This is a genomic window from Bradyrhizobium sp. NAS80.1, assembly GCF_001908205.1.
Lineage (GTDB): Bacteria > Pseudomonadota > Alphaproteobacteria > Rhizobiales > Xanthobacteraceae > Bradyrhizobium.
Genome location: NZ_LGHL01000121.1, coordinates 1 through 55,656, shown reverse-complemented (window position 1 = coordinate 55,656; position 55,656 = coordinate 1). Strand labels below are relative to the sequence as shown.

Here is a 55,656-nt window from a genome sequence, read left to right as displayed (position 1 = left end):
ACCGCGGCCCGCATAATCCGCTGAACCGCCGGATACGGACCCGTATGTCCGGTGGTGTGGGAGGGGCGGCGTCGCGAGACGCCCCCCTATCCCGATTGTCGCTTGCAGAGCTTCTGGATCAGGCCGCGATGTCGAACCGATCGAGGTTCATCACCTTGGTCCAGGCCTTGGCAAAGTTCTGCACGAACTGCTGCTTCGCATCTGACGAGGCATAGACCTCGGCGAAGGCGCGGAGCTGCGAGTGCGATCCGAAGATCAGGTCGGCGCGCGTGCCGGTCCACTTCACCGCGTTGGTCTTGCGGTCGCGTGCCTCATAGGTGCCGTCGGCAACCGGCGCCCACTGCGTGCCCATGTCGAGCAGGTTGACGAAGAAGTCGTTGCTCAGCGTCCCCGGCTTCGAGGTCAAAACGCCATGCTTCGAACCGTTCGCATTGGCACCAAGCACACGCAGGCCACCGATGAGCACGGTCAGCTCAGGCCCGGAGAGCTTCAGCAGCTGCGCGCGATCGACGAGGGCTTCTTCGGGCATCATGAACTGCTGCTTCTTGCCGATGTAGTTGCGGAAGCCATCGGCCCGCGGCTCCAGCGGCGCGAAGGACTCGACATCGGTCTGCTCCTGCGAGGCATCCATGCGGCCCGGCGTGAAAGCAACCTTCACGTCGACGCCGGCATCCTTGGCGGCCTTCTCGACCGCGGCGGTGCCGCCGAGCACGATCAGGTCGGCAAGCGAGACCTTCTTCGCGCCAGCCGAGGCGTTGAAGTCCTTCTGGATCGCTTCGAGCTTGCCGAGGACCTTCGAGAGCTGAGCCGGCTGGTTCACCTCCCAGTCCTTCTGGGGCGCGAGGCGAATGCGTGCACCGTTGGCGCCGCCGCGCTTGTCCGAGCCGCGGAACGTCGAGGCCGACGCCCAGGCAGTCGAGACCAGCTCGGACACCGAGAGGCCCGACGCGAGGATCTTCGTCTTCAGCGAGGCGATGTCCTGATCGCTGACCAGCTCGTGATTCACGGCCGGAATCGGATCCTGCCAGATCAACGCCTCCTTCGGCACCAGCGGGCCGAGATAGCGCTGGATCGGGCCCATGTCGCGATGGGTGAGCTTGAACCAGGCGCGGGCAAAGGCGTCCGCGAACTGATCCGGGTTCTCGAGGAAGCGCCGCGAGATCTTCTCATAGGCCGGATCGAACCGGAGCGAGAGGTCGGTCGTCAGCATGGTCGGCAGCTGCTTCTTGGACTTGTCGAACGCATCCGGAATGCTTGCCTCGGCATTCTTGGCCTTCCACTGCTGCGCGCCTGCCGGGCTCTTCGTCAGCTCCCACTCGTAGTTGAACAGGTTCTCGAAGAAGTAGTTGCTCCACTTCGTCGGGGTCTGCGTCCAGGTGACTTCAGGACCGCCGGTGATCGCGTCAGCGCCGACGCCCGTGCCGTACTTGCTCTTCCAGCCGAGGCCTTGCTCTTCAAGCGCGCTCGCTTCCGGCTCCGGACCGATCAGCGACGGATCGCCCGCACCGTGGGTCTTGCCGAAGGTGTGGCCGCCAGCGATGAGCGCGACGGTTTCCTCGTCGTTCATCGCCATGCGGAAGAAGGTCTCGCGGATGTCCTTCGCTGCGGCGACGGGATCCGGCTTGCCGTTCGGCCCTTCCGGATTGACGTAGATGAGGCCCATCTGCACAGCGCCGAGCGGCTCGGCGAGCTGGCGTTCGCCGCTATACCGCTCATCGCCCAGCCAGGTGCCTTCGGGACCCCAATAGAGCTCTTCCGGCTCCCACACGTCGGCGCGGCCGCCGGCGAAGCCGAAAGTCTTGAAGCCCATCGACTCCAGCGCGACGTTGCCGGCGAGCACCATCAGGTCGGCCCAGGAAATCTTGCGGCCGTACTTCTGCTTGATCGGCCAGAGCAGGCGGCGCGCCTTGTCGAGGTTGGCGTTGTCGGGCCAGCTGTTGAGCGGAGCAAACCGCTGCTGACCAGCGCCGGCGCCACCGCGACCGTCGGTGATGCGGTAAGTGCCCGCGCTGTGCCAGGCCATGCGGATCATCAGGCCGCCGTAGTGACCGAAGTCGGCCGGCCACCATTCCTGCGAATCCGTCATCAGGGCGGTCAGGTCCTTGATGACCGCGTTAAGGTCGAGCGTCTTGAATTCCTTGGCGTAGTCGAAGTCCTTGCCCATCGGATCGGACAGGCCGGAATTCTTGTGCAGCACCTCGATGCTGAGCTGGGTTGGCCACCAGTCGCGGTTCACCCGCGTGGGTTTTCCGCCCGAAAACGGGCACTTTGAAGTGTCATCCATGATTACCTCCTCTGGCGGCGTCGAACTTGCACCTTTGACCAGGTAAAAGCACTCTAAGCTGCGCGTCCTATCAGGTGAAGTTGACTTTAATGATCGCTGCGATAGGATTTTCTGATGATCAACGTGACGCTGCGTCAGCTCCGGTATTTCGATGCCTTGGCGCGTCATGCTCATTTCGGCCGCGCGGCGGAGGCCTGTTCCATCTCGCAGCCGGCATTGTCGATGCAGATCAAGGAGTTGGAAGAGGCGCTCGGCGGCCTGCTGCTGGAGCGTAGCGCTCGCCAGGTCGCGCTGACCCGGTTCGGCGAGGAACTTGCGCAGCGCGTCCGCGACATTTTGCGCTCGGTCGATGAGCTCGGCGATTTCGCCCGCGCCTCGCAGGACCGGTTTGCAGGCCGCCTGCGCATCGGCATGATCCCGACGATCGCGCCCTACCTCCTGCCCAAGATCACCAAGAATCTCACGCGCATGCATCCGGAACTCGACATCCGCGTGCGCGAGACGATGACGCCGCGGCTGATCCAGGAACTGGTCGAAGGTCGGCTCGACACCGCCATCGTTGCGCTGCCGGTGTCCGAGCCCTCGCTCACCGAGGTCGCACTGTTCGACGAGAAATTCCTGCTGGTGCGGCCGGGCTCGGATGAAGGCACACCGGTGCCATCGCGCGAGATGATGCGGGAGATGCGGCTGTTGCTGCTCGAGGAGGGGCATTGCTTCCGCGATCAGGCGCTCTCCTTCTGCAACATGCAGTCGGCGCCGCCGCGCGAGATGCTTGATGCGAATTCGCTGTCGACGCTGGTCCAGATGGTCAGCGCCGGCATCGGCGTCACGTTGATCCCGGAAATGGCGGTGCCGGTGGAGACGCGATCGGCCTCGGTCTCGCTCGCGCGCTTCCGCGACCCGCAGCCCTCGCGCACCATCGGCATGGTCTGGCGCAAAACCAGCCCACTGGCGCGCCAGCTCCTGCAGATTTCCGAAGTCGTGTGCCTGTCGGCCGGCAAGGTGCGCGCTAAACAATCGCTGCGCAGCCTACGAGCCTGAGGTCCCGATGCCGCATCCGATCATCCGCCCCGCCCGCGCCGACGAATATGACGAGGTCGGCCGTGTCTGGATGGAGAGCTGGGTTTCGACCGGGCTCGCGGAGGAGAGCGGCTTCCTGCTCGCGAATTTGCGCGCGCGTATCAGGCGTGAGATCGAGAACGGCTGGAGCCTGTTCGTCGCCGACGACCGCGGCACGATCGCCGCGATGCTGGCGCTGCATCTGCCAAAGCTCTATCTCGACATGCTTTTCGTCGCGCCCGCCTATCAGGGGCAATCGCTCGGACGGAAGCTGCTAGCCTTCACGCGCACGCAAATGCCGGACGAGATGTACCTGCGCTGCGTCCGCGAGAACGAGAAAGCCTGGCGCTGGTACGAACGCGAAGGCTTTGTGTTCGAGAAGGAAGAGATCGAGCCGTCGAACGGGTTCGTGATGAAGTATTACCGGTGGAAGAATAAAGGAAATGCCCGATGATCAAGCTCTATTGGTCGCCCCGCTCGCGCTCGTTCACGACGCTGTGGCTGATGGAGGAAAGCGGCCTTCCCTATGAGCGCGTGCTGACCGACATCTCGACCGGCGCGCAGAAGGCGCCGGATTTCCTCAAGATCAATCCGATGGGCAAGGTGCCGGCACTCAGCGACGGCGATGCTGCGCTGGGCGAAGCTGCCGCGATCTGCGCTTACATCGCCGATCGCTATCCCGAGACGAAGCTTGCACCGCCCGCGACCGATCCGCGGCGCGCGCGCTATCTGCAATGGCTGCTCTTCTCGCCGAGCTGCATCGAGCCTGCCATCATCCAGATCTTCACCAAGATCGAGGTGCCGGCGTCGACCGCGGCCTGGGGCAGCGCCACACAGGTCTTCGACGTGCTGGAAGCCGCGCTCGCGAAGGGACCGTGGATACTCGGCGAGGAGTTTTCCGCTGCCGACATCACGGTCGGCTCAGGCCTGAATTTCGCGGTGCGCCTGTTCAAGATGGTGCCGTCGCGCCCGGCATTCGATGCCTATCTCGCGCGTTGCATGGCGCGGCCGGCGTTCCAGCGTGCGGAGAAGATCGCGGCGGGTTAGAGCGTTTTCGAGCGAAGTGGATACCGGTTCGCGCAAAGAAAACGCGTCAAAACAAGAATCTAGAGCCCCGTTCCGGTTCCATCGGAACGGAAATGGCTCTAGTCCGGAGTCTTCAAATCGTCCGGCTTCGGCATCAGGATGATGTTGTAGCCGGAATCGACATAGTGGATCTCGCCGGTCACGCCGCCGGAGAGGTCCGACAAAAGATACAGCGCCGAGCCGCCGAGCTGGTCGAGCGTGACACCGCGGCGTAGCGGCGAATGCTTTTGCATGAAGGCGAACATCGCGCGCGCCTCGCCGATGCCGGAGCCGGCGAGCGTGCGGATGGGGCCCGCGGAAACCGCGTTGACGCGGATGCCGCGCGGCCCGAAATCGGAGGCGAGATAGCGCACGGAGGCTTCAAGTGCCGCCTTGGCTACGCCCATGACGTTGTAATTCGGCATCGCGCGCTCCGAGGCGCCGAAGGTCAGCGTGATCATGCTGCCGCCCTCCGTCATCAGCTCGGCGGCGCGTTTTGCGACCTCCGTAAACGAGAAGCAGGAGATCACCATGGTCCGCGAAAAGTTCTCGCGGCTGGTGTCGGCGTAGCGACCCTTCAGCTCGTTCTTGTCGGCGAAGCCGATCGCGTGGATCACGAAATCGAGGCGGCCCCATTTCTCGCGGAGCGCAGCGAAGGTCGCGTCGACGCTGGCGATGTCCTCGACGTCGCAAGGCAGCACCAGATCAACGCCGAGCGATTCCGCCAGCGGCTTGACCCGCTTGCCGAGCGCCTCGCCCTGGAAGGTGAAGGCAAGCTCGGCGCCATGGGCATGCAGCGTCTTCGCCATGCCCCACGCGATCGAATGATCATTGGCGATGCCCATGATCAGACCGCGCTTGCCTTTCATCAGTTCTTGCATTGCAGCCGTCGCTCCTATTCTCGACGTCATCGCCCGTCTTGTGCGCGCTGCGCACCGAGGCGGGCGATCCAGTATTCCAGAGACGGTCGTGATAAATAGAGAAGCCGCGGCGTACTGGATGCCCCGCTTTCGCGGGGCATGACAAAGTCAGAGATCACACATCCAGCCGGCTGAACACCAGCGTCGCGTTGGTGCCGCCGAAGCCGAAGGAGTTCGACAGCACGGTGCCGATCTTGGCGTTGTCGATGCGCTTGCGCACGATCGGCATGTCGGCGAACACGGGATCGAGTTCCTGGATGTGCGCGCTCTCGCAGATGAAGCCGTTGTTCATCATCAGCAGCGAGTAGATCGCTTCCTGCACACCGGTCGCGCCCAGCGAGTGGCCGGTCAGCGCCTTGGTCGCCGAGATCGGCGGGCACTTCTCGCCGGCGCCGAACACCCGCCGCAGCGCGTCGATCTCCGGCGGATCGCCGGCGGGGGTCGAGGTCGCGTGCGGATTGATGTAGTCGACCTTGGTCTTCACCGTCGACAACGCCATGCGCATGCAGCGCTCGGCGCCTTCACCTGATGGCGCGACCATGTCGTAGCCGTCCGACGTCGCGCCGTAGCCGACGATCTCGCCGTAGATGCGCGCGCCACGCGCCTTGGCGTGCTCGAGCTCTTCCAGCACCAGCACGCCGGCACCGCCGGCAATGACAAAACCGTCGCGGTTGACGTCGTAGGGGCGCGAGGCCGTGGCGGGAGTGTCATTGTATTTCGAGGACATCGCGCCCATCGCGTCGAACAGCACCGACAGCGACCAGTCCAGTTCCTCGCAGCCGCCGGCGAAGATGACGTCCTGCTTGCCGATCTGGATCGTCTCATAGGCGTTGCCGACGCAGTGGTTCGACGTCGCGCAGGCCGAGGAGATCGAATAGTTCACGCCCTTGATCTTGAACCAGGTCGCGAGCGTCGCGGAGGCGGTGGACGACATCGCCTTCGGCACTGCAAACGGTCCGACGCGCTTTGGGCCCTTGGTGCGGGTGATGTCGGCGGATTCGACGATGGTACGGGCGGACGGGCCGCCGGAGCCCATGATGATACCGGTGCGGATATTGGAGACTTCTTCAGGTGACAGACCGGAGTCCTGGATCGCCTGCTCCATCGCAATGTGATTCCACGCCGCGCCCTGACCGAGGAAACGCATGGCGCGACGGTCGACGACGGTTGCTGGATCAAGCGTCGGCGCACCTTGCACCTGCGAACGGAAGCCGAGCTCGGCATATTTCTCAGCCCGCGAAATGCCCGACTTCGCCTCGTGAAGGCTCGCAAGCACTTCCTGGGTGTTGTTTCCGATGGACGAGACGATGCCCATCCCGGTGACCACAACCCGCCTCATGACAGCCTCGCCTAAATCGTTGTCTTCCTGGTGATGCGCCTTGTTGGTAATGCGCTTAGCCCAGGCTTGTGCCCTGCTTGAACAAGCCGACCTTCAAGTCCTTGGCGCGATAGATAATCTGGTCATCGACCGAAAGCCACCCGTCGGCGATACCGAGCACGAGCTTTGAACGCATCACGCGCTTGATATCGACGTTGTACACAACCTTGCGGGCCTCGGGCAGCACCTGGCCGCTGAACTTCAGCTCGTTCAGGCCAAGCGCGCGACCGCGACCTTCGCCCCCGATCCAGCCCAGATAAAAGCCGACCATTTGCCACAGCGCATCGAGGCCGAGGCAGCCCGGCATCACCGGATCGTTCTTGAAGTGGCAGCCGAAAAACCAGAGATCGGGCTTCACATCGAGCTCGGCCCGCACCAGCCCCTTGCCGAACTCGCCGCCGGTGTCGGTGATTTCCGTGATGCGGTCGAACATGAGCATCGGCGGCAGCGGCAGCTGGGCATTGCCCGGACCGAACATCTCGCCGCGAGCACATGTCAGCAGATCTTCGTATTCGTAACCGTTGCGCCTGTTCAGCATGCGGAAGCCTCTATTTTAACCCCGGTTGAGCGGCGTTTCTGGCAAAAATGGGCCCCGTTCGGCTCGGAAAGCAACGTCAATTGCCGTCGTCAGGCGCGAATGCCGAGAGCCCGATGGACCGCGAACCAGGCCTCAATACCCGGCCGCGCCAAAATCGGCTAAGCGGAACCGCGCGCTCTCTAACACAGGCCATTTCGGCGGCAAAGCGCTCTCATGAAGGTAAAATGACGGGGTCCTCGCCCGGTTCCAGGCCTGATTAGAACCCCTCTAGTTGCGAGAAACTTGCATCTGCATCTTTCTGTTCTTATATTGCAGGTCGATAGTGTCCACGCGTGCCCGAAATCTGGAAATGAGCGAGAATACCGCGCCCCATCGCGACGACGACGTCCATTCTGCAGCCCTCCTGACCGGCCGCCAGCCGGCCTTGACCGGCTGCCCTTGGCACGACGTCAACGAAATGCTCCAGTCCGCGGGGCTCCGACCGACCCGCCAGCGCATGGCGCTCGGCTGGCTCTTGTTTGGCAAGGGCGCACGCCACCTCACGGCTGAAATGCTGTACGAGGAAGCGACGCTGGCCAAAGTTCCGGTCTCGCTGGCGACCGTCTACAACACGCTGAACCAGCTCACCGATGCTGGTCTGCTCCGCCAGGTCAGCGTCGACGGCACCAAGACCTATTTCGACACCAACGTCACCACCCACCACCACTATTACCTCGAGAACAGCCACGAGCTGGTCGACATCGAGGATCCGCATCTGGCGCTGTCCAAGATGCCGGAGGTGCCCGAGGGCTATGAGATCGCCCGCATCGACATGGTCGTGCGTCTGCGCAAGAAGCGCTGAGATCGATCCCAAATTGCTGATTTGATCGTCATGGCCGGGTTATCGCGGCCATTGTCGTTTACGGCGTCAATTGACCTGCTCGTCCGAGTACACGCCCCAGAGACGTTCCTGCTGGATCCAGCCGTCAAAACCGTTGCCGGTGACGCGGCACCAATTTGCGGCGCACTTCTTCACCTGCGTCACGACGCCGGCCTGGAGCTTGGCCGCAACCGCGCTGTCAGGATCGGCCCGGTCGTAGATCGGCGCGAGGTCGTCCTTGTGCTTCATGGTGACGACCGCGGTGCGGCGGCCGGACAGCAGGGAGTGATAGACCCAGCCCTCGGCACCCTCGGAATCGCGCACCCGGCGCCAGTTCTCGAACTCGGCAGTGATTTCGACCGGCAGGCCTGAACGGGTGTAGACCCAGGCCACGTCATTGTCCTTGGTCGGACCTGCGCGGACGTTCACGTGATCCGACTTGAGGCTGACATAGCGCGGCACCGGCAGGCCGCTAGCGGTCTGGGGGGGTGTTATCCTTCGCCGAATGCCCGGGGCTGACCGAGGCGCTTAACCAAGTGCAAACGAGCGCCATCACCGAACAAAAACGCCCCAACGCCATCAACCCGTCTCCTGTCGAGGATCCGGCCAAGCCCGGTCCTCACCCCAAGTCCAAAACCTGCCGCGTAAGCCCCCGCCCCGCCCCACGCGAGTGTTCCTGAAGCCGGATCCGCAAGCCAGACCCGTGGTTCTTGTCTTGGCCCGGCCTTCTGCTAGAGAGGACGGACACTTGAACAACCAGTTTGTCCCGATTTTCCGGCCGGAAATGTCGGGAGAGCTTGAAGGAAACGCCGGGGACGACGCGGCAAGGGCAGTGTCGAACAACCGGGTTAATGAGGCCTGAACGGCCGGCCTTTGGCGACAGAGGCGGCTCGCGATGCCTCATGAGAGCAGGACATGTCGGTGAAGAAAAAGCCCCTCGTCGTCGTGACGCGCAAGCTGCCGGATTCCATCGAGACGCGGATGCGCGAACTGTTCGACGCGCGGATCAATCTCGAGGACACCCCGATGTCGGCCGAGCAGCTCGCGGAGGCCGCGCGCACTGCCGACGTGCTGGTTCCAACCGTCACCGACAACATCACCGCCGACATCGTCAACCAGCCCGACTGCAAGCTCCGCTTGATCGCGAATTTCGGCAACGGCGTCGACAATATCGATGTCGAGGCGGCGCATGCCCGCGGCATCACCGTCACCAATACGCCGAAGGTTCTCACCGAAGACACCGCCGACATGACCATGGCGCTGATCCTGGCCGTGCCGCGCCGGATGATCGAAGGCGCCTCGATCCTGACGGAAGGAAAGCACTGGGCAGGCTGGTCGCCGACCTGGATGCTCGGTCACCGCATCGGCGGCAAGCGCCTCGGCATCATCGGCATGGGCCGCATCGGCCAGGCGGTCGCGCGCCGCGCCCGCGCCTTCGGCCTGCAGATTCACTATCACAACCGCCGTCCCGTCGCGCCGAAGATCGCCGAAGAACTTGGCGCGACCTATTGGGAAAGCCTCGACCAGATGCTGGCGCGGATGGACATCATCTCGGTGAACTGTCCGCACACGCCCGCGACTTATCATTTGCTTTCGGCGCGGCGGCTGAAGCTGATCCGGAAAGATGCCTACATCGTCAACACCGCGCGCGGCTCGGTCACCGACGAGGACACGCTGATCAAGCTGATCGAAGGCGGCGAGATCGGCGGCGCCGGCCTCGACGTCTATGAGCACGAGCCCGCGGTCAATCCGAAGCTGGTGCGGCTCGCCAAGGCCGGCAAGGTGACGCTGCTGCCGCATATGGGCTCAGCCACGATCGAAGGCCGCGTCGAAATGGGCGAGAAGGTGATCATCAACATCCGCACCTTCCTCGATGCGCACAAGCCGCCGGATCGCGTGCTGCCGAGCATGCTCTGAGTTTCCAACCGGCTGCGTGACCAGCTCTCCGCTCCTCATCCTGAGGAGCGCGGAACGCGCGTCTCGAAGGATGAATGGCCGAGCTGCATCAGCCGGGCCTGCATGGTTCGAGACGCGCGCAAAAGCGCGCTCCTCACCATGAGGATCCGGTGTCTTGGCGCGTCTCGCGCTTGCGCCAGCCCGTGACGAAATCGATGAAGGCGCGCAGCGCGGGCGGTGTCTGGCGCCCCCGGCACGCGCTACGCGGCCGAGGAGACGGCGCATCTCGACAGCGAGAAGCCGGCCACGACGTAACGGACCGCAAATCAGGTGCGATGGGCGCTGAGGTCGGTCATGACGGGCCCATCGCCATTGAGCGGATTGGCCGGATCGCGCGTGTAGCGCAGCGTCTCGAAGCGCATCGCGCGCGCATCGATCATCAGGAGACGGCCGACGAGGCCATCGCCAAAGCCGACGATCTCGCGGATCGCTTCCAGCGCCATCATCGAGCCGAGCACGCCCGCAAGCGCACCCATGACGCCGGCCTCGGCGCAGGCCGGCACCGTGCCGGGCGGCGGCGCCTCAGGAAACAGGCAGCGATAGGTTGGATTGAACTCGCCCTGCTCGTTCTTCTCATGCGCCCGGATGGTGGTGAGCGAGCCGTCGAAGGTGCCGAGCGCCGCCGTGATCAGCGGCCTCTGCGCGAAGAAGCAGGCATCCGAGACAAGATAACGCGTCGAGAAATTGTCGGAGCCGTCGAGCACGAGATCGTAGTCGCCGATCAGCGACAGAGCATTGTCGGCATTGAGCCAGGTGGCATGGCCGACGAAGTGCACATGCGGATTGAGCGCCGAGATCCGTTCCGCCGCGCTCTCGACCTTGTGGCGGCCGATATCGGGCGTCGTGTGGATCACCTGGCGCTGAAGGTTGGACAGCGACACCACGTCGTCATCGACCACGCCGAGCGTGCCGACGCCGGCAGCGGCAAGATACATCAGCGCCGGCGCACCGAGCCCGCCGGCGCCGATCACCAGCACGGAGGCCTGCTTCAGCGCGGCCTGCCCCGGCCCGCCGACATCGCGCAGCACGATATGGCGGGCATAGCGTTCGAGTTCGTCCGGGCTCAGCATCGTCGTACGTCCTCCTACCAGGCCCTTCGCCCTTCAACCCTCACGGTGAGAAGCGCGGAACGCGCGTCTCGAACCATGAAGGCCCCGATATCGCATGGGGCCATCCTTCGAGATGCGACCTTCGGGCCGCTCCTCAGGATGAGGGCCTGAGTTCGTGGCCTCTACTGCCGCCTGAACCACCCCGAGTTTGTTCGCGACCAACGAGATGTGCTTCAATGGCAGCACGTTCAATGGGCTGGCTGGATTTGTCATGAGATCGATGCTTGCGGCAACACTGATGTTTGCGACTGCCGCAGGCGCGAACGCCCAGATGGCGACGCCACAAATCCCCGGCACCAAGCCGAAAACCGTCCAGACCGTTCCGATCCGCCCGCCCGCCTTGCAGACGGCGTCGGAAACGGCGGATGGGATGGCGCAAGCCGAACGGATGTCGCTGCAATCCGACCTCGCCTGGGTCGGCGAATATAACGGTGCAATCACCGGCGACGTTAGCGAGCGCATGGTCAATGCCATCAAAGAGTACCAGAAGAAAAAGGGCGGCAAGCCGACCGGCGTGCTCAATCCGCAGGAGCGCGCCGCACTCGCCGAGACCGCGCGGCGGAAGCAGGAGAGCGTCGGCTGGAAGATCGTGATGGAGCCGACCAGCGGCGCGCGGCTCGGCATCCCCGGCAAGCTGGTGCCGCAGCAGGTCACCGACGCCAACGGCTCGAAATGGACCTCGCCGACCAGCACGGTGCAGGTGCTGCTCGGCCGCCGCAAGGAGGCGAACCCGAGCACCGCGAAGCTCGCCGAGCGGGAGAAGAAAGAGCCGGCCGGGCGCCAGGTCGACTACACCGTGGTGAAGCCCGATTTCTTCGTGCTTTCGGGGCTTCAGGGCCTGAAGAAATTCTACGTGCGCGGTACATTCAAAGGCGACGAAGTCCGCATCATGACGATCCTCTACGACCAGGCGACCGAGAACACGGTCGAGCCTGTCGTGATCGCGATGTCGAGTGCGTTCAACGCGTTTCCGTCTGGACCGCAAGCCGGGCCGCCACCGCGCAAGACCGTCGAATACGGCACCGGCGTCGTCGTCAGCGAAGACGGCGCGATTGTCACCGACCGCCTCGGCACCGATAGCTGCCTCGCGATCACGATCGCTGGCTATGGCAGTGCCGACCGTCTCGCCGAGGACAAGGAGCACGATCTCGCGCTGTTGCACATCTACGGCGCGCACGGCCTGAAGCCGCTCAGCCTCACTGGCGGCACGGCGAAGACGAATGTCGATGTCGTCGGTATCGCGGATCCCCAGAGCCAGGGTGGCGCGGCCAGCGTGTCTAGTCTCAAGGGCGCGCTGGCGCCGGTCACGGCGAGCGATTCCGCGCTCTCTCCTCCGCCGACGGTCGGCTTCTCCGGCAGCCCGGCCATCGACGGCGACGGCAAATTCGCCGGCATCGCGCTGTTGAAGCCGGCAATGGTGGCGGGACCTGCGACGTCTGTTCCGGCGTCACAGGCGGTCATGGTCTCCGCAGAGACGGTGCGCGATTTCCTGAAAGCGAACGCTGTCGCCGCGAACGGTACATCGACGGATGCGAAGGCCGCCGTCGTTCGCGTGATCTGCGTGCGGAAGTAACTCGCGCGATTTGGAAGACCCTCTCGCGTCCCGGACGCAGTGCGGCGTGAAATGCCGCACTGCTGAGCCGGGACCCATACCTCGAACAGTTTGCCGCTCTCTGGGCCCCGGCTCTGCAGCGCACCGCTTCGCGCTGCGCTGCGTCCGGGGCGCGAGACCTAATCCAGCCTGAACCTGACCCCGCTCTTTGCGAGACCACCCGAAATGCCGACCGGTGTGCCATCCGCACGCCAGCAGGCGGCGCCGGTCATGGTGCCGTCGTCATGGAAGGCGATGCCGTTCATGCCGCCGGCGATAGTCGCAACGGGCAGCACGTTGTGGCCGAGTTCCGCCAGCTTCGCGCGCACACTCTCCGGCACCGTCTGCTCGACCTCGAGCGCGTTGCCCTCGGTCCAGACGCGCGGCGCCTCGACCGCCTCCTGCAGGCACATGTCGTGGTCGATGAGGTTGACCAGCGCCTGCATCGCGCTCGGGAAGATGCGCTTGCCGCCGGGCAGGCCGAGCGCATAGCGCAGCTTGCCGTCGTTCAGCGCCATCATCGGCGACATCGAGGTCGTCACGCGCTTGCCCGGCGCCAGCGACAGCGCGTGGCCGGGACGCGGATCGAACAGGCTCATGTAGTTATTGGCGATGGCGCCGAGCCCCGGGATCATGATCTTCGCGCCGAACAGATCGTTGATGGTCTGCGTGGTCGCGACCACATTGTCGAAGGCATCCGCCGCCGTCATATGCGTGGTGTGAGCGCCTTCGAGCTGCGACACGCCGGCGCCCCAGGCCTGCGCCCGCGCCGGATCGATGACGCGGCGGCGCTCCTCGGCATAGGCCTTCGAGGTCAGCTTCTCCACGGGCACGCCGACATAGTCAGGATCGCCGCTGGCCGCGGCGCGATCGGCGAAGGCGATCTTCAGGACCTCGGCGAGATAATGGATGGTCTCGGGCGTTCCGAACCCGAGGCCGCCGACGTCGTAGCCCTCCAGGATGTTCAGCATTTGCGCGATATGCACGCCGGAAGCAGCCGGCGGCGGCGGGCCAAGGATGGTCCAGCCGCGATAGTCGGCGCGGATCGGCTGCCGCTCGACGGTCTTGTAGTTCGTCAGATCGTTGCGTCGGATGAAGCCGCCGGTCTTTTCCATGTAGTCGACCAGGATGCCGCCGAGCGGCCCCTCATGGAGCGCTGCCTCACCGTGATCGGCGATATAGCGCAAGGTTTCGGCATATTCGGACTGCACCACACGCTCACCGACCTTCAGCGGCTCGCCATCAGGCAAGTAGATCGCCGCAATCGGCTTGTCCTTCCGCATCTCGGCGGCGCTCCCGCTGATGCACTCGTGCAGATAGGACGTCGCCGCGAAGCCGCGCGCAGCGTGCTTGATCGCTGGCTGCATGACATCGGCGAGGCTCATGGTGCCGAACCGGCGCAGCGTTTCGCACCAGGCTTTCAGCGAGCCCGGCACCGCGACCGCCTTCGGGCCGTTAAGGTTCTCGTTGCCGACGGTGTCGAAGACATCGTGCGCCGAGCCGGGCTTGGAAGTGTAGGTGGTATCATGCACCGCCGATGGCACAGTGCTCTGGCCGTCGATGAAGCGATGGCTGCCGTCGGCGAGGCGGATGTGGGCCATACCGCCGCCTATGATGCCGACCATCATCGGCTCGACCACGGTCAGCGTGAACAGGCTCGCGATCGCAGCGTCGATGGCATTGCCACCGGCCGCCAGCATCTCGGCGCCCGCGCTGGAGGCCAGCGGATGGTTGCTGACGACCATGCCGCGGCTCGATACCGCAGGCATTTTCTGGCATTCAAAGGTCGTTGACGTCCGGTCGCGCCAGTTTCCGCCCATACCACTCATCCTTCTTATTCAAGGCAGCGAGCACATCATACGCTGGACTACGGGTCCAGTATTGGTACGGATTAGCTGACATTCCCGATTCTGCCACTAGCCCGGCCATGACACTGAATCGACATCGGTCGCGATCACACCCGCTCGCGTAGCCAGGTTTCACGCCGCACGATCCATTTCTCGGACTTCGACTGTCCGCCATGATGGGCGAGCTCGATGAAGCCGACGAATTCCGCACCCGTCTTTTGCTTGACCCGGCGCGAAGCTTCGTTGGTCGCGGCGTTGCAGACATAGAAATGGTCGAGGCCGAGCGTGAGGAACGCAAAATCGTTCACCGCGGCGATCGCCTCCGTCATCAATCCGCGCCGCCAGTAAGGCTCCGCCAGCCAGAAGCCACGATTGCCTTTCAGGCCTTTGGCTCGGGGACGGAGATGGATGTTTCCGATCGCCTCGCCATCGCCGCCCTTCAGCACCAGCACCCAGTGATGGATTTCCTCACCGGCTGATATCTTGTCGAGTTGCAGCCGGACGAAGGTTTCCGCACCATCTGCCGGGTACGGCCATGGCACGACGGTGGAGAGATGCCGGATAATGTTCCAGTTGTCGAAATGGCGCTGGATCGCCGGCGCGTCAGACAATGCGAGCGGACGCAGGATCAGCCGTTCGGTTTCAAGCTGCGGCGTCTGCATGGCCTTCTATTTCTGACATTTCGGACACCAGAAGGTCGACCGGCCGTTCTGGGTGAAGCGCTTGATCGCGCCGCCGCAACCGGGCGTCGTGCATTTCTCGCCCTCGCGGTCATAGACCTTGAACGAGTGCTGGAAATAACCGAGCTCGCCCGAGGTCTGGCGATGGTCGCGCAAGCTGGAGCCGCCGGCCTTGATTGCGTCGTTCAGCACGGTGTGGATCGCACCGACCAGTCTCTGCGCATGGTCCGTCGGCTCGCCTCCGCCAACGCCCTTGCGTCCCTTGGTCGCGAGCGTCGCGGCGATCCGGCGCGGCGACAGATGCGAGCGATGCAGGGCTTCGCAGACATAGATGTTGCCGAGCCCGGCCACCACGCGCTGATCGAGCAGCGCGGCCTTCAGGCTCGTGGCCTTGCCCGCGCAGGCGTGCGCCAGCATCGCGGCATCGAACTCGTTGCCGAGTGGCTCGGGACCGAGCCCGCGGAGCAGCGGCTCCTCGTCGAGCGCATTGCGCGCGATCACCTTCATGTAACCGAAACGGCGCGGATCGTTGAACACGATGTCGGCGCCCGAGGACATCCGGAACAGCACGTGGTCGTGCGTGGAGTCCTTAGCCCGCGGATAGTGAAACTCGCCCGGCGCGGTGTCGTCGTCCGGCTTGATGACGCGAAACGAGCCCGACATGCCCAGATGCATTAAGAGCACGTCGCCGGAGGCAAGATCGGCCATGAGATATTTTGCGCGGCGTCCCAGCCCCGTGACGACCTGCCCCTGGAGCCGGGCCACGAAATCCGGCTGGAACGGAAAGCGCAGGTCCGCCCGGCGGGCCTCCGCGGTGAGGATTTTCGCTCCCTCCATGACAGGCTGAAGGCCACGGCGGACGGTCTCGACTTCGGGCAATTCAGGCATCGTCAGGCATTCACCTTATGAGGGCGGTGTGATAGCGCCATTGCGGCGGCCGCGCTATGGTCCGCCTCGCGGAGTAGAGTAATGGATCGGTCGGGCGAAACCACGCATTTTGGCTTCAGGGATGTTCCCCTGGGGGACAAGCAGACGCTGGTAAACGATGTGTTTCACAGCGTGGCGTCGCGCTACGACCTGATGAACGACCTGATGTCCGGCGGCCTGCACCGGGTCTGGAAGGACATCATGATCACTACGCTCGACCCGCCCAGGAGCGACCGGCCGTTTGCGTTGCTCGACGTTGCCGGCGGCACCGGCGACATCTCGTTCCGCGCCGCCAAGGCGGCGGGCACCGGCTTCCATGCCACCGTCTGCGACATCAACGCCGACATGCTGGCCGTGGGCCGCGAGCGCGCCGCCAAGCACCATCTCGACACCCAGGTCGATTTCGTCGAAGGCAATGCCGAAGCGCTCGCCTTCGCCGACCGCAGCTTTGACGCATATACAATCGCTTTCGGCATTCGCAACGTGCCGCGGATCGACCTCGCGCTGCGCGAGGCCTATCGCGTGCTGAAGCCGGGCAGCCGCTTCCTGTGCCTGGAGTTCTCCACCGTCGAGATGCCCGGGCTCGACCGGCTCTACGATCTGTTCTCGTTCAAGGTGATCCCGCCGCTCGGCCGCATGGTCTCGGGTGACGCCGAGTCCTACCAGTATCTCGTCGAATCGATCCGCAAGTTTCCCAAGCCTCACGCCTTCGCCGACATGATTCGCGACGCCGGCTTCGCCCGCGTCAGCTGGCAGACCTTGTCCGGCGGCATTGTCGCACTGCATTCGGGCTGGCGTTTGTGATCTCTTCCTTTACTCACATTGCGCGCCTGATCCGCGCCGCGTTCGTGTTCGCCCGCGAGGGCGTGTTCGGCTCGGTCGATCCGGGCCTGGTGCCGCCGCCGGGACAGGTCGCGCTGAAATTGGCGCGGCTCGTCGAGCGGCGCGGCGTCAAGCAAGGCCCACGGATATCCCGCGCGCTGACCCGGATGGGGCCGGCCTATCTCAAGCTCGGCCAGTTCCTGGCGACGCGTCCGGATGTCGTCGGCGTCGGCATGGCGCGCGACCTCGAAAGCCTCCAGGACCGCCTGCCGCCATTTTCGCAAGCCGAAGCGGAAGCTGCGATCACGACCTCGCTGGAGCGGCCGCTAACGGACGTGTTCGCGAGCTTCGGTCCACCGGTCGCGGCCGCCTCGATCGCCCAGGTGCATCGCGGCGAAATCCTGCGCGACGGCATCCGCAAGCCGGTCGCGATCAAGGTGCTGCGGCCCAACGTCGCCGCGCGCTTCCGCCGCGACCTCTCCGACTTCTTCTTCGTCGCGCACGAGGCCGAGACCTATTCGGCCGAGGCGCGGCGGCTGCGCCTCGTCGAAGTCATCAACACCATGTCGCGCTCGGTCGCGATGGAGATGGATCTGCGGCTGGAAGCCGCCGCGCTGTCGGAGATGGCAGAAAACACGCGCGACGATCCTGATTTCCGCGTGCCGACCGTCGACTGGGACCGCACCACGCACAACGTGCTGACGATGGAGTGGATCGACGGCATCGCGCTGAATGATCACAAGCGCCTTGCAGAGGCGCATGTCGATCTGCCCGATCTCGGCCGCAAGGTGATCCAGAGCTTTCTGCGACACGCACTGCGCGACGGCTACTTCCACGCCGACATGCATCCGGGCAATTTGTTCCTGGATGACTCCGGCCGTCTCGTCGCGGTCGATTTCGGCATCATGGGCCGCCTCGGCATGAAGGAGCGGCGCTTCCTCGCGGAGATCCTGCTCGGCTTCATCACCCGCAACTATCGCCGCGTGGCTGAAGTGCATTTCGAAGCCGGCTATGTCCCCGCACACCACTCGGTCGAAAACTTTGCGCAGGCGATCCGAGCCATCGGCGAGCCGATCCACAACCGCACCGCCGAGGAGATCTCGATGGCGCGTCTGCTGACGCTGCTGCTCGAGGTGACCGGCCTGTTCGACATGACGACGCGACCAGAGTTGATCCTGCTGCAGAAGACCATGGTCGTGGTCGAGGGCGTGGCGCGCGGCTTCGATCCCAAGCTCGACATCTGGAAGATCGCCGATCCCGTGGTGCGCGAATGGATCGAGCGCAATCTCGGACCGATCGGCCGCGTCCAGGGCGCGTTGGCCGGCGGCGGCGAACTCGCCCGCGTGCTGATGAACCTGCCCGACATCGCCGCGCGCTCGGCCAAGGTGCTCGAGCAGCTCGAGACCATGACCCGCGAGGGCCTTCGGCTGTCGCCGGAAAGCATCGCGGCGATGGGCCGCAGCGAGGGCCGCAAGAACCGCTGGCGCACCGTGGCGCTCTGGATCATCGCCGCGACCTTCATCGGAATCCTGATCGCCGTCAGGAATCTTTGATTGCATTGCAATCAAGCATGTGATAGCATCGCTATCATTCCGTGCTGGAGGGCGTCATGGCAAGCCTGACCATCCGCAAGCTCGACGACGCCGTCAAAACTTACTTGCGGCTGCGCTCGGCCAAGAACCGGAGGTCGGTCGAGGAAGAGGTCCGGGTCATCCTGCGGGAGCTGATCGAGGGCCGCGAGGAGCCGCTGACGCCATTTGCGGTGCCGCCTGCAGCGCCTACTGTCGGCCCGACGCCGCAGCGCACCGGCGCCGTCCCTGAGGCCAGCGTTACCCTGATCATCGGCGGCGGGATCGCGGCCTATAAGTCGCTTGACCTGATTCGAAGGCTGAAGGAGCGCCGCATCGAGGTCCGCTGTGTCCTGACCAAGGCGGCGCAGCAATTCGTCACGCCGCTCGCCGTGAGCGCGCTCTCGCATGAGCGTGTCTATAGCGACCTGTTCGACCCGCAGAGCGAGTTCGACGCCGGCCACATTCGCCTGGCGCGCGAGTGCGACATGATCGTGGTGGCGCCAGCGACCGCTGACCTGATGGCCAAGATGGCGAACGGCCATGCCGACGATCTCGCCAGCGCCATCCTGCTCGCCACCAACCGCAAGATCCTGCTCGCGCCGGCTATGAACCCGCTGATGTGGAACAATGCGGCGACGCGGCGCAACGTTGCCCAGCTCCAGCGCGACGGCGTGGTGCTGATCGGACCGAACTCCGGTGAGATGGCCGAAGCCGGTGAAGCCGGCATCGGCCGCATGTCCGAGGCGATCGAGATCGCCACCGCCGCCGAGCGCCTGCTGCGACCGCCGGTGCCGCGACCGCTCGCCGGCAAGCGCGTGCTGATCACCGCAGGTCCGACGCATGAGCCGATCGATCCGGTGCGCTACATCGCCAACCGCTCGTCCGGCAAGCAGGGCTTTGCCATTGCCGCCGCCGCGCAGGCCGCAGGCGCCGAGGTGATTTTGGTGAGCGGCCCGGTCGGGCTCGACGACCCCCAGGGCGTGACGGTCAAGCATGTGGAATCAGCCCGCCAGATGCTTGAGCAGGTGCAGGCAGCGCTTCCGGCCGACATCGCTATCTTCGCCGCAGCCGTGGCCGACTGGCGCGTCGCCAATGAGGGCGAGCAGAAGCTGAAGAAGACCTCGGCCGGCATGCCGCCGCTGCAACTGGTCGAGAACCCCGACATCCTCGCGACGATCTCCAAGCTGACCGACAAGCGCCCGCCGCTGGTGATCGGCTTTGCCGCCGAGACCGAGCACCTGATCGACAACGCGAAAGCAAAAATCGCCCGCAAAGGCTGCGACTGGATCGTCGCCAACGACGTGTCGCCCGCCACCGGCGTGATGGGCGGCGACCGCAACACGGTTCATCTGCTGACGCGCGATGGCGGGGAGATCAGCGTGGATTCATGGCCGGTCATGACCAAAGAGCAGGTCGCGGTGGAGTTGATCGCTCATATCGCGAAAGCCGTCGCAAACAATACCGCGAAGAGGGAGACTGCTACTTGAGTACCACCGTTAAGGTTCGACATTAGGCAACTGCCACATGGTGAAGCCCTCCGGCCTATCAGAGCGCGGATGCCGCGAGGTTCGACCTTCTGGCCGCGGGGCTCGGCCAGACAATGCTTCGCGAACTGTAGGAGGGGTTGGTAAGCCGTAACTTCCGAATTTGGTGTTTTCGCGCCGGAGGAGCGGGCGACGGAACCGCTGCCGAGCGGCTTTGCGTCGAGCCTCACGGATGCCGAACGGGCGGCACTTGCACTCGATGTTGGTTGGCTGAAGTGGCGAGCGGAGTTCCGCGTACAAATGCTGTCTTCGGGGATTCTTCAACGTGGCTGGCGCAGCGTTTTCGAGGCAGACATCCTAAGCCTTATCGCCTTCAGCTGGCTTTCCGGCCGCGCGATCACGCTCAAGGAACTCTCTACCTATTTCGAGCTCTTCGCGACACCAACGACCATTTTCCGACATCTCGACGATATGGAGAAAGCTGGGATCATCCGTCGAGTACCGGACGAGGAAGACAAACGGCGTCTGCTGCTAATTCCAACCGAAAGGCTGGAGCATGTAGGCAAGGCTTTTCTGAGTGCGCGCGTGGAACTCTTGAGACGCAATGGCTTCCAATGGTCGCCGCAGACGACAAATGATCTAAAAACTGCAATCGATACTGCGTGAAGCCCATTTGTCCTGTCTGTATATGGGCTGCCCAACGGCTTCGAAACGAAGCCCTGCCGCCGATCTTCTGACCAACTCGGGCAATTTCCTCCCCAGCGTATCGCTCGAAACCAGCCGATCGGCGCCCCCTGAACAGACAGGATGAGCCGTGAAGCAGATATATCTCGTTACCATCGCGATGGTGTCGATTTCCGCCTGCGTACCGTCAACCGCGCAGCATGCCGACTTCACAAGCCCGCCCTACAACGGGGCTATGAACAACGGCCCTTCGCAGGGGGCGCCGGCGCACTCGCCTTATGGCGGCAAGATGAGCCCGGCTGGCGTAAAGCTCCTTGCCGACACTGAAAAGTTTCGTGCCAAATGCGGAGCTAAGGCAGCCAGCGTCGCGGTGAATGCCGGTAAGCAGGTCGGACAAACCGGGTTCACGGCGGGCATGATGAGCATGGCCACCGGCGGCCTAGCGTCTCCGGAGGAGCAAATCCGCAACAAGGCGCGAGCGGATGTCTTGGCAATGGCGGCGGCGCAGGATTGCCCCTGAGCTGGAGTGGTGCCGGCCGGCCGCCACCTCTCGACCAGGATCGCAAAATCCGACCGAATTGAGTCGGGAGGGATTCCCATCGGGCGCGAATTCTGGTTCACATGCCTGCTGAACGAGAGGGCCAGCACGCCGTTGTCGGAAGACTTGCGGGTCCGGCTGATCGAGGCGGTTGAAGAAGGCATGTCGCGCCGTGCGTCGCCGACAAATCCCGGGAGCCGGCATCTTGAGCACGAAAGTCACGGTCGAACTGCAACGCCTGCCGCATGCCGACGGCCTGCCACAGCCGGCCTATCAGACCGCCGAGGCCGCCGGCCTCGACCTGATGGCCGCGGTTCCGGACAGCGAGCCGATGACGCTCGCGCCTGGCCAACACGCACTGGTGCCGACGGGCCTTGCGATCGCATTGCCACCCGGGCACGAGGCGCAGGTGCGGCCGCGCTCGGGGCTTGCTGCCAAGCACGGCGTCACCGTGCTGAATTCGCCGGGCACGATCGATGCGGACTATCGGGGCGAGATCAAGGTGATCCTGATCAATCACGGCCAGGCCTCCTTCGTGATCAAGCGCGGCGAGCGCATCGCGCAAATGGTGGTCGCGCCCGTGGTGCAGGCCGCGCTGGTTCCCGTTGCGACATTGTCCGCGACCGATCGCGGCGCCGGCGGCTTCGGCTCGACCGGCCGCTAACTCACGGCAGCTGCAGCCGAATCGCGCGAAGGAGCGGCGTGGGGTGGAACACCGTGCCCCGCATTTTTGCGGGGCCGCCTTTGCGTTCACGATCTGGACTCTTACCGGTGGAGTCACGGTGAGGGTATTGTGTCTTGATTCGCGCACGACGGGGGTCGGTGTGCGTACATTCGTGCGGTCTTGGGGCAACTATGTCAGGCGTGATCGTGTCGATGCGTCGGACGCTGTTGTCGTGCACATCGTTGGCGCGCAACGGCCTGCTAGGAGGCGCTCTCGCGGCGCTGCTGCCGGCTGCGCCGGCTGAGGCTGCCGATCTCATCGACACACTCTCGATATTGCTGGACTTCAACCGGCAGGAACTCGCGGTGCTGGCCACCGCGCTGGCCTTACTCGGCTTCACGGTCGTGGCCGCGATCCTGCTGATGCGCACGCGCGTGCGCACGGCGCAGAACGAAGCGCGGTTGCGCGCGCGGATCGGGGAACTGCAACTCCAGGCCGACCGTTTCGGCGCGCTGCTGTTCGCCGAGCCGCAGATCCTGATCTCCTGGCCGGCCGGCGACAACCGCGCGCAGATCTCCGGCGACATCGCGATGGTGCTGCCGAGCGACGCCTCGCCGCAGCGCGTGCTCGCGTTCGGAACCTGGCTGCCGCCGGAGCCTGCGCTCCAGATGGATCGTGCGGTTGATGCGCTGCGTGACCGCGGCGACGGGTTCCAACTGACGCTGACCACTCCGTACGGTCACACGCTGGAGGCCATAGGCCGCGCCATCGGCGGCCAAGCCATTGTAAGGATTCGCGAACTCTCCGGACTCCGGCGCGACCTGGCCGAGACCAATCTGCGTTACAAAGCGCTCTCCGACGAAACGGAGATGCTGCGCGGCTTCGCCGCCACGGCGCCGTGGCCGATCTGGGCCAAGGCCGAGAACGGCGCGCTAACCTATGCCAACCCGGCCTATGTCCGCGCGACCGAGGCAAACAGCGTCACTGACGCTCAGCAGCGCAAGCTCGAGCTGCTCGACAGCGCCGACCGCACCGCGATGGAGCGGGGACTGAAGGATGCCGCCAGCTTCACCTCGCGGCTGCCCATCGTGATCGGCGGCGAGCGGCGCATCTACGACGTGCGCGCCGTCAACGTCGGCAGCAACAGTGTCGGCGTCGCCATCGACGCCAGCGAGGCCGATGCGCTAAGTTCGGCGCTGGTACGGATGGCGGAAGCGCATCGTCGCACGCTCGACCAGCTCTCATCGGGCGTCGCGGTGTTCGACGGCCATCGCCGGCTCGCCTTCTACAACGATTCCTATCGGCGGCTGTGGGACCTCGACCGCACCTTCCTCGATGCCAATCCCGATGATTCCAGCGTGCTCGACCAGCTTCGCGCCGCGCGCAAGCTGCCCGAGCAGCCGGACTTCCGCGCCTGGAAGGCCAAGCTGCACGAGGCCTATCGCGCGGTCGAGACCGCGAAGGAAACCTGGTACCTGCCCGACGGCCGCGCGCTCTCCGTCGTCACGACGCCGAATCCGGAAGGCGGCGTCACCTACCTGTTCGACGACGTCACCGAGAGCCTCGACCTCGCCCGCCGCTTCGACGGCATGATCCGTGTCCAGCGCGAGACCCTCGACAGCCTCGCCGAGGGCGTCGCGGTGTTCGGCAGCAATGGCAAGGCGCAGCTGTTCAATCCGGCCTTTGTCCGGATGTGGAAGCTGTCCAACGACGCCATGCGCGGCGAGCCGCATATCCAGACCGTCGAAGGCTGGTGCCATCAGCTGTTCGACGACCCCGTGGTCTGGCGGCAGATCCGCGAGGCCATTACCTCGATCGAGAACCGCGCCGACGTGCCGCTCAAGCTGGAGCGCAAGGACGGCAGCGTACTCGACGGCATGATCCGGCCGCTGCATGACGGCGCGACCATGCTGACGTTCCAGGACATCACCGACACCGAGAACGTCGAGCGTGCGCTGCGCGAACGCAACGAGGCGCTGGAGGCCGCCGACCAGATGAAGGTGGATTTCGTCCACCACGTCTCCTACGAGCTGCGTTCGCCGCTCACCACCATCATCGGCTTCGCGCATTTCCTCAGCGATCCCTCGACCGGACCACTGACGCCGAAACAGGCCGAATATCTCGACTACGTCACCAAATCGACCAACGCGCTGCTGGCGCTGACCAACAACATCCTCGATCTCGCCACCATCGACGCCGGCGCCATGAAGCTGGAACTCGGGCCGGTGGACGTCAGCAAGACCATCGAGCTGGCCGCCGAGGGCATCCAGGACCGCCTCGCCACCGACCGCATCCGCCTCAAGGTCGAGATCGCGCCCAATGTCGGCAGCTTCGTCGGCGACGAGAAGCGCGTGGTGCAGGTGCTCTATAACCTCCTCGCCAACGCCGTCGGGTTTTCTCCACAGGATTCCACCGTCGGTATCAGCGCACGGCGCACCGAGCGCAGCGTGGTCTTTACTGTGACAGATTCCGGGCCTGGAATACCTGCCGACATGAAGGACAAGGTGTTCAACTGGTTCGAAAGCCGCTCGCAGGGCTCGCGTCATCGCGGCGCCGGGCTCGGCCTGTCGCTGGTGCGCTCCTTCGTCGAGCTGCATGGCGGCAAGGTGCGGGTGGATTCGATCGTGGGCAGGGGCACGGTCGTGATCTGCGACTTCCCGACCGACCAGGCGGCGCATCGCGACGCCGCCGAATGATTGCATCAACCACATTCTCCGTCGCGCTCCACAACGAGACGGCCACCGCGCAACTGATGGCCGACCTCGCGCTGCTGGTTGGCCCCGGCGATGTCATCACGCTCACCGGCGATCTCGGTGCCGGCAAGACCGCGGCCGCGCGCGCCATGATCCGCTACCTCGCCGGCGACGAGGAACTGGAGGTGCCGAGCCCGACCTTCACCCTGGTGCAGGGCTACGAGCTGCCGTCATTTCCGGTGATGCATGCCGACCTCTACCGCGTCGAGGAGGAGAGCGAGCTCGAGGAGATCGGGCTGTCGCCACTCCCCGATGCCACGCTCGTCCTGATCGAATGGCCGGAGCGTGCGCCGTCGGCGATGCCCGCAGACCGCATCGACATCGCGCTGACGCACCGGCCGGCACTGGGCTCGAATGCGCGCGCGGCCGACATCACCGGCTACGGCAAGGGCGCCGCGCAAGTCGCGCGGCTCAAGGCGCTGCGCGAATTCCTCGACGCATCCGGCTATATCGACGCGACGCGGCGGCGCATGCCCGGCGACGCCTCGACCCGCTCCTATGCGCGGCTGCTGCGCGACGACGGGATCGTCATCCTGATGAACTTTCCGCAGCGTCCTGACGGCGCTGCGATGTACAACGGAAAATCCTACAGCGCCGCGGTGCATCTCGCCGAAAATGTAAAGCCCTTCGTCGCCATCGACGAAGGGCTGCGCGCGCAGGGAATCTCGGCGCCTGCGATCCACCATTACGATCTCGACCACGGCTTCCTGATCAGCGAAGACTTCGGCAGCGAAGGCGTGATCGAGGGCAACCCGCCGCGCCCGATCCCCGAGCGTTATGAAGCCGCGACCGACGCGCTGGCCGTGCTGCACGGCAAGACGCTGCCGGAGACGCTGCCGCTGGCAGATCAGACTTACGCCATTCCAGTGTTCGACGCCGAGGCATTACTGATCGAAATCGGGTTGATGCCGGAATGGTATCTGCCCGACCGCAATGCGCCGCTGAGCGATGAGAAGCGCGCGGAGTTTTTCGCGATGTGGCGCGAGCTGCTCAAGAAGCCGCTCGCCGCGCCGAAGACGTGGATCATCCGCGACTATCACTCGCCCAATCTGATCTGGCTTGCTGACCGCTCCGGCATCGAGCGCGTTGGCGTGATCGACTTCCAGGACGCCGTGCTCGGGCCGCAATCCTACGACGTCGTCTCGCTGCTCCAGGACGCCCGCATCGACGTGCCGGAAAATCTCGAGCTGACGCTGCTGTCTCGCTACATCAAGGCGCGCCGCGCTGCCGATGCGAGCTTCGACCCGGCCGGCTTCGCTGAGCTCTACGCCATCATGTCGGCGCAGCGGAACACGCGCCTGCTCGGCACCTTCGCCCGGCTCAATCGCCGCGACGGTAAGCCGCACTACCTTCGCCACCAACCGCGGATCTGGACCTACCTCCAGCGCTCGCTGGCGCATCCTGCACTGGCTCATTTGCGCGACTGGTATCTCGCCAATGTCCCGCCGCCCCAAAGGCCGCCGGAAGGCTGATTCGCGGCCGATTTACCGGGTGTTAGCCGTCGCATCCGTATCATCGCCCCTCAGGCAGCCGGATGATTGCGAGGCTGGAGCAAGGGCAGATGGCGGTAAGGACGGACCACCGCGGCAACAGCCGGGTTGTTTTCGAACGCGGGATTCCGGCCCAAATGATGGGGATCGACGGCACCTGGCGGCGCGACTGCACCATGGAGGACGTCTCCGAGGTCGGCGCCAAGCTGACCATCGACGGTTCGGTGGAAGGGCTCCATCTGAAAGAGTTTTTTCTTCTGCTGTCGTCCACCGGACTTGCGTACCGGCGCTGCGAGCTCGCCTGGGTCAATGGGGACCAGATCGGTGTCAATTTCCTCAAGCCCGGCGACAAGAAGAAAAAGGCGCGTTCCACATCCATTGGAGCGTAACGGCAACACTCGTCGTACAACCGTCACGGCGGCTGGTTAAGGCGGTTGAGGTGCGGTGCGGCCCAATGAGGTCCGTGCTAGGCTTGCTGCGAACGCGGAACTCCAAGAGTCCGAGGACGAGTCTGAGAAAGCAAAGGATGTCCGTCAAACCGACCAAAGCCATGGTACTCGCCGCGGGGTTTGGCCTGCGCATGCGTCCATTGACGGACAAGATGCCGAAACCGATGGTGCCGGTGGCGGGCCAGCCGCTGCTCGACCACGTGCTCGACAAGCTCGGCCAGGCCGGCGTGACCGAGGCGGTGGTCAACGTGCACTACCTGCCGGACCAGATCATCAATCACGTCGCATCGCGCCAGCTTCCGCGCGTGACCATTTCGGACGAGCGCGACCAGGTGCTCGGCACCGGCGGCGGCGTGGTCAAGGCGCTGCCGCTGCTCGGCAACGCACCGTTCTTCCACGTCAACTCTGACACGCTGTGGATCGACGGCGTGCGCTCCAACCTGGCGCGCCTTGCCGAAAACTTCGATCCCGAGCGCATGGACATCCTGCTGCTGATGGCGCCGACCGCGACCAGCATCGGCTATGGCGGCCGCGGCGATTACGGCATGATGCCCGACGGCGCCCTTCGCAAGCGCAGGGAAAAAGAGGTCGTTCCGTTCGTCTATGCGGGCGCGGCCATCATGTCGCCGTCGATCTTCGCCGACGCGCCCAAGGGCGAGTTCTCGCTGACCAAAATGTTCGACCGCGCCAACGAGCAGGAGCGGCTGTTCGGCCTGCGCCTCGACGGGGTCTGGATGCATGTCGGCACGCCCGACGCCGTGCACGCGGCGGAAGAGGCGTTCCTGGAGAGCGTGGCGTAAGGGCTGCTCTCGTGTCCCGGACGCGGTGCGGCGCGTCAGCGGTGCACTGCTGAGCCGGGACCCACACAGCAACAGCCGTGATGTCGCAACATGGGCCCCGGCTCAGCGGCGCATCATTTCATGCCGCGCCGCGTCCGGGGCACGAGAGCAGTAATCCCGCGAACAGCGGGGAAGACCTCGCCTCAGCCCATGACCATTCGGGTCCGTCTGCCTATATTGGCCTGATCCCCGAATCAGGCAGCCGATGCGCGTCTTCAGCGTTCCAGTCTCAGTTCCATTCCTGCGCACGGTCGTCTCGGCCCTGCTCGACGGCCGGCTGGTCGAAGGGTTCGAGGCGCGGAAGGAGCCGGCGCGACTTGCCGATGCCACACTCTATCTGCCGACGCGGCGCGCCATGCGCGTCGTGCGCGAGATCTTCCTCGACGAGATGAAAGCGGACGCGGTGGTGCTGCCGCGCATCGTCGCGCTCGGCGACATCGACGAGGATGAGCTCGCCTTCGCCGACGAGGCCGAGCAGTTTTCGACCGCCGCACCGCTCGACATTCCGCCGCGGCTCGGCGAGCTCGAACGGCGGCTGACACTGGCACAGCTCGTCGCCGCCTGGGCCAAAGGCCCGGTGCTGGCGCCGCTGGTGGTCGGCGGTCCCGCCTCGACGCTTGCATTGGCTTCCGATCTCGCCCGCCTGATCGACGACATGGTCACGCGCGGTGTCGACTGGAGCGCGCTCGATGGTCTCGTGCCGGACCAGCTCGATCGATACTGGCAGCACTCGCTCGAATTCCTGCGCATCGCGCGTATCGCATGGCCCAATCATCTCGCCGAGATCAACCGGATCGAGCCGGCGGCGCGGCGCGATCTCCTGATCGCGGCGGAAGCCAGGCGGCTGACGGCGCATCCGCATGGCCCCGTGATCGCGGCCGGCTCGACCGGCTCGATGCCGGCCACCGCAAAATTCCTGCATGCGGTCGCCTCGTTGCCGCATGGCGCCGTGGTGCTGCCGGGCCTCGACACCGATCTCGACGACGACGCCTGGCGGACCATCGGCGGCGTGCGCGATTCGCTCGGCAAATTCGCGGAGCATCCGGCGTCGAACCATCCGCAATATGCCCTGCACGCACTGCTGCAGCGCTTCGGCATCAAGCGCAGCGACGTCGATATCCTGCAGCCGCCGGCGCAAGGCGGCCGTGATCTGCTCGCATCGGAATCGATGCGGCCGTCCGCCAAGACCGAGATTTGGTACGACCGGCTGAAGCAGCCGGATGTCGCCGCAAAGATCGCCGGCGGCATGACAAATCTCGCGGTCGTCGAAGCTCCCAATCCCGAGATGGAAGCGCTGGCGATCGCGATCGCAATGCGCGAGGCGCGGCATCTCGACAAATCGGCGGCGCTGGTGACGCCGGACCGCGCACTGGCGCGACGGGTGATGGCTGCGCTGACACGATGGGATCTCGCTTTCGACGATTCCGGTGGCGACGTCCTGATGGAAACATCAGCCGGCGTTTTCGCGCGGCTCACGGCGGAGGCAGCGACCAAGGGATTGGAGCCGCCGACGCTGCTGGCGATGCTGAAACATCCGCTGTGCCGGCTCGGCCGCGCGCCAGGCGCGTGGAAAGCTGCGATCGAGGGGTTGGAGCTCGCAGTCTTGCGCGGCACTCGCCCGCCTGCCGGTACGGGCGGCCTCTTGCGTGAATTCAACCGCTTTCGCGAGGAGCTGGCAAAACTGTGGCGCAGCGAGGTCTCCGCGCTGCATCGCGCCGAGCCGCGCGCGCGTCTGAAGGCCGAGGATCTCGATCGCATCCAGGCGCTGATCGATGCCTTGCGAAAGGCATTGGCGCCGATCGAGAGCCTCGCGCCATCGAAACCGTATGACTTCGCCGAGCTGGCGCACCGGCACCGCGAGATCCTGATCCAGCTGTCGCGCGACGAGCAGGGTATCCCGCTCGCCTTCGAGGAGCGCGAGGGCCTCGCGCTCGCTAGCGCCTTCGACGATCTCATGCGCGGCGGCACGACCAGCGGATTGATGGTGCCGCTGCCGGACTACTCCGACGTCTTCCAGACCGCGTTCGGCGACCGCGCGGTGCGCCGACGCGACAGACCGGGCGCGCGCCTGCAGATCTACGGTCCGCTGGAATCGCGCCTGATGCAGGCCGACCGGATCATCGTCGGCGGGCTGATCGAAGGCGTCTGGCCACCGGCGCCCCGCATCGATCCCTGGCTCAGCCGGCCGATGCGGCACGAGCTCGGCCTCGATCTGCCGGAGCGGCGCATCGGCCTCTCCGCGCATGACTTCGCGCAATTGCTCGGCGCCGACGAGGTGATCCTCACCCATGCCGCCAAGGCTGGCGGCGCGCCGGCTGTGGCCTCGCGCTTCCTGCACCGGTTAGAGGCGGTTGCGGGCGACGATCTCTGGAAGGCCGCAAAGCGCGCCGGGGAAAAGTACGTGCAGTTCGCGGGCGCGCTGGACCAGCCCGACGAGGTCAGGCCGATCAAGCAGCCCGAGCCGCGGCCGCCGCGCGCGACGCGGCCGCTCAGGATGTCGGTCACGGCAATCGAGGACTGGCTGCGCGATCCCTACACGATCTACGCGAAGCACATTCTGCGGCTCGACGCGCTCGATCCCGTCGACATGCCGTTGTCGGCCGCCGACCGCGGCTCGGCGATCCACGATGCGCTCGGCGAGTTCACCGAAACCTATGCCGCGCATCTGCCCGACAACCCCGCCCGCGTGCTGCGCGCGATCGGCGGGAAATACTTTGCGCCGCTGATGGAGCGTCCCGAAGCGCGGGCGCTGTGGTGGCCGCGCTTCCAGCGCATCGCGCGCTGGTTTGGCGAATGGGAGACGGTACGGCGTGGCGCGATCGAGGCGATCACGGCGGAGACGCATGGCGAAATCTCGATCACGCTCGACAATGAGCGCAGCTTCCGCCTCTCCGCGCGCGCCGACCGCATTGAGCGGCGCGTGGGCGGCGCCTACGCCATCCTCGACTACAAGACCGGCCAGCCGCCGACCGGCAAGCAGGTTCGCATGGGCCTGTCACCTCAGCTCACGCTGGAGGCGGCGATCCTGCGCGAGGGCGGCTTTCCCGGCATCGACGCCGGTGCGTCCGTGAGCCAGCTCGTCTATGTGAGGCTGAGCGGCAACAATCCGCCGGGCGAGGAGCGCATCCTCGAGCTCAAGATCAAGCAAAGCGACCAGGCGCAACCGCCGGACACGGCAGCCGCCGAGGCGCGGGCCAAGCTGGAGGCGCTGATCCGCGCCTTCGAGGACGAGAATCAGCCCTACACATCGCTGAACCTGCCGATGTGGACCAACCGCTACGGCGCCTATGACGATCTCGCCCGGATCAAGGAATGGTCGGCAGCGGGTGGCCTGGGGATCGAGGAATGGTAAAGGCGCCGCGTCCCATCCCTGACGAGGTGCGCGCGAGGCAAGCGCGCGCGTCCGATCCGACCGCGTCGGCCTTCGTGTCGGCGAATGCCGGCTCGGGCAAGACGCATGTGCTGGTGCAGCGCGTGATCCGCCTGCTGCTGTCGGGCGTGCCGCCGGAAAAGATCCTCTGCATCACCTTCACCAAGGCGGCCGCTGCCAACATGGCCGAGCGCGTGTTCACCACGCTCGGTCATTGGGTAACGTTGGACGATGATGCGCTCAAAAAGGCTATTGTTGCCGTCGGCATTCCGCACCCGAATGCTCGGTTGTGCCGCGAAGCGCGAAAGCTGTTCGCCTGCGCGCTGGAAACGCCGGGCGGACTGAAGGTGCAGACCATCCATGCGCTGTGCACGCGCCTGCTCCAGCAATTTCCGTTCGAGGCCAATGTGCCGGCGCGCTTCGCCGTCATCGACGAGCGCGACCAGACCGACATGATGGAGCGCGCCAATCTGAAGGTGCTGCTGGACGCCGCGCGCGATCCGGAGACCGTCATCGGCCGCGCGCTTCTGACCGCGATGGCGAACGCCGCCGACGTCACCTTCAAGGAAGTGGTGCGCGAAGCCTGCCTCAGCCGCGACCATTTCATGGCCTGGACCGACGAGGCGGGCAATGCGGAAGCGGCTGCTGCGCAGATGGCTGCGGTGCTGGGCGTGGATGCGAGCGACCGCATCGAGGACGTCGAGAACGAGATCCTCGATGGTCCGTTCCTGCCGCGATCGCGCTGGGACGACATCGCCTTTGCGCTGGAAGACGGCAGCAAGTCGGACAACGACCAGGCGGAGCGCCTGCGCGCGGCAAAGGTGTTTTCTGGCGGCGACCAGGTCGATGCCTATCTCAGCGTCTTCCTCACCGACGAGAAGTTGCCGCGCAAGGCGGTGCTGACCAAGAAGTTTGGCGAGCAGAATCCCTCCGTCGCACGCCTGTTCGAGAACGAGGCGCAGCGTCTCAACGGACTGATCGAGAAACGCCGTGCGGTGTCCGTGCGCGACCGTACTGCGGCGCTCCTGCATATCGCGACCGCGGCTGCCGCGAATTACCGTCGCGAGAAGCAGGAGCGCGGGCTGCTCGACTACGACGATTTGATCGACAAGACGCTGGCGATGCTGAACCGCGTCTCTTCGGGCTGGGTGCATTACAAGCTCGACCGCGGCGTCGATCACGTCCTGATCGACGAGGCGCAGGACACCAGCCCGCGGCAATGGGACATTGTCGCGCACATCATCTCGGAGTTCACTGCGGGCGAAGGTGCGCGCGAGGGGCTCAACCGCACCATCTTCGCCGTCGGCGACGAGAAGCAGTCGATCTTCTCGTTCCAGGGCGCGGAGCCCCGGGAATTCGACGCGCGCCGGCGCGAGCTGGACCGCAAGTTCACCGCCGCCGGACTGAAATTCGATCCCGTCGCCTTCACCTATTCGTTCCGCTCGGGCGCCACGATCCTGCACTCGGTCGACCACGTCTTCCGCGAGCCGGCGATCTACAAGAGCATCCATTCGGTCGATATCGGCCATCCCCTGCACAATGCGCTCGCCGATGCAGGTCCCAGCGTGATCGAGCTGTGGGACCTCGCCGAGGCCGACGACAGGCAGGACATCGAGGGCTGGCGCGCGCCGTTCGACGGCGTCGCCGTCACAAGCCCCGAGGTCAAGCTCGCGCGCCGCATCCAGGCCGAGATCAAGCGGCTGGTCGAGAGCGGCACGCTGACAGGGCACGATGGCGAACGCCGTCCCTTACGCTATGGCGACATGTTGATCCTGGTGCGCCGGCGCGGCAATGCGTTCGATGCCGTGATCCAGGCCTTGAAGCACGCCAACGTTCCGGTTGCCGGCGCCGACCGGCTGAAACTCACCGAGCACATCGCGATCATCGATCTGATGAACCTCGCAGATGGGTTGCTGCTGCCGCAGGACGATCTGGCGCTTGCCGTCGCGCTGAAAAGCCCGCTGTTCGGGCTCGATGACGACGACCTGTTCCAGCTTGCCTGGGATCGCAAGGGATCGCTGCGCCGTGCGCTCGGCGAGCATGCGGCTGGAAGCGAGAAGTTTGCCACGGCGCTGCGGCGCCTGGAGGCCTGCGAGATCCGCGCGCGCGAGGAGACGCCGTTCGCCTTCTATGCCTGGCTGCTCGGGGGTGACGATGCACGTGCGCGCATCCTGCGCCGCCTCGGCCACGAGGCCAATGACGCGCTCGACGAATTTTTGGAGCTCGCGCTGAACTATGAGCGGAAGGCGCCGGCCTCGCTGCAGGGCTTCATGGCGTGGCTGCGCTCGGCCGACACCGAGGTGAAGCGCGACATGGAAATCTCGCGCGACGAGGTGCGGGTGATGACTGTGCACGGCGCCAAGGGGCTGGAGGCCTCGGTCGTGTTCATGGTCGACACGACGTCGTCTCCTTCGGATTCGCAGCGGCTGCGGCTGATCCACGTGCCGCGCGGCAATGGCGGCGAGGTCGTGGTCTGGGCCGGCCGCAAGGCCGACGATCCAAAGCCGGTCGTCGAGGCGCGCAAGACGATGTTAGAGGAGACCGAGGACGAGTATCGCCGCCTGCTCTACGTCGCGATGACCCGTGCGGCCGACCGGCTGATCGTCGGCGGCTGCATGCCCGGCAACATGAAGACCGTCCGCAAGCTGAGCTGGTACGATCTGATCGACACCGGGCTCACCGGCTCGGGCCTCGAGAAGCAGACGGTCGAGACGCCGCTCGGCAAGGTGACGCGGTTCGCGCGACCGGAGGATGTCGCGGCGCTGGGCACGCCCGCGATTGCAGTTGACCAGACGATCGCGTTGCCGGACTGGCTGCGGACGCCGGCGCCGCGCGAAACCATTGACGACGATCCCGTCCGCCCGTCCGGCCAGTCTGCCGAGGAAGGCCGTGCGGTGCGGACCGGCGAATCGGTGCAGTCGCGCGCGCTGGCGCTGCAACGCGGCACGCTGGTGCACCGGCTGCTGCAATCGCTGCCCGACATCGCTGCCGAGCGCCGGCGCGACGCCGCAATCGGCTTCATGGCGCGCAATGCCTCGGACTGGACGGAGGCCGACCGCGCCGCGCTGGCCGACAAGGTGCTCGCCTTGATCGCCGAGCCGCGTTTCGCGCCCGTCTTTGCCGCCGGCAGCCGGGCGGAGGTCGCCATCGTCGGCAAGCTGGAGCGGCCGGGCCGCACCCCGGCCCTGGTATCCGGGCAGATCGACCGGCTGGTCGTTCGTCCGGATGAAGTCCTGATCGTCGATTTCAAGACCAACCAGACGGCGCCCAGGAGCGCGGCCGAGGCGCCCGCCGCCTATGTCCGGCAGCTCGCGCTGTACCGGGCGGTGCTATCGAGGCTATATCCCCAAAAGCCGATCCGCGCCGTCCTGCTCTGGACCGAGGCCCTTGAATATATGGAGATTTCAGCCCCCGCGCTGGACGCGGCGCTGGCATCCCTTCATGTCGGCGTGAGCGTCCTTGACCCGGCAAGGAGCCGTTCATAGGTTGAGGTCATGATTCCGGGCGCGATTCCAGATCGCGCCGATTCTTTCAACCGAGTGAGGTACTCCAATGGCCGTTAGCAAGGTTTCTGACGCCGATTTCGAAGCCGAAGTGCTCAAGGCGAACGGCCCCGTGGTCGTTGATTTCTGGGCCGAATGGTGTGGCCCCTGCCGCATGATCGCACCCGCGCTCGACGAGATTGCCGGTGCGATGGGCGACAAGGTCAAGATCGTGAAGCTCAACGTCGACGAGAGCCCGAAGACCGCGTCCAAGTATGGCGTGATGTCGATCCCGACCCTGATGATCTTCAAGGGCGGCGAGATGGCCTCCCGTCAGGTCGGCGCGGCGCCGAAGGCGAAGCTCCAGCAGTGGATCACCTCCGCGGTTTGATTTGCATCGCGAGTGAAGAGTTGCGTAACGGCCGGCGTCATGCCGGCCGTTTTGTTTTTCACGGATTGATCCATCCGGTCGCGAGCTCCGGCTGATTGCTGCGGCGTGTGAGCTCCAGCGCGAGGTAATTTCTGTGAACGTCGGCAGTCGCGGCAAGGCGCATTATCATCCTCACTCTCGTGCCCCGGACGCAGCGCAGCGTGAAACGGTGCGCTGCAGAGCCGGGGCCCATGTGGCGGCATTCTGGGTCCCGGCTCTGCGGAGCAGCGTTGCACGCTGCACCGCGTCCGGGACAAGAGAGCTTATGCAGGAGGCGTGCCGTTGAGCCCCAGCACATGGCCGGCGAGATAGAGCGAGCCGGTGATCAGGATGCGCGGCGGCACTTCGTAGGCGAGCCGCGACAAGGCGCGCAGCGCGGCCTCGATGCCGGGCGCGGGCTCGACGCGCATGCCGAGGCTGCGCGCGGCGTCCGCAAGCCGGTCAACCGGCATCGCGTTCTCGGTGTCGGGAATCGGTACCGCGATGATGTGACGGGTAAGGCCCGCGAAGTTCGCAAGAAAGCCTTCCGCGTCCTTGTTGGCCATCATGCCCGCGATCACCACCAGTGGCCGCGACACCCGCTCCTCGAGATCGCCGAGCGCGGCCGCCGCAACGCGCCCGCCTTCGGCATTGTGCCCGCCATCGAGCCAGATTTCCGACCCCTGCGGTCCCCAGGAGAGCAGTTCGCCCGTGGTGATGCGCTGCATCCGCGCCGGCCATTCCGCGCCAACGATACCGGCCTCGAATGCCGCATGATTGATCTTGAAGCCCGGGATTGCGCGAAGGGTCGCGATCGCAAGGCCCGCATTGTCGAACTGGTGACGGCCGAACAGGCGCGGCGCCGTGAGATCCATCAGGCCGCGCTCGTCGGAATAGACGAGACGCCCGTGCTCGACATTTACGTGCCAGCTTTCGCCCGCGGCAAACAGCGGCGCGCGCATGCGCCTGGCCTGGGCCTCGATCACGGCCATCGCCTCCGGCGCCTGCTCGGCGCAAGCAACGGGCACGCCACGCTTGATGATCGCCGCCTTCTCGCCGGCGATCGACGTCAGCGTGGGCCCAAGGAAGTCCATGTGGTCCATGCTAACAGGCGTGATCACGCAGGCTGCCGGTGTATCGATCACATTGGTGGAATCGAGCCGGCCGCCGAGGCCGACTTCGAGCAGCACCACATCGGCCGGGTGCTGTGCGAACAGATGAAATGCCGCGGCCGTCTTCAGCTCGAACACGGTCGCCGCCTCGCCGGCATTGACGCGCTCGACCTCTTCCAGCGCCGCGCACAACTCATCGTCGCCGACGAGCACGCCGCCACCGACGCGGCCAAGCCGGAAACATTCGTTGATGCGGACGAGATAGGGCGAGGTGTAGGCGTGGACGCGCAGGCCCGCGGCTTCCAGCGTCGCGCGCAGATAAGCTAGCGTCGAACCCTTGCCGTTGGTGCCGGCGATGTGGATCACCGGCGGCAGCTTGCGCTCGGGATGACCGAGCCGCGCAAGCAGACGGTGCATCCGCTCCAGCCCGAGATCGATGCGCTTCTGATGCAGGGCCGACAGCCGCCCGATCAATTCGCCGAGCGGCGGCTTTGCGCTGTCAGAGGAAGCGTTCACGCGTGCGGCGCGGCCGGCGCCGTCTCGGGGGCCGATACGATCTGCGCCGGGCTCGTAACGGCCAGCGCCGGCTTCGATGCGCTCTCCAGCGCAGGCGCCTTGGTCAGGAGGCGGCAGAGCCGCGCCAGGGTCGGCCGCAATTCGTGGCGATGCACGACCATGTCGACCATGCCGTGCTCCTTCAGATACTCGGCACGCTGGAAACCCTCGGGCAACTTCTCGCGGATGGTCTGCTCGATCACGCGCGCGCCGGCAAAACCGATCAGCGCGCCGGGCTCGGCGATCTGTACGTCGCCCAGCATCGCATAGGACGCTGTGACGCCGCCGGTGGTCGGGTTGGTCAGCACGACGATGTAGGGCTGCTTGGCCTCGCGCAGCATCTGCACCGCGACGGTGGTGCGCGGCATCTGCATCAGCGACAAAATGCCTTCCTGCATGCGCGCGCCGCCGCTGGCAGCGAACACGATGAACGGCGACTTCTTCTCGACCGCGAGTTCCAGCCCGCGCACGATGGCCTCACCCGCGGCCATGCCGAGCGAGCCACCCATGAAATCGAAATCCTGCACGGCGACGACGACGGCGGCACCTTCGAGCTTGCCATAGCCGACCTTGACCGCATCGTTCAGATTGGTCCGCGCGCGCGCATCCTTGATGCGGTCGACGTACTTCTTCTCGTCACGGAACTTGAGCGGGTCGGGCGTGACGTCGGGCAACGCAACGTCGAACCAGGTCTCGTTGTCGAAGATCGACTTCAGACGCGCCACTGCGCCCATGCGCATGTGGTAGTTCGAGCCGGGGATGACGAACTGGTTGGCCTCGACGTCCTTGTAGAACACGAGCTGTCCGGAATCGGGGCATTTGATCCAAAGATTCTCCGGCGTCTCCCGCCGCAGCATGTTGCGAATCTTCGGCCGGACCACATTGGTAAGCCAGTTCATGGTTTGCTCCGATGTGCGAACCCACCTGGGGATCGCCTGAAGGGTATATGGCGGCCGGGCCACTGCCCGGCAAGCCGCACTGTCGTCCGCCTCGAAGCGGAATTATGGCCTATTCCGCCGCCTGTTGCGCGCCCCGGACGCCCTGCGCCAGGGACGCCGTCAACTCCGCGACGGCGCTAACGGTCTTGCCGGTGGCCCGTCCTTCCGCATCGAGGCTGTTCTTGAGGGCATCGACCAGCGCGGTGCCGACCACGGCGCCGTTGGCATGGGACGCGATGGCGCGGGCGTTCTCCGGCGTACGAATGCCGAAGCCGACGCAGACCGGCAGCTTGGTGTGCCGCTTGATGCGGGTAACCGCCTCGCTCACGGCCGTTGCGTCCGCGGCCGCCGCACCCGTGATGCCGGTGATGGCGACGTAATAGACGAAGCCCGAAGTGTTGGCGAGAACGGCTGGCAGGCGCTTGTCGTCGGTCGTCGGCGTCGCCAGGCGAATGAAGTTGAGGCCGGCCTTCATCGCGGGCAGGCAGAGCTCGTCGTCCTCTTCCGGCGGAAGGTCCACGATGATGAGGCCGTCGACACCGGCGGTCTTGGCATCGACCAGGAACTTGTCGACCCCGTAGATATAGATCGGATTGTAGTAGCCCATCAGCACGATCGGCGTCGCGTCGTCGTCCTTGCGGAAGCCGCGCACGAGCTCCAGCGTCTTCTTCAGCGTCATGCCGGCTTTGAGCGCGCGCAGGCCCGCCGCCTGGATCGACGGACCGTCGGCCATCGGATCCGTGAACGGCATGCCGAGCTCGATCACGTCAGCGCCCGCCTTCGGCAGCGCCTTGATGATCTCGAGCGACGTCGCCGGATCGGGATCGCCGGCCATCACGAAGGTGACAAAGGCCGAGCGGCCCGCTTTCTTCAGCTCGGCGAAACGGGTGTCGATACGCGTGGTCACTTGCTCTTGCCCTTCAGGATGTCGCCGACCTGCGGGACGTCCTTGTCGCCGCGGCCAGAGAGATTGACGACCATCAGGTGATCCCTCGGCCGCTTCGGCGCGAGCTCCATCACCTTGGCGATGGCATGCGCGGGCTCGAGGGCCGGAATGATGCCTTCGAGCTTTGAGAGCAGCTGGAACGCGGCGAGCGCCTCGTCATCGGTCGCGGAGAGATAGTTGACGCGACCAATTTCGTGCAGCCAGGAATGTTCGGGGCCGATGCCGGGATAATCGAGGCCGGCCGAGATCGAATGCGCGTCCTGGATCTGGCCGTCCGCGTCCATCAAAAGATAGGTGCGATTGCCGTGCAACACGCCGGGACGTCCGCCCGCGATCGACGCCGCATGCAGCTGCGTCAGCCCGTGGCCCGCGGCTTCGACGCCGAAAATCTCGACCGAGGGGTCGTCGAGGAACGGATGGAACAGGCCCATAGCATTCGAGCCGCCGCCGATGCAGGCGACGAGCGAATCCGGCAGGCGGCCTTCGACCTCCTGCATCTGCGCCTTGGTCTCGTTGCCGATGACCGACTGGAAATCGCGCACCAGCGTCGGATAGGGATGCGGCCCCGCCACCGTGCCGATGCAGTAGAACGTGTTGTGCACGTTGGTGACCCAGTCGCGCAGCGCCTCGTTCATGGCGTCCTTCAGCGTGCGCGTGCCCGACTGCACCGGAAAGACCTTTGCGCCCAGCATCTCCATGCGGATGACGTTGGGCTGCTGCCGCTCGACGTCGACGGCGCCCATATAGACCACGCATTCGAGGCCGAAGCGCGCGCATAGCGTCGCGGTGGCGACACCGTGCTGGCCGGCGCCGGTCTCGGCGATGATACGCTTCTTGCCCATGCGCCGCGCCAGCATGATCTGGCCGAGCACGTTGTTCACCTTGTGCGAACCGGTGTGGTTGAGCTCTTCGCGCTTGAGGTAGATCTTGGCGCCGCCGAGATGCTCGGTGAGACGCTCGGCGAAATAGAGCGGCGAGGGCCGTCCGACATAGTTCTTGAGATAGCCGTTCATCTCGGCCTGGAACGCCGGATCAGCCTTGGCCGCGGTGTAAGCCTTCTCCAGATCGAGGATCAGCGGCATCAGGGTTTCGGCGACGAACCGTCCGCCGAAGATGCCGAAATGGCCGCGCTCGTCGGGACCGCTGCGGTAGGAATTGGGTTTGGCGATGTTCATCGGACGCTCAACTCTTGGCTAGCGCGCGCGGCGCGAATAAAGGCCTTGATCATCTCGGGATCCTTGACGCCGGAGGCGCTCTCGACACCGGAGGACACGTCGACGCCGCCGGCGCGGGTGACGCGGAGGGCCTCGGCAACGTTGTCGGCGTGAAGCCCGCCCGAGACCATGTAGGGCAGCTTCAGATCGAGATTTTCGAGCAGGTGCCAGTCGAAGGGCGCCCCTAAGCCGCCGGGCCGCGTTGCATCCTTCGGCGCGCGCGCATCGAACAGGATGCGGTCAGCAACCGCGGCATAGCCGGGCAGCACGGCGAGATCGGCGGCGGTTGCAACCGGCACCGCCTTCATCACCGGACGGCCGAACCGCTGCTTGATGTCGCGCAGCCGCGCCACGCTCTCCTTGCCGTGAAGCTGGAGAATATCGGGCGACAGCGCGTCCATGATGTTGTCGAGCGTCGCATCGTCGGCATCGACGGTGAGCGCGACCTTGAGCGCGCGCCGCTTCACCTGGCGGCCGAGGTCGCGCCCCGCCTCCAGCGACAGATGCCGCGGCGACGGCGGAAAGAACACGAACCCCACCATGTCGGCGCCCGCGTCGAGCGCTACTTCGAGCGTCTCGCGCGTGGACAGGCCGCAGATTTTGACGAGCAGGGTCATGGTCTCAAAGCAGGTGGAAGCCGCGGGTCCGCGGCCGGAAACCAGGGTTTTCGATTGCGGCCGCTTCTACAACGTCGCGCGCTGCTTGTCTCGCCCGATGGGCCCGTAAAGGCCTACCCCGGAGGGGACCGGGAGGCTCCGAGGCTCGGGTTTCCCTGCGGCCATCTGGGCCCGCAGATCGGCCAATTCCGCCCGGACTGCGCGTGCGTCCGCCTCGTGCCGACGCGCCGCCCGCCGCCAATGCCGCTGGCCGAACCAGACGGCACAGCCGCCGGCCAGAACGCCCAGGACCGCCACCAGGATCAGGACCACGAACAACGGCAGCGTGACGGAGAGCGCCCGATCGGCCGAATCCAAGGGATCAAACGAGACCGTGATGAGATGGTGGTTAGCGACCGCGAAGTCGACCAAAATCAGGCCCAGCGGAATCAAGATCAGCGCGGTCAGAAACTTTCGCATCTCGCTTCGCTCGCCTTGAATCAAGCTTCCGGCCGCATCCCAAGCGGCCGCGGAAAACCGTGACGATGGCCTCAGTCAGCCGCGCCGGGATCCGGATGGTCGCGGTTCAGCCGCTCGCGCATTTCCTTGCCGGTTTTGAAGAACGGAACGCTCTTCTGGTCGACCGGCACATGAGCGCCGGTGCGCGGATTGCGGCCGGCGCGCGCAGGGCGATGCTTCACCGAGAAAGCACCGAAGCCGCGCAACTCGACGCGATCGCCGCGCGCGAGAGCCGCTACGATCTCTTCGAGAATCGCATTCACAATGTTCTCGACATCCCGCTGGTACAGATGCGGGTTGTGCTCGGCGATACGCTGAACAAGTTCGGATTTGATCATCGAGAGATAGGACCCGGGAGCGTGCGGATGACCATTTCCGTGAAAATACCGTGATCTGTCAAGACGCTAAATCAAGATTGAGCGTCGCGAAAATCCGTGACAAATGCCGAAAAAGCAGGCTGCCCCCATACCCGTCTGACGGGAAAAGCCTCGGAGGGCTCGCCCGATCCCGCTTAATTTGACGTCGCCGGCTGCCACAAGGCCAGCATTCCATCCATTCCGAAGCGGTCGACCGCCTGCGCAACGCCGGTTTGCCCGATCTGATGCGCAATCGAGCCTAAACCAAGCGCTTCCAGCGTCACGGCGACGGCCGTCCTGAGGAACGGCAGGTCGCCAAACCGGGGCTGGAGCCTGTAATCGCGGACGGTGAGGCCCTTCTTGACGCCCTTTTGCTCCTCGAGCCAGGTCACCGCCGTCTTCTCGTCGCCAAGCTGATCGATCAGCTTGAGATCGATCGCCTGGCGCCCTGTGAAGACGCGGCCATCCGCGACTTTTTCCAGCTGCGTGTCATCCATGCCACGCCGTTCCTTCACCAGTCCCCTGAACCAGGCGTAGGAATCCTTCACCAGCGCATCGAGCGCGGCCCGCGCCTCGGGGCTGGTCGGCTCAAAACCGTTGGGCGCGGCCTTCAGGGGCGTGGACTTCACCTCCTCGACCTTGACGCCGATGGTCTTCAGAAGCTCAGCCACGTTCGGAATCTGGAACAGCACGCCGATCGAACCGACCAGCGAGCTCTGCTGGGCGATGATGTGGTCGCTTGCGATCGCGGTGATGTAGCCGCCGGAGGCGGCGAGGCCTTCGACCACAACGACGAGCGGCTTCTTGGCCTTCAGCCGCGTCAACGAATCGTAGAGCTGCTCGGAGCCGGCGGTGGTTCCGCCCGGCGAGTTGATGTGAACGATGACCGCGGCGGCCTTCGAGTTCTCCAGCCGCTCCAGCGCCTGTGTGCGCTCAGAGTCGCTGCGGATCAGGCCATCGATCTGGACCCGCGCGATCGAGCCGGCGGATGCGAACGTGCCGCGCGCACCGGGTGTCGCGACCAGCGCGAAACCCGCAATCGCCGCGATCGCGATCAGCGCAGCCATGACGCGCCAGAACGTCAGCTTGCGGCGGATCCTGCGGCGATCGACGATGATGTCCGAATCGAGCGACATCGAAATATCTCCAAATGAAAGGCCAGGCGCGTTGTGCCGTCACAGCGTGACCATTGGCTTATCTGGATACATCAATTGCGGCGCAATTTGAAGAAAACAAGGCTCGCCCTGGTGCGGGCCTGAGGCATCGCCACACACTCATTCGTCGTCCCCGCGAACGCGGGGAGGTGCTCCGCTTCGCTGCGCTTGTCCGGGACGACGGCGAAGTATGCAGCAACAAAAAAGCCCCGGCTCGCGCCGGGGCTTTGATGCTTTGCGAAACAGGCGCTTCGCTTACTTGTTCTCGCCGCGGTTCTTGAGCGCGGTGCCGAGGATGTCGCCGAGCGTCGCACCCGAATCGGAGGAGCCGTACTGCGCGATGGCTTCCTTCTCTTCGGCGACTTCGAGCGCCTTGATCGACACCTGGACCTTGCGGGCCTTCTTGTCGAACTGGATCACGCGGGCATCGACCTTCTCGCCGACAGCAAAGCGTTCGGCGCGCTGGTCGTTGCGGTCACGCGCGAGCTCCGAGCGCTTGATGAAGGTCGAGAAGTCGGTACCGGATATCTTCACCTCGATGCCGCTTTCCTTCACTTCGAGCACTTCGCAGGTCACGACCGCGCCCTTCTTGACATCGCCCGGCTCGGCGAAGGGGTCGCCTTCGAGCTGCTTGATGCCGAGCGAGATACGCTCCTTCTCGACGTCCACATCGAGCACCACGGCCTTCACCATGTCGCCCTTCTTGTAGTTGTCGATCACCTGCTCGCCCGGAAGTTTCCAGTCGAGATCGGAGAGATGGACCATGCCGTCGACGTCGCCCTCGAGACCCAGGAACAGACCGAACTCGGTCTTGTTCTTGACCTCGCCCTCGACCACCGAACCGGTCGGGTGACCTTCGACGAAGACCTCCCAGGGGTTGCGCATGGTCTGCTTGAGGCCGAGCGAGATGCGGCGCTTGACGGAATCGACTTCCAGCACCTGCACTTCGACTTCCTGCGAGGTCGAGACGATCTTGCCGGGGTGCATGTTCTTCTTGGTCCACGACATCTCGGAGACGTGGATCAGGCCTTCGATGCCCGGCTCGAGCTCGACGAACGCACCGTAGTCGGTGATGTTGGTGACGCGGCCGGTGAAGCGGGCACCCAGCGGGTACTTGGCTTCGATGCCCTGCCACGGATCGTCCAGCAGCTGCTTCATGCCCAGCGAGATGCGGTGCGTCTCGTGGTTGATCTTGATGATCTTGACCTTCACGGTCTGACCGATCGAGAGCACCTCGGTCGGGTGGTTGACGCGGCGCCACGCGATATCGGTGACGTGCAGCAGGCCGTCGATGCCGCCGAGATCAACGAACGCACCGTAGTCAGTGATGTTCTTGACCACGCCGTCGATGACCTGACCCTCTTCGAGGTTCTGCACCAGCTCCTGACGCTGCTCGGCGCGGGTCTCTTCCAGCACGGTGCGGCGGGAGACGACGATGTTGCCGCGGCGGCGATCCATCTTGAGGATCTGGAACGGCTGCGAGTTGTTCATCAGCGGCGCGACGTCGCGGATCGGACGGATGTCGACCTGCGAGCGCGGCAGGAAGGCCACGGCACCGTCGAGGTCGACGGTGAAGCCGCCCTTGACCTGGTTGAAGATGACGCCGTTGACCTTCTCGTTGTTCTGGAACGCCTTCTCGAGCTTGCCCCAGCTCTCTTCGCGGCGCGCCTTGTCGCGCGACAGCACGGCTTCGCCGAGGGCGTTTTCGATGCGATCGAGGAACACTTCCACCTCGTCGCCGACCTTGAGATCGCTTTCACGGCCGGGGCCGGAAAATTCGCGCAGCGCGACGCGGCCCTCGGTCTTCAGGCCGACGTCGATGACGGCCATGTCCTTTTCAATTGCAACCACCTTGCCCTTGACGACGGAGCTTTCCTGCAGGTTGCCACCTGCGAAGGACTCGTCGAGCATCGCGGCGAAATCGTCACGCGACGGGCTATAGGTATTAGCAGAAGTCGAAGCCATATGTTCTCCAGTTGCGGATGTCTTGCCGGCCGTTGGGTTCAAGGGCGCATCGCACGCGCAGTGTCGGAAGGTCCGCAAAACCTTCGAGCGACCGCTCGTTGCCCCGGCCAGCGACCGGAACAGCGGAGGCGGGCCGGCTGAGGCCCGCGCGTTCGATACGTGGAAATCTTTTGTCCGGAGCCTGGATCGCGCCGGCCCCGAAACAGGGACCGAGAGTATCGACCTCAAAGAGCGGGAGCGGGCGCTTCCTCCAATGACGGCTGCGGCTTAACCCCGCGACCGGCCCGCTCGGACAGCCTCGATAATGTCGATGGCGGCCCGGACTCCGCCTTCTATATCCAGTTGAGAGTTATCTAGCAAGTAAGCATCCGGGGCCGGTTTTAAAGGCGCAATCGGCCGGTTCTTGTCGCGTTCGTCGCGCTGGAGGATGTCGGCGAGCACAGCCGCCTCGTCCGCCTCCTCGCCCCTCGCCTTGGCCTCCATGGTGCGGCGGCGCGCGCGGACCTTCGGGTCTGCGACGACGAAAATCTTCACGTCGGCATCTGGGCAGATCACGGTTCCAATGTCCCGGCCGTCCAGCACCGCCCCCGGCGGATCGGCGGCGAATTGCCGCTGGAAATTGACCAGGACCTCACGAACCCTGGGGATCGCCGAGACGATGGAGGCGCCCTCGCCGACCTTCTGGGTCTTCAGAGCGGGATTGCCGAACTTTTCGGGATCGAGCTCCAGCGCCGCCGCGACCGCCGCCGCCTCGTCGCGGAGATCATGACCGGACTGCGTCAGGGCGTAAGCCACGGCACGATAGATCACACCGGTATCGAGATGGCGGTAGCCGTAATGATGCGCGAGCCGCTTGCCGAGCGTGCCCTTGCCGGAAGCCGCCGGTCCGTCGATGGCGATGATCATGAAAACTCGGCCCCTAGGGAACGCATCATCGGAATGAAGTCCGGGAAGCTGGTGGCGATGAAGGCGGTATCGTCGATGGTGACGGGCTGGTCGGACGCACAGCCCATCGCCAGCGCCGACATCGCGATACGATGGTCCATGTGCGTGGCCACAACGCCGCCGCCGGGAACATGGCCCCGGCCTTCGACGATCAGGTCGTCACCGGACACCTCGACCTTGACGCCATTAACGCGCAGCATGTCGGCGGTGGCTTCGAGCCGGTCGGATTCCTTCACGCGCAGCTCCTGCAGGCCACGCATGATCGTCGTGCCTTCGGCGAAAGAGGCCGCCACTGCCAGCACCAGATATTCGTCGATCATCGAGGGCGCGCGCTCCGGCGGCACTTCGACGCCACGCAGTTTCGAGGCGCGCACGCGCAGCTGCGCCATCGGCTCGCCGGCGTCGCCGCGAACGTCGCTCTCCTCGATGGAGGCGCCCATGTCGCGCAGCGTGGTCAACAGGCCGGTACGCAGCGGATTGGTCATGACGTCAGGCAGTACGATATCGGAGCCCTCGACGATCAGCGCCGCAACAATGGGGAACGCCGCCGAGGACGGATCGGCGGGCACCACAACGGTGGCGCCATGCAGCTCAGGCTGGCCCACAAGCGTGATGCGGCGGCCGTGCTGGCCTTCCGGCGTGGAGGTGATGTCGGCGCCAAAATGCTTCAGCATCAGCTCGGTGTGGTCGCGGCTGGCCTCGGTCTCTATGACGGTCGTTGCGCCCGGCGCGGACAGGCCCGCCAGCAGCACGGCCGATTTGATCTGGGCCGAAGCGACCGGGGTCTTGTACGTGATCGGCAGCGGATCGCGCGCGCCCTGGACGGTCATCGGCAGACGGCCGCCCTCGCCGCCGGACACCACCCTGGCGCCCATCTTTTCGAGGGGATCGAGGATCCGGCGCATGGGACGGCTGCGCAGCGAGGCGTCGCCATCAAACACCGCCGAGATCGGACAGCCCGCGACTGCGCCCATGACGAGCCGGCAGCCAGTGCCGGAGTTGCCGAAATCCAGCGCTGCCTTGGGCTGGGCGAAGCCCGCGACGCCCACACCCCGCACCTTCCAGGCAAAATCCCCGGTGCGTTCAACCGTAGCACCCAGCGCCTGCATGGATTTGGCGGTGTTGATGACGTCTTCGCCCTCCAGCAGGCCCGTAATCCTGGTCTCGCCGACCGCAAGCGCGCCCAGGATGAGGGCGCGGTGGGAGATGGACTTGTCCCCGGGCACCCGTGCTTTCCCGGTCAGGGGACCGCTGGCGCGAGACTGAAGCGGCCTCGGTTGGTCGGAATGGGTCAAGATTGTGTCCTTGGATGCGCCCCTGGATGCTTCCTTGGGGGCTGGGGGCAGGTACCACATGGTCCGCGCCCCGTCACGAGCATGTCTTTCTCTTGTAATGCGCTATTGACAGCGGGCCGCCAACTAGCCAAGTGAAGCACCGCTTTTCAGACATTCCCAGGATTCCTGCCGTGGCCAAGTCCGAACTCGGAACCAAACGTATTTGCCCGACCACGGGCAAGAAATTCTATGACCTCAACAAGAATCCGGTGATTTCGCCCTATACCGGCGAAGTGGTGCCGATTGCCCCGGTGGCGCCCGCACGCGCGACCCGTGGCGGCGCCGATTCCCGCAGCATGGCCCAGGACACCGCGCCGGAGCCGGCCGAGTCCGAGGAATTGGTCTCGCTCGAGGAGGCCGATGCCGAAGAGAACACCGGCAAGGTCAAGGCCGTCGTGCCTGAGTCGGAGGACGATATCGAGGTCGACGAAACCCTGGACGACGACGATGACGACGATTCGACCTTCATCGCCGACGAAGAAGAGGGCGATGAGGACGTAACCGACATCATTGGTGATGTCGGAGGTGATGAAGAGACTTGAGATCAGTCCCGATCTGTGAAAAAGGGTGCACCGCGCGAGTCGCCTAGGACTCGCCGGTCGGGACGGATCCTCTGGGATCGTCCCACTGGAAGACTAAAGGGGCCATAGCTCAGCTGGGAGAGCGCTTGCATGGCATGCAAGAGGTCGGCGGTTCGATCCCGCCTGGCTCCACCACGCTTCGCCCTTCAGGCTGCGCGTGGCGCAGCCGCGCAGAGCCTGAAGGGCGAAGCGTGGTGTCCGGCGAAGCCCGTAGGGCGAAGACGGACTGACGAGTTCCCCCCCCAACTGACGACTGCCCAGGCGATAGCCATTAATGTGGTACGTCTACATCCTTCGCAGCATCGAATTTCCCGAGCAGGAATACGTTGGGGCTACGGAAGATTTGAAGCGGCGGCTTCCGGAACACAATGCCGGCAAATCCAGCCATACTGCCAAGTTCAAGCCTTGGAAGCTGATCTGGTACTGTGCGTTCCCGGACAAACACAAAGCGCTCGCGTTTGAGGCGTACCTGACGTCTCACTCCGGCCGCGCCTTCACGAAGAAGCGGCTGGCCTAAGCGAGCAAGCCCTCTACTCCCCGATCACCGCATTAAGCCTATCGCGCAGCGCGACGATTTCGTCCTTCATCGCGACCAGCTCAGGAACCGAGCAGTCCGACGCCGCCAGGATCGATTGCGGGACGCTGCGCGCTTTCTCCTTCAGCGCATGGCCCTGGGGCGTCAGCGCGATCAGCACCTGGCGCTCGTCCTCGCTCGAGCGCGTGCGCTTGACGAGGTGAGCTGCTTCGAGCCGCTTGAGCAGCGGGGTCAGCGTGCCGGAATCCAGAAACAGCTTCTCGCCGATGTCCTTGACCGGCACGTCGTCGCGCTCCCACAGCACTAGCATCACCAGATATTGCGGATAGGTCAGGCCGAGCCGGTCGAGCAACGGCTTGTAGACGCGGTTGAAGGCATGTGTGGCGGAATAGACCGCGAAGCAGATCTGGTTGTCGAGGCGAAGCGGGTCCACCGCCGATAATTTCCGAGGCATAGAGAATCTCACGCGATGTCCCCCATTCTGGGGCCGGTCGGCGGTACATTCAATTGCGAACAATTAAATGTGAGGCTTCGCAATTTCAATTGCGCACAATCTAATTGTTTGCGATACAGGTCGCACCCCAACCCGAAGACCTAAGGAGACCGACAATGTCCGTAAACGTCCTCTACAAGACCAGCGCCAAGGCAACCGGCGGCCGCGACGGCCATGCGGCAACCCTCGACGGCGCGTTTGACGTCAAGCTCACCACGCCGAAGGAGCTCGGCGGCGGAGGCGGCGCTGGCAACAATCCCGAGCAGCTGTTTGCGGCCGGCTATGCCGCCTGCTTCATCGGCGCGATGAAGTTCGTGGCTTCGCAGGGCGGCCCGAAGGTTCCGGCTGACGCCTCCGTCACCTCGACGGTCGGCATCGGCCCGCGCGCGGCCGGCGGCTTCGGTCTCGACATCGATCTTGCCGTCTCGCTGCCGGGCCTTGCCCGCGCAGACGCCGAGGCGCTGGTCGAGAAGGCGCACCAGGTGTGCCCCTATTCCAATGCCACCCGCGGCAATGTTGACGTTCGCCTGACGGTCGTCTGATCCCCAGGTGGATTGGCCGGCCCGAGATCCCCCTCGGGCCGGCCGCTTATTGATTTGCCATGCAGCGGGATTGCAGCCCGCGCTGCATGACACCCCACGCAACAAGCCATTGCTGGCGTTTGCAAACCTCGCTAGGCCTGTGATCAACGATCGACACAGGGGAAGCGAAGGCATGAGTTCTGAAGCCGTTTTGGGCGCAATGAGCGGACTGCGCGTCATCGATCTCACGCGCGTGCTCGGCGGGCCCTACTGCACCCAGATCCTCGCCGACCACGGCGCCGACGTGATCAAGGTCGAGCCACCCGCCGGCGACGAGGTGCGCGACTGGGGCCCTCCCTTCCACGAGGAAGACGCGGCCTACTTCATCGGCATCAACCGCAACAAGCGTTCGATCGGCCTCGACCTCGCCTCCGAGGGCGGCCGCGTCGTGCTGCTGAAGATGCTGGAGACCGCCGACGTCCTGATCGAGAATTTCAAGCCGGGCACGCTGGAGAAATGGGGCATCGGCAACGAGGTGCTGCGCGAAAAGTTTCCGCGCCTCGTGCATTGCCGGATCTGCGGCTTCGGCGCCGACGGTCCGCGCGGCGGCAATCCCGGCTATGACGCGATCATCCAGGCGATGACTGGCATGATCGCCGCGACCGGCTCGCCCGAGAGCGGGCCGATGCGGATCGGCGTACCGCTGGTCGACATCACCACCGGCCTCTACGCGGCGATCGGCATCCTGATGGCGCTGTCGGAACGGCAGCGCTCGGGCAAGGGGCAATTCCTGGAAACGACGCTGTACGAAACCGGCCTTGCCATCATGCATCCGCACACCGCGAACTATTTCATGCATGGCAAACCGCCGAGCCTGACCGGCAACGAGCATCCGAACCTCGTGCCTTACGCGATCTTCCCGACCAAGACCGACAACATCTTCATCGGCGTCGGCAATGACGGCACCTTCCGCAAGCTCGCCAAGGAGATCGGCAAGCCGGAGCTCGGCACCGACCCGCGCTTTGCCCGCAACAAGGACCGCATCGCCAATCGCGAGGCGCTGCGCGCCGAACTCGCCGCCGTGTTCAGCCAGCACGAGGCCGAGCCGCTGTGCAATCGCCTGCTTGCGGCGGGCCTGCCCGCGGGCCCCGTGCAGAAGATCGACCAGGCGTTGACGAACCCGCACACGATCTATCGTGGCGATATTATCGAGAAGGATTGGTACAAGGGCGTGGCCTCGCCGATCCGGCTCGATCGCAGCAAGCCGAGCCTGCGCCGCCTGCCGCCGAAATTCAGCCAGCACTCCCAGGAGGTGCTGGGCGAGTTCGGGTACTCCAAGGCCGAGATCGACGCGATGGTCGAGAAGGGTACGGTCTGCGGGCCCGAGCGCAAGCGCTAGGGCCCTCGCCTTCCACATCCGACGGTAATGCCGCACTGCGGCGCGGGCACGCATGTGCACCGCGAACGGAGGAGGCTGCCCGCGGGGCCTTCGCCTAATTGACGACTTCCCATTTAGCAGCGCTTGCTGCTTTCGTTTCTCCCGCTTACACAGTCATGTGAACGTCATATGGCGCTGCTAGCGCAAGCGCTTCTTTTTGACGGCCAACGGAGGTTTATTTGATGGCTCTTCGACACTTTGGGGTGGCTGCCGCTGTTGCAGTAACGGTTGGCATGACGGCTTCGCCGGCGCTGGCCGTGACCGAGATCCAGTGGTGGCACGCGATGACCGGCGCCAACAACGACGTCATCGTCAAGCTCGCGAACGACTTCAACGCGTCGCAGACCGACTACAAGGTCATCCCGACCTACAAGGGCAACTACGCCGACACGATGAACGCCGGCATCGCGGCCTTCCGCGCCGGCAACGCCCCGCACATCATGCAGGTGTTCGAAGTCGGCACCGCGACCATGATGGCCGCGACCGGCGCCGTGAAGCCCGTCTACAAGCTGATGGCCGAGACCGGCGAGAAGTTCGATCCGAAGGCCTATCTGCCCGCGATCACCGGTTACTACTCGACCTCGAAGGGCGAGATGCTGTCCTTCCCCTTCAACTCGTCGTCGACCGTCATGTGGGTCAACCTCGACGAGCTCAAGAAGGCCAACGTCGAGATCCCGAAGACCTGGCCCGAGACGTTCGCGGCCGCCAAGAAGCTCCACGACAACGGCCATCCGACCTGCGGCTTCTCCGGCTCCTGGGTCACCTGGGTCAATCTCGAGCAGCTCTCCGCCTGGCACAACGTGCCGCTCTCGACCAAGGCCAACGGCCTCGACGGCTTCGACACCAAGCTCGAGTTCAACGGTCCGCTCCAGGTCAAGCATCTCGAGAAGCTGGTCGAGTTGCAGAAGGACAAGACCTACGACTACGCAGGCCGCACCAACACCGGCGAAGGCCGCTTCACCTCGGGTGAGTGCCCGATCTACCTGACCTCGTCGGCCTTCTTCGGCAACGTCAAGGCGCAGGCCAAGTTCGCCTTCAACGCCGTGCCGATGCCCTACTATCCGGACGTCAAGGGCGCACCGCAGAACTCGATCATCGGCGGCGCTTCGCTCTGGGTCATGGGCGGCAAGTCGGCCGACGAATACAAGGGCGTCGCGAAGTTCCTGACCTTCCTCTCGGACACCGATCGCCAAGTGTACATCCACAAGGCCTCGGGCTACTTGCCGATCACCAAGGCGGCCTACGCCAAGGCAAAGGAAGAGGGCTTCTACAAGGATCAGCCCTATCTCGAGACCCCGCTGCTCGAGCTGACCAACAAGGAGCCAACCGAGAATTCGCGCGGCCTGCGCCTCGGCAACATGGTTCAGCTGCGTGACGTCTGGTCGGAAGAGATCGAGCAGGCGCTCGCCGGCAAGAAGACCGCCAAGCAGGCGCTCGACGCCGCCGTCGAACGCGGCAACACGATGCTGCGGCAGTTCGAAAAGACCGCCGTCAAGTGAGACGATGAGCGGCAGGCCGCGAACCGGCCTGCCGCTCACCTGACATCATGCAAAAGCAGGCCATTTTCCAATCAAAGCTGCTGCCCTACGCGCTGGTTGCCCCGCAACTCGCGATCGTCCTGATTTTCTTCTACTGGCCTGCCTTGCAGGCAGTCATCCAGTCCTTCCTGCTCCAGGACGCCTTCGGTCTCTCGAGCACCTTTGTCTGGTTCGATAATTACATCGAGCTGTTCAAGGACCCTGCTTATTTCGAGGCGATCGTCCGGACCTTCTTCTTCTCGTTCGCGATCGCGGTCTCCTCGCTGTCCTTCGCGCTGCTGCTCGCTGTGATGGCGGACAAGCCCCTGCGCGGCTCGATGCTCTACCGCACGCTGCTGATCTGGCCCTATGCGGTCGCGCCGCCGGTCGTCGGCGTGCTCTGGATCTTCATGCTGCATCCTTCACTCGGTGTGCTCTCACGCTATTTGCGAGCGATGGGCATCGACTGGAATCCGCTGCTCGACGGCAATCAGGCCGCAGCGCTGGTCATCCTCGCCGCCGCCTGGAAGCAGATCTCCTATAATTTCCTGTTCTTCCTCGCCGGCCTTCAGGCCATCCCCAGAAGCGTGTTCGAAGCCGCCGCGATCGACGGCGCGCGCCCGATGCGGCGGTTCTGGACCGTGACCTTCCCGCTGCTGTCGCCGACCATCTTCTTCCTGCTGGTCGTCAACATCGTCTACGCCTTCTTCGACACGTTCGGCATCATCGACACCATGACCCGCGGCGGTCCGGGAACGTCGACGGTCACGCTGGTCTACAAGGTCTATACCGACGGTCTGCTCGGCGGCAATCTCGGCAGCTCCGCGGCGCAATCGGTGATCCTGATGATCATGGTCATCGTGCTGACGGGAATCCAGTTCCGCTTCGTCGAACGCAAGGTGACCTACTGATGGTCGAGCAAGAGGGCTTTCGACGCTACATCGCCCACGTCATCCTCTGGATCGGGATCGCGATCGTCGCGTTCCCCGTCTACATCGCGATCGTCGCGTCGACCCAGGACAACGCGCTGATCGCGAACGGGCAGATGTCGCTGCTGCCGGGCGGCCATTTCTTCGAGGTCTACTACCAGACCATCTTCGTCGGCACGAGCGGCTCGACCCGCGAGCCGGTCGGCAACATGATGCTGAACTCGCTGGTGATGGCTCTGGCGATCGCCGTCGGCAAGATCGCGATCTCGATCATCTCGGCCTATGCGATCGTGTATTTCCGATTTCCGTTCCGGATGTCGATCTTCTGGATCATCTTCATCACGTTGATGCTGCCGGTCGAGGTGCGCATCTATCCGACCTACAAGATCGTCGCTGACCTGCATATGCTCGACAGCTATGCGGGCCTTGCCCTGCCGCTGATTGCCTCAGCCACCGCAACGCTTCTGTTCCGACAGTTCTTCATGACCGTGCCGGACGAGCTCTTGGAAGCCTCGCGCATCGACGGCGCCGGTCCCCTGCGCTTCTTCTGGGATACGCTGTTGCCGCTGTCGCGCACCAACATGGCGGCGCTGTTCGTGATCCTCTTCATCCTCGGCTGGAATCAGTATCTCTGGCCGCTGCTCATCACCACGCGCGACGACATGCAGACCATCCAGATCGGCATCCGCAAGATGATCACCACCACCGACGCGCTGACCGAATGGCCGATCGTGATGGCAACCGCCGTGCTCGCGATGCTGCCGCCGGTGTTCGTCGTCGTCGCCATGCAGAAGCTGTTCGTGCGCGGCCTGGTCGAGACGGAAAAGTAGGTTCTTGGAAGTGAGTTTTCATGGCTAACGTCACCCTGCGCAACGTCCGCAAGACCTATACCGGCGGCTTCGAGGCCATCAAGGGCGTCAACGTCGACGTCGCTGACGGCCAGTTCTGCGTGCTGGTTGGCCCGTCCGGCTGCGGCAAATCGACATTGCTGCGCATGGTCGCGGGGCTCGAGACCGTCACCGGCGGCGAGATCGACATCGGCGGCCGCGTCGTCAACCAGGTCGAGCCCGCCGATCGCGACATCGCGATGGTGTTCCAGAACTACGCGCTCTATCCGCATATGAGCGTCTACAACAACATGGCCTACGGCCTGCGCAACCGCGGCATGGCGGAAGCCGAGATCAAGACCCGCGTCGAGGAAGCCGCGCGCGTGCTCGAGCTCTCGTCGATGCTCGAGCGCAAGCCGCGCCAGCTCTCAGGCGGCCAGCGCCAGCGCGTCGCCATGGGCCGCGCCATCGTGCGCCAGCCGAAAGTGTTCCTGTTCGACGAGCCGCTGTCGAACCTCGACGCCAAGCTGCGCATCGCAATGCGGGTCGAGATCCGCAAATTGCAGCGCCGGCTCAACACGACGTCGATCTACGTCACGCACGACCAGCTCGAGGCGATGACGCTCGCCGATATCCTGGTGGTGATGAATGGCGGCCAGGTCGAGCAGGTCGGCAATCCCCTTGCGATCTATGAGAAGCCGGCGACGACCTTCGTCGCGTCCTTCATCGGCGCGCCGCCGATGAATCTGATGTCGACGCGCCCCGAGGAGATCCGATCGCAGCTCGCCGGTAGCGGCGCGGCTGACGCCGGCATCCTCGGCATCCGCCCCGAGGACTTCGTCATCACCGACCAGACCCCGGACAGCGGCGTCGCCTTGCCGCTCACCGTCGAAGCGATCGAGCGCGTCGGCGCCGAAACCTTCGTCTACGGTTCCCGCCAGCACGACGAGCAGCGCGTTGCCGCCACCCCGGGCGAGCTGCCGCCCGGCGAGGTCATCGTCCGCATTCCCGGAACCGAGGCCCCGGCCATCGGCCAGAAGATCCGCGTCGCCGCGGTGCGCCAAAAGCTGCACCTTTTCAGCGGCGACGGGCGGACGCGGATCGAGGCCTGACCGGTTCCGCCGGGTCGCCAGACAAAAAACGCGAAAACAACCCCATGCAAAGTAGCCGGGGCAGGCCTCCGGCCGGCCCGCAGCCCGGGCTCACCCATCCACAGCCCGCCGGCTAGGTGCTTGAACCCACACGGGGATATGACCATATTGTTGACCAAGGGGCGCCGATCCGGGCCCTGAAATGCCAAAGTCGCTTTCCGCGAGGACTTTGTAAACTATGTCTCGTGTTCCCACGCTTTCCAGTCCGTTCCTTCTGGGCTTCGACGAAATTGAGCGCGTGCTCGATCGCGTCGTCAAAGGCGCCGACGGCTACCCTCCCTACAATATCGAGAGGTGCGACCGTTCGGACGGCCAGCCCGAGCGCTTGCGCATCACGCTGGCGGTCGCCGGATTCACCCGCGACCAACTCGATGTAACCATTGAGGAAAATCAGCTGGTGATTCGCGGGCGGCAGCACGACGACAAGACCCGGCAATACATCCATCGCGGCATCGCCGCGCGCCACTTCCAGCGCACCTTCGTGCTGGCGGAGGGGATGCTGGTGCTGGGGGCGGATCTGAAGAACGGGTTGTTGTCGATCGATCTCGCCCGGCCGGAACCGGAAAGGATCGTTAAGACAATTGCTATCAATGAGCACGAATAATGGAACGAGTAGCGGACTCGACCGCTTAGTTTCGAGACAGGAGTCGAGACCATGAGTGAAGGTCATGTTGCGTTCGAATACGAAGCCAAGAACGTCTCGCCCGAGACGCTGGCAACCCTTGGCGAAGGCCACATCGCCTATGTGAAGCAGATTCGCTCCGAGGACGTGCCGGACTTGTTCCCCGAAGCGCCGACAATCGCGCCGGGCCTCAAGCTGTTCGCCCTCCACGCCGCCGACGGCACGCCGATCATGCTGACCGACAGCCGCGAAGCCGCGATTGCCAACGCCTGGAGCAACGAGCTGCAAGCCGTCAGCGTGCACTGACGCGACACGCGCTGATCAAGCGCAGCAATCGAATTTCAAGCGGGCGTGCTCTCGTGCGAGAGCATGCCCGTTTTGCGTTTGTCTGTATAATCAGCCCGGCTGATCGAGCCGAACGTGATCAAGGACGTCCGAACGCGACGACGAGCACGTTCATCGTGGACAAGATGTCCAGCACAGCTGGTCGAGACATAGTGGCCGCGCAAGCAAACTCGCCATTGGCAGGGGTTCTAGCACTACTTTGGCAGAACTTGTTTGTGCAGCGACTTTTCAAGGATTTGTCTTCTGCAGTACGGGCACCGCTGAGCCCGCGGCCGCAGGATGAGATCGACGATGG

At 64.8% G+C, this 55,656-nt stretch carries 49 protein-coding genes, 1 tRNA gene and 1 pseudogene; 30 read left to right on the top strand and 21 right to left on the bottom strand.

The window, feature by feature from the left end; genetic code table 11:
- Positions 1 to 118: 118 nt before the first annotated feature.
- The gene (katG, locus tag AC629_RS26030; RefSeq protein ID WP_084807776.1) at positions 119 to 2,284 is read right to left on the bottom strand and encodes a catalase/peroxidase HPI; all 2,166 of its coding nucleotides are present in this window, start codon (positions 2,282 to 2,284) and stop codon (positions 119 to 121) included.
- A gap of 114 nt (positions 2,285 to 2,398) precedes the next feature.
- Here katG and AC629_RS26025 point away from each other — a divergent pair, with 114 nt between their 5' ends.
- From AC629_RS26025 to AC629_RS26015, 3 genes are read left to right on the top strand one after another with little or no spacing between them, the layout of a single operon-like run.
- A complete protein-coding gene (locus tag AC629_RS26025) occupies positions 2,399 to 3,325 on the top strand; it encodes a hydrogen peroxide-inducible genes activator (RefSeq protein ID WP_084807775.1) in 927 nt (308 codons plus the stop codon).
- Between the two features lie 7 nt (positions 3,326 to 3,332).
- The gene (locus tag AC629_RS26020) at positions 3,333 to 3,797 is read left to right on the top strand and encodes a GNAT family N-acetyltransferase (RefSeq protein ID WP_084807774.1); all 465 of its coding nucleotides are present in this window, start codon (positions 3,333 to 3,335) and stop codon (positions 3,795 to 3,797) included.
- Complete coding sequence (locus tag AC629_RS26015; RefSeq protein WP_084807773.1) at positions 3,794 to 4,390, top strand: glutathione S-transferase family protein; 597 nt, start codon at positions 3,794 to 3,796, stop codon at positions 4,388 to 4,390. The genes AC629_RS26020 and AC629_RS26015 overlap by 4 nt, the downstream gene beginning before the upstream one ends.
- 98 nt (positions 4,391 to 4,488) lie before the next feature.
- Here the strand turns inward: AC629_RS26015 and fabI are convergent, their stop codons facing one another.
- The 3 genes from fabI to fabA all read right to left on the bottom strand — a co-directional run bounded on the left by fabI (position 4,489) and on the right by fabA (position 7,244).
- Complete coding sequence (fabI, locus tag AC629_RS26010) at positions 4,489 to 5,289, bottom strand: enoyl-ACP reductase FabI (protein ID WP_084807772.1); 801 nt, start codon at positions 5,287 to 5,289, stop codon at positions 4,489 to 4,491.
- A gap of 154 nt (positions 5,290 to 5,443) precedes the next feature.
- The gene (gene fabB, locus AC629_RS26005; protein WP_084807771.1) at positions 5,444 to 6,667 is read right to left on the bottom strand and encodes a beta-ketoacyl-ACP synthase I; all 1,224 of its coding nucleotides are present in this window, start codon (positions 6,665 to 6,667) and stop codon (positions 5,444 to 5,446) included.
- A 55-nt stretch (positions 6,668 to 6,722) separates the two neighbouring features.
- Entirely contained in the window at positions 6,723 to 7,244 is a 522-nt protein-coding gene (gene fabA, locus AC629_RS26000) for a bifunctional 3-hydroxydecanoyl-ACP dehydratase/trans-2-decenoyl-ACP isomerase (RefSeq protein WP_084807770.1), read from the bottom strand.
- A gap of 349 nt (positions 7,245 to 7,593) precedes the next feature.
- On the opposite strand from fabA, the gene irrA reads away from it, so the two are divergent.
- A complete protein-coding gene (irrA, locus tag AC629_RS25995; RefSeq protein WP_084807769.1) occupies positions 7,594 to 8,085 on the top strand; it encodes an iron response transcriptional regulator IrrA in 492 nt (163 codons plus the stop codon).
- Between the two features lie 66 nt (positions 8,086 to 8,151).
- Here irrA and AC629_RS25990 read toward each other — a convergent pair.
- A pseudogene (locus AC629_RS25990) lies at positions 8,152 to 8,683 on the bottom strand (SH3 domain-containing protein).
- Positions 8,684 to 9,018: 335 nt separating this feature from the next.
- Between AC629_RS25990 and AC629_RS25985 the strand changes: the two are divergent.
- Positions 9,019 to 10,020 carry a 2-hydroxyacid dehydrogenase gene (locus tag AC629_RS25985; protein WP_074121890.1) on the top strand — a complete coding sequence of 334 codons (1,002 nt, stop codon included), beginning with the start codon at positions 9,019 to 9,021 and terminating at the stop codon, positions 10,018 to 10,020.
- Between the two features lie 305 nt (positions 10,021 to 10,325).
- Here AC629_RS25985 and AC629_RS25980 read toward each other — a convergent pair whose 3' ends face one another.
- Positions 10,326 to 11,129, bottom strand: a complete 804-nt coding sequence (locus tag AC629_RS25980) for a HesA/MoeB/ThiF family protein (RefSeq protein WP_084807768.1) — start codon at positions 11,127 to 11,129, stop codon at positions 10,326 to 10,328.
- Between the two features lie 250 nt (positions 11,130 to 11,379).
- Here AC629_RS25980 and AC629_RS25975 point away from each other — a divergent pair, with 250 nt between their 5' ends.
- A complete protein-coding gene (locus tag AC629_RS25975) occupies positions 11,380 to 12,741 on the top strand; it encodes a serine protease (protein WP_084807779.1) in 1,362 nt (453 codons plus the stop codon).
- A gap of 158 nt (positions 12,742 to 12,899) precedes the next feature.
- On the opposite strand, the gene ggt is transcribed toward AC629_RS25975, so the two are convergent.
- The 3 genes from ggt to mutM form a co-directional block, all read right to left on the bottom strand.
- Positions 12,900 to 14,579 (bottom strand): gamma-glutamyltransferase, encoded by a 1,680-nt coding sequence (gene ggt, locus AC629_RS25970; RefSeq protein ID WP_084807767.1) that lies wholly within the window; start codon positions 14,577 to 14,579, stop codon positions 12,900 to 12,902.
- Between the two features lie 134 nt (positions 14,580 to 14,713).
- The gene (locus AC629_RS25965; protein ID WP_084807766.1) at positions 14,714 to 15,268 is read right to left on the bottom strand and encodes a GNAT family N-acetyltransferase; all 555 of its coding nucleotides are present in this window, start codon (positions 15,266 to 15,268) and stop codon (positions 14,714 to 14,716) included.
- Between the two features lie 6 nt (positions 15,269 to 15,274).
- On the bottom strand, positions 15,275 to 16,174 hold the full coding sequence (gene mutM, locus AC629_RS25960; protein WP_084807765.1) for a bifunctional DNA-formamidopyrimidine glycosylase/DNA-(apurinic or apyrimidinic site) lyase: 900 nt from the start codon (positions 16,172 to 16,174) through the stop codon (positions 15,275 to 15,277).
- An 81-nt stretch (positions 16,175 to 16,255) separates the two neighbouring features.
- Between mutM and ubiE the strand changes: the two genes are divergently transcribed.
- The 13 genes from ubiE (at position 16,256) to trxA (ending at position 34,750) form a co-directional block, all read left to right on the top strand.
- Positions 16,256 to 17,017, top strand: a complete 762-nt coding sequence (ubiE, locus tag AC629_RS25955; RefSeq protein WP_084807764.1) for a bifunctional demethylmenaquinone methyltransferase/2-methoxy-6-polyprenyl-1,4-benzoquinol methylase UbiE — start codon at positions 16,256 to 16,258, stop codon at positions 17,015 to 17,017.
- Positions 17,014 to 18,588 (top strand): 2-polyprenylphenol 6-hydroxylase, encoded by a 1,575-nt coding sequence (ubiB, locus tag AC629_RS25950; protein ID WP_084807763.1) that lies wholly within the window; start codon positions 17,014 to 17,016, stop codon positions 18,586 to 18,588. Before ubiE ends, ubiB begins: the two co-directional genes overlap by 4 nt.
- Before the next feature lie 56 nt (positions 18,589 to 18,644).
- Positions 18,645 to 20,093, top strand: coding sequence for a bifunctional phosphopantothenoylcysteine decarboxylase/phosphopantothenate--cysteine ligase CoaBC (coaBC, locus tag AC629_RS25945; protein ID WP_084807778.1), 1,449 nt, complete (start codon positions 18,645 to 18,647; stop codon positions 20,091 to 20,093).
- A gap of 297 nt (positions 20,094 to 20,390) precedes the next feature.
- Positions 20,391 to 20,756 (top strand): MarR family transcriptional regulator, encoded by a 366-nt coding sequence (locus AC629_RS25940; RefSeq protein ID WP_084807762.1) that lies wholly within the window; start codon positions 20,391 to 20,393, stop codon positions 20,754 to 20,756.
- A 148-nt stretch (positions 20,757 to 20,904) separates the two neighbouring features.
- Complete coding sequence (locus AC629_RS25935) at positions 20,905 to 21,294, top strand: hypothetical protein (protein ID WP_084807761.1); 390 nt, start codon at positions 20,905 to 20,907, stop codon at positions 21,292 to 21,294.
- Between the two features lie 223 nt (positions 21,295 to 21,517).
- Entirely contained in the window at positions 21,518 to 21,976 is a 459-nt protein-coding gene (gene dut, locus AC629_RS25930; RefSeq protein ID WP_084807760.1) for a dUTP diphosphatase, read from the top strand.
- Positions 21,977 to 22,167: 191 nt separating this feature from the next.
- Positions 22,168 to 24,672 (top strand): PAS domain-containing sensor histidine kinase, encoded by a 2,505-nt coding sequence (locus AC629_RS25925; protein WP_084807759.1) that lies wholly within the window; start codon positions 22,168 to 22,170, stop codon positions 24,670 to 24,672.
- Entirely contained in the window at positions 24,669 to 26,201 is a 1,533-nt protein-coding gene (tsaE, locus tag AC629_RS25920) for a tRNA (adenosine(37)-N6)-threonylcarbamoyltransferase complex ATPase subunit type 1 TsaE (RefSeq protein WP_084807758.1), read from the top strand. The genes AC629_RS25925 and tsaE overlap by 4 nt, the downstream gene beginning before the upstream one ends.
- Positions 26,202 to 26,290: 89 nt before the next feature.
- Positions 26,291 to 26,608: a PilZ domain-containing protein gene (locus AC629_RS25915; protein WP_084807777.1), complete on the top strand. Its 318-nt coding sequence runs from the start codon at positions 26,291 to 26,293 to the stop codon at positions 26,606 to 26,608.
- A 137-nt stretch (positions 26,609 to 26,745) separates the two neighbouring features.
- Complete coding sequence (locus AC629_RS25910; protein WP_084807757.1) at positions 26,746 to 27,468, top strand: nucleotidyltransferase family protein; 723 nt, start codon at positions 26,746 to 26,748, stop codon at positions 27,466 to 27,468.
- Between the two features lie 244 nt (positions 27,469 to 27,712).
- A complete protein-coding gene (gene addB / locus AC629_RS25905) occupies positions 27,713 to 30,859 on the top strand; it encodes a double-strand break repair protein AddB (protein ID WP_084807756.1) in 3,147 nt (1,048 codons plus the stop codon).
- Positions 30,853 to 34,362, top strand: a complete 3,510-nt coding sequence (gene addA, locus AC629_RS25900) for a double-strand break repair helicase AddA (RefSeq protein WP_084807755.1) — start codon at positions 30,853 to 30,855, stop codon at positions 34,360 to 34,362. Before addB ends, addA begins: the two co-directional genes overlap by 7 nt.
- 67 nt (positions 34,363 to 34,429) lie before the next feature.
- Entirely contained in the window at positions 34,430 to 34,750 is a 321-nt protein-coding gene (gene trxA, locus AC629_RS25895; protein WP_008540017.1) for a thioredoxin, read from the top strand.
- Between the two features lie 302 nt (positions 34,751 to 35,052).
- Here the strand turns inward: trxA and AC629_RS25890 are convergent, their stop codons facing one another.
- From AC629_RS25890 to aroA, 11 genes are all read right to left on the bottom strand, one after another.
- Positions 35,053 to 36,396 carry a bifunctional folylpolyglutamate synthase/dihydrofolate synthase gene (locus AC629_RS25890; protein WP_084807754.1) on the bottom strand — a complete coding sequence of 448 codons (1,344 nt, stop codon included), beginning with the start codon at positions 36,394 to 36,396 and terminating at the stop codon, positions 35,053 to 35,055.
- Positions 36,393 to 37,334 (bottom strand): acetyl-CoA carboxylase, carboxyltransferase subunit beta, encoded by a 942-nt coding sequence (accD, locus tag AC629_RS25885; RefSeq protein ID WP_084807753.1) that lies wholly within the window; start codon positions 37,332 to 37,334, stop codon positions 36,393 to 36,395. Before accD ends, AC629_RS25890 begins: the two co-directional genes overlap by 4 nt.
- A gap of 109 nt (positions 37,335 to 37,443) precedes the next feature.
- The gene (gene trpA, locus AC629_RS25880; protein ID WP_084807752.1) at positions 37,444 to 38,280 is read right to left on the bottom strand and encodes a tryptophan synthase subunit alpha; all 837 of its coding nucleotides are present in this window, start codon (positions 38,278 to 38,280) and stop codon (positions 37,444 to 37,446) included.
- Complete coding sequence (trpB, locus tag AC629_RS25875) at positions 38,277 to 39,494, bottom strand: tryptophan synthase subunit beta (RefSeq protein WP_084807751.1); 1,218 nt, start codon at positions 39,492 to 39,494, stop codon at positions 38,277 to 38,279. Before trpB ends, trpA begins: the two co-directional genes overlap by 4 nt.
- A complete protein-coding gene (locus AC629_RS25870) occupies positions 39,491 to 40,150 on the bottom strand; it encodes a phosphoribosylanthranilate isomerase (RefSeq protein ID WP_084807750.1) in 660 nt (219 codons plus the stop codon). The genes trpB and AC629_RS25870 overlap by 4 nt, the downstream gene beginning before the upstream one ends.
- A 66-nt stretch (positions 40,151 to 40,216) precedes the next feature.
- A complete protein-coding gene (locus tag AC629_RS25865; RefSeq protein ID WP_084807749.1) occupies positions 40,217 to 40,609 on the bottom strand; it encodes a lipopolysaccharide assembly protein LapA domain-containing protein in 393 nt (130 codons plus the stop codon).
- Between the two features lie 71 nt (positions 40,610 to 40,680).
- Positions 40,681 to 40,986: an integration host factor subunit beta gene (locus tag AC629_RS25860; RefSeq protein WP_008539997.1), complete on the bottom strand. Its 306-nt coding sequence runs from the start codon at positions 40,984 to 40,986 to the stop codon at positions 40,681 to 40,683.
- Between the two features lie 173 nt (positions 40,987 to 41,159).
- Complete coding sequence (gene sppA, locus AC629_RS25855) at positions 41,160 to 42,140, bottom strand: signal peptide peptidase SppA (protein WP_084807748.1); 981 nt, start codon at positions 42,138 to 42,140, stop codon at positions 41,160 to 41,162.
- Positions 42,141 to 42,413: 273 nt separating this feature from the next.
- Positions 42,414 to 44,123: a 30S ribosomal protein S1 gene (gene rpsA / locus AC629_RS25850; protein WP_074121868.1), complete on the bottom strand. Its 1,710-nt coding sequence runs from the start codon at positions 44,121 to 44,123 to the stop codon at positions 42,414 to 42,416.
- A 267-nt stretch (positions 44,124 to 44,390) separates the two neighbouring features.
- On the bottom strand, positions 44,391 to 45,029 hold the full coding sequence (cmk, locus tag AC629_RS25845) for a (d)CMP kinase (RefSeq protein ID WP_074121867.1): 639 nt from the start codon (positions 45,027 to 45,029) through the stop codon (positions 44,391 to 44,393).
- Positions 45,026 to 46,423: a 3-phosphoshikimate 1-carboxyvinyltransferase gene (gene aroA / locus AC629_RS25840; RefSeq protein WP_084807747.1), complete on the bottom strand. Its 1,398-nt coding sequence runs from the start codon at positions 46,421 to 46,423 to the stop codon at positions 45,026 to 45,028. The genes cmk and aroA overlap by 4 nt, the downstream gene beginning before the upstream one ends.
- A 110-nt stretch (positions 46,424 to 46,533) precedes the next feature.
- Between aroA and AC629_RS25835 the strand changes: the two genes are divergently transcribed.
- From AC629_RS25835 to AC629_RS25825, 3 genes are all read left to right on the top strand, one after another.
- Positions 46,534 to 46,944, top strand: coding sequence for a TIGR02300 family protein (locus AC629_RS25835; RefSeq protein ID WP_084807746.1), 411 nt, complete (start codon positions 46,534 to 46,536; stop codon positions 46,942 to 46,944).
- A gap of 98 nt (positions 46,945 to 47,042) precedes the next feature.
- Positions 47,043 to 47,118, top strand: a tRNA-Ala gene (locus tag AC629_RS25830).
- A 139-nt stretch (positions 47,119 to 47,257) separates the two neighbouring features.
- On the top strand, positions 47,258 to 47,500 hold the full coding sequence (locus tag AC629_RS25825; protein WP_084807745.1) for a GIY-YIG nuclease family protein: 243 nt from the start codon (positions 47,258 to 47,260) through the stop codon (positions 47,498 to 47,500).
- Positions 47,501 to 47,513: 13 nt separating this feature from the next.
- Here the strand turns inward: AC629_RS25825 and AC629_RS25820 are convergent, their stop codons facing one another.
- Positions 47,514 to 47,972 (bottom strand): MarR family winged helix-turn-helix transcriptional regulator, encoded by a 459-nt coding sequence (locus tag AC629_RS25820; RefSeq protein ID WP_084807744.1) that lies wholly within the window; start codon positions 47,970 to 47,972, stop codon positions 47,514 to 47,516.
- 155 nt (positions 47,973 to 48,127) lie between these two features.
- Here AC629_RS25820 and AC629_RS25815 point away from each other — a divergent pair, with 155 nt between their 5' ends.
- The 8 genes from AC629_RS25815 to AC629_RS25780 all read left to right on the top strand — a co-directional run bounded on the left by AC629_RS25815 (position 48,128) and on the right by AC629_RS25780 (position 55,322).
- A complete protein-coding gene (locus AC629_RS25815; protein WP_084807743.1) occupies positions 48,128 to 48,553 on the top strand; it encodes an organic hydroperoxide resistance protein in 426 nt (141 codons plus the stop codon).
- 172 nt (positions 48,554 to 48,725) lie between these two features.
- Entirely contained in the window at positions 48,726 to 49,931 is a 1,206-nt protein-coding gene (locus AC629_RS25810; protein WP_084807742.1) for a CaiB/BaiF CoA transferase family protein, read from the top strand.
- Positions 49,932 to 50,152: 221 nt separating this feature from the next.
- Positions 50,153 to 51,469 carry a sn-glycerol-3-phosphate ABC transporter substrate-binding protein UgpB gene (gene ugpB / locus AC629_RS25805; protein WP_084807741.1) on the top strand — a complete coding sequence of 439 codons (1,317 nt, stop codon included), beginning with the start codon at positions 50,153 to 50,155 and terminating at the stop codon, positions 51,467 to 51,469.
- A gap of 47 nt (positions 51,470 to 51,516) precedes the next feature.
- A complete protein-coding gene (gene ugpA / locus AC629_RS25800) occupies positions 51,517 to 52,398 on the top strand; it encodes a sn-glycerol-3-phosphate ABC transporter permease UgpA (protein WP_084807740.1) in 882 nt (293 codons plus the stop codon).
- Entirely contained in the window at positions 52,398 to 53,246 is an 849-nt protein-coding gene (gene ugpE / locus AC629_RS25795) for a sn-glycerol-3-phosphate ABC transporter permease UgpE (protein WP_084807739.1), read from the top strand. Before ugpA ends, ugpE begins: the two co-directional genes overlap by 1 nt.
- Positions 53,247 to 53,266: 20 nt before the next feature.
- Positions 53,267 to 54,355, top strand: coding sequence for a sn-glycerol-3-phosphate import ATP-binding protein UgpC (locus AC629_RS25790; RefSeq protein ID WP_084807738.1), 1,089 nt, complete (start codon positions 53,267 to 53,269; stop codon positions 54,353 to 54,355).
- A gap of 217 nt (positions 54,356 to 54,572) precedes the next feature.
- Positions 54,573 to 54,998 (top strand): Hsp20 family protein, encoded by a 426-nt coding sequence (locus AC629_RS25785; RefSeq protein WP_074121854.1) that lies wholly within the window; start codon positions 54,573 to 54,575, stop codon positions 54,996 to 54,998.
- Positions 54,999 to 55,049: 51 nt separating this feature from the next.
- Positions 55,050 to 55,322, top strand: a complete 273-nt coding sequence (locus tag AC629_RS25780) for a BQ00720 family protein (protein ID WP_084807737.1) — start codon at positions 55,050 to 55,052, stop codon at positions 55,320 to 55,322.
- Positions 55,323 to 55,656: the final 334 nt, after the last annotated feature.

What these genes read in the sequence shown, in the direction of transcription:
- accD (WP_084807753.1), bottom strand. Translation starts at nt 37,334, where the DNA reads ATGAACTGGCTTACCAATGTGGTCCGGCCGAAGATTCGCAACATGCTG.
- fabA (WP_084807770.1), bottom strand. Translation starts at nt 7,244, where the DNA reads ATGCTGAACAGGCGCAACGGTTACGAATACGAAGATCTGCTGACATGT.
- ggt (WP_084807767.1), bottom strand. Translation starts at nt 14,579, where the DNA reads ATGGGCGGAAACTGGCGCGACCGGACGTCAACGACCTTTGAATGCCAG.
- cmk (WP_074121867.1), bottom strand. Translation starts at nt 45,029, where the DNA reads ATGATCATCGCCATCGACGGACCGGCGGCTTCCGGCAAGGGCACGCTC.
- AC629_RS25820 (WP_084807744.1), bottom strand. Translation starts at nt 47,972, where the DNA reads ATGCCTCGGAAATTATCGGCGGTGGACCCGCTTCGCCTCGACAACCAG.
- AC629_RS25925 (WP_084807759.1), top strand. Translation starts at nt 22,168, where the DNA reads ATGTCAGGCGTGATCGTGTCGATGCGTCGGACGCTGTTGTCGTGCACA.
- fabB (WP_084807771.1), bottom strand. Translation starts at nt 6,667, where the DNA reads ATGAGGCGGGTTGTGGTCACCGGGATGGGCATCGTCTCGTCCATCGGA.
- AC629_RS26015 (WP_084807773.1), top strand. Translation starts at nt 3,794, where the DNA reads ATGATCAAGCTCTATTGGTCGCCCCGCTCGCGCTCGTTCACGACGCTG.
- ugpE (WP_084807739.1), top strand. Translation starts at nt 52,398, where the DNA reads ATGGTCGAGCAAGAGGGCTTTCGACGCTACATCGCCCACGTCATCCTC.
- trxA (WP_008540017.1), top strand. Translation starts at nt 34,430, where the DNA reads ATGGCCGTTAGCAAGGTTTCTGACGCCGATTTCGAAGCCGAAGTGCTC.
- AC629_RS25825 (WP_084807745.1), top strand. Translation starts at nt 47,258, where the DNA reads ATGTGGTACGTCTACATCCTTCGCAGCATCGAATTTCCCGAGCAGGAA.
- rpsA (WP_074121868.1), bottom strand. Translation starts at nt 44,123, where the DNA reads ATGGCTTCGACTTCTGCTAATACCTATAGCCCGTCGCGTGACGATTTC.
- mutM (WP_084807765.1), bottom strand. Translation starts at nt 16,174, where the DNA reads ATGCCTGAATTGCCCGAAGTCGAGACCGTCCGCCGTGGCCTTCAGCCT.
- AC629_RS26020 (WP_084807774.1), top strand. Translation starts at nt 3,333, where the DNA reads ATGCCGCATCCGATCATCCGCCCCGCCCGCGCCGACGAATATGACGAG.
- AC629_RS25985 (WP_074121890.1), top strand. Translation starts at nt 9,019, where the DNA reads ATGTCGGTGAAGAAAAAGCCCCTCGTCGTCGTGACGCGCAAGCTGCCG.
- AC629_RS25790 (WP_084807738.1), top strand. Translation starts at nt 53,267, where the DNA reads ATGGCTAACGTCACCCTGCGCAACGTCCGCAAGACCTATACCGGCGGC.
- AC629_RS25810 (WP_084807742.1), top strand. Translation starts at nt 48,726, where the DNA reads ATGAGTTCTGAAGCCGTTTTGGGCGCAATGAGCGGACTGCGCGTCATC.
- AC629_RS25865 (WP_084807749.1), bottom strand. Translation starts at nt 40,609, where the DNA reads ATGCGAAAGTTTCTGACCGCGCTGATCTTGATTCCGCTGGGCCTGATT.
- addB (WP_084807756.1), top strand. Translation starts at nt 27,713, where the DNA reads ATGCGCGTCTTCAGCGTTCCAGTCTCAGTTCCATTCCTGCGCACGGTC.
- AC629_RS25785 (WP_074121854.1), top strand. Translation starts at nt 54,573, where the DNA reads ATGTCTCGTGTTCCCACGCTTTCCAGTCCGTTCCTTCTGGGCTTCGAC.
- ugpA (WP_084807740.1), top strand. Translation starts at nt 51,517, where the DNA reads ATGCAAAAGCAGGCCATTTTCCAATCAAAGCTGCTGCCCTACGCGCTG.
- AC629_RS25780 (WP_084807737.1), top strand. Translation starts at nt 55,050, where the DNA reads ATGAGTGAAGGTCATGTTGCGTTCGAATACGAAGCCAAGAACGTCTCG.
- AC629_RS26025 (WP_084807775.1), top strand. Translation starts at nt 2,399, where the DNA reads ATGATCAACGTGACGCTGCGTCAGCTCCGGTATTTCGATGCCTTGGCG.
- irrA (WP_084807769.1), top strand. Translation starts at nt 7,594, where the DNA reads ATGAGCGAGAATACCGCGCCCCATCGCGACGACGACGTCCATTCTGCA.
- fabI (WP_084807772.1), bottom strand. Translation starts at nt 5,289, where the DNA reads ATGCAAGAACTGATGAAAGGCAAGCGCGGTCTGATCATGGGCATCGCC.
- AC629_RS25870 (WP_084807750.1), bottom strand. Translation starts at nt 40,150, where the DNA reads ATGACCCTGCTCGTCAAAATCTGCGGCCTGTCCACGCGCGAGACGCTC.
- tsaE (WP_084807758.1), top strand. Translation starts at nt 24,669, where the DNA reads ATGATTGCATCAACCACATTCTCCGTCGCGCTCCACAACGAGACGGCC.
- coaBC (WP_084807778.1), top strand. Translation starts at nt 18,645, where the DNA reads ATGGCAAGCCTGACCATCCGCAAGCTCGACGACGCCGTCAAAACTTAC.
- trpB (WP_084807751.1), bottom strand. Translation starts at nt 39,494, where the DNA reads ATGAACATCGCCAAACCCAATTCCTACCGCAGCGGTCCCGACGAGCGC.
- AC629_RS25940 (WP_084807762.1), top strand. Translation starts at nt 20,391, where the DNA reads ATGCTGTCTTCGGGGATTCTTCAACGTGGCTGGCGCAGCGTTTTCGAG.
- AC629_RS25965 (WP_084807766.1), bottom strand. Translation starts at nt 15,268, where the DNA reads ATGCAGACGCCGCAGCTTGAAACCGAACGGCTGATCCTGCGTCCGCTC.
- ugpB (WP_084807741.1), top strand. Translation starts at nt 50,153, where the DNA reads ATGGCTCTTCGACACTTTGGGGTGGCTGCCGCTGTTGCAGTAACGGTT.
- aroA (WP_084807747.1), bottom strand. Translation starts at nt 46,423, where the DNA reads ATGTGGTACCTGCCCCCAGCCCCCAAGGAAGCATCCAGGGGCGCATCC.
- sppA (WP_084807748.1), bottom strand. Translation starts at nt 42,140, where the DNA reads ATGTCGCTCGATTCGGACATCATCGTCGATCGCCGCAGGATCCGCCGC.
- addA (WP_084807755.1), top strand. Translation starts at nt 30,853, where the DNA reads ATGGTAAAGGCGCCGCGTCCCATCCCTGACGAGGTGCGCGCGAGGCAA.
- ubiE (WP_084807764.1), top strand. Translation starts at nt 16,256, where the DNA reads ATGGATCGGTCGGGCGAAACCACGCATTTTGGCTTCAGGGATGTTCCC.
- AC629_RS25910 (WP_084807757.1), top strand. Translation starts at nt 26,746, where the DNA reads ATGTCCGTCAAACCGACCAAAGCCATGGTACTCGCCGCGGGGTTTGGC.
- katG (WP_084807776.1), bottom strand. Translation starts at nt 2,284, where the DNA reads ATGGATGACACTTCAAAGTGCCCGTTTTCGGGCGGAAAACCCACGCGG.
- AC629_RS25860 (WP_008539997.1), bottom strand. Translation starts at nt 40,986, where the DNA reads ATGATCAAATCCGAACTTGTTCAGCGTATCGCCGAGCACAACCCGCAT.
- AC629_RS25915 (WP_084807777.1), top strand. Translation starts at nt 26,291, where the DNA reads ATGGCGGTAAGGACGGACCACCGCGGCAACAGCCGGGTTGTTTTCGAA.
- AC629_RS25980 (WP_084807768.1), bottom strand. Translation starts at nt 11,129, where the DNA reads ATGCTGAGCCCGGACGAACTCGAACGCTATGCCCGCCATATCGTGCTG.
- AC629_RS25815 (WP_084807743.1), top strand. Translation starts at nt 48,128, where the DNA reads ATGTCCGTAAACGTCCTCTACAAGACCAGCGCCAAGGCAACCGGCGGC.
- AC629_RS25975 (WP_084807779.1), top strand. Translation starts at nt 11,380, where the DNA reads ATGAGATCGATGCTTGCGGCAACACTGATGTTTGCGACTGCCGCAGGC.